Below are 57671 nucleotides of genomic sequence, written 5' to 3'. Positions count from 1 at the left end.
CCGAGAGCCGACGCGTGAGCGGGTAACCCCCCGAAGCCGTGAGCCCGGTAACCCTCGACGCGGGGTGGCTGCCGGTCAGCCGCCCGACGCTGACACAATGGCGGCATCGTGAACGATTCCATTTCCGCCGGATCCGGCCGTTACCCGGCCGACGCGCCGGCCTCCGAGGCCCTGTTCGACCGCGCCAAGGCCCTCGTGCCCGGCGGGGTGAACTCCCCTGTGCGCGCGTTCCGTGCTGTGGGCGGCACCCCGCGCTTCATGGTGCGGGGGGAGGGCCCCTGGCTGTTCGACGCCGACGGTCGCCGCTACGTCGACCTGGTCTGCTCCTGGGGGCCGCTGGTCCTCGGCCACGCCCACCCCGCGGTGGTCGACGCCCTGCGGGAGGCCGCCGCCCTCGGCACCAGCTTCGGCACCCCGACCCCGGGTGAGGTCGACCTGGCGGAGGAGATCGTCGCGCGTACCCCGGTCGAGCAGGTTCGGCTGGTCAACTCGGGCACCGAGGCGACCATGTCGGCGATCCGGCTGGCCCGCGGCTTCACCGGCCGCGCCAAGATCGTCAAGTTCGCCGGCTGCTACCACGGCCACTCGGACGCTCTGCTCGCCGCCGCCGGCTCCGGGGTGGCCACGTTCGGGCTGCCCGACTCGCCCGGGGTGACCGGCGCCGCCGCCGGCGACACCATCGTGCTGCCGTACAACGACCTCACCGCGGTCGAGGCGGCCTTCGCCGCCGAGGGTCAGCACATCGCCGCGATCATCACCGAGGCGGCCGCCGGCAACATGGGCGTGGTCGCCCCGCGTGACGGCTTCAACCAGCAGCTCGCCCGGATCGCCCACGCGTACGGCGCGCTGCTCATCGTCGACGAGGTGATGACCGGGTTCCGGGTCTCCCGCGCCGGCTGGCACGGCCTCGACCCGTCCGACGCCGACCTGTGGACGTACGGGAAGGTCATGGGCGGCGGCCTGCCCGCCGCGGCGTTCGGCGGGCGCGCGGAGATCATGGCGAGGCTGGCCCCGGCCGGCCCGGTCTACCAGGCCGGCACCCTCTCCGGTAACCCGCTCGCGTGCGCCGCCGGCCTGGCCACGCTCCGGCTCGCCGACGACGCGCTCTACCGCAAGCTCGACGAGACGGCCGCCGTGGTGGGCAAGCTCGCCACCGACGCGCTCGCCGCCGCCGGGGTGCCGCACCGCCTGTCGTACGCGGGCAACATGTTCTCGATCTTCTTCACCGACGCCGACGTGGTCGACTACGACAGCGCCCGCACCCAGCAGGTGCCCGCGTTCAAGGCGTTCTTCCACGGGATGCTCGCCGCCGGGGTCTACCTGCCGCCGAGCGCGTTCGAGTCGTGGTTCGTGTCGGCGGCGATGGACGACGCCGCCCTGGAACAGATCGCCGACGCCCTGCCCGGCGCGGCGACGGCGGCGGCAGCGGCGGGGCACGGGGGGTAACAGGCGTGAGCGAGACGGTGGTCCACGTGCTGCGGCACGGCGAGGTGTACAACCCGGACGGCATCCTCTACGGTCGGCTGCCCGGTTTCCGCCTCTCCGAGCTGGGCGTCCAGATGGCGAAGGCCGCCGCCCAGGCGCTCGCCGACAAGACCGTGGTGCACGTGGCGGCCAGCCCGCTGGAACGCGCGCAGCAGACCGCCGAGCCGATCGCCGCGCACTTCGGCCTGTCCGTCGGGGTGGACGAGCGGCTGATCGAGAGCGCCAACTGGTTCGAGGGCAAGAAGGTCTCCCCCGGCGACGGCTCGTTCCGCGACCCGCGCAACTGGTGGGTGCTGCGCGACCCGCTCACCCCGTCCTGGGGGGAGGCGTACCAGGCCATCGCCGAGCGGATGTTCGCCGCGCTGCACGCCGCCCGCATCGCCGCCGAGGGGCGCGAGGCCGTGCTCGTCTCCCATCAGCTCCCCATCTGGACGCTGCGCCGCCATGTCGAGCGCAAGCGGCTCTGGCACGACCCGCGCCGGCGGCAGTGCGGGCTGGCCAGCCTCACCTCCTTCCACTTCGACGGTGCCAAGGTCGTCGGCATCGGCTACTCCGAGCCGGCGGCCCACCTGGTCGCGATGTCATCGACAGCCCGGACGGCCAAGGGGGCCTGATGTTCAGCCGGAGGCTCGCCGCCGCCCTGCTCGCCGCCGTCACCGCCGGTGCGGCGCTGGTCAGCTGCTCCTCCGACAGCCAGGAGAGCCGCTGCAGCAGTGACGGCCTCAAGGTCACCTGCGCCCCCGACCAGCGGTCGAAGACCCCGAAGGTGAGCGGTGAGCTGCTCACCGGCGGCAGCTACGACGTCTCCCGGGATCGCGGGCAGGTGGTCGTGGTCAACTTCTGGGGTTCCTGGTGCCCGCCCTGCCGGGCCGAGGCCGACGATCTCGAGGACACCTACCAGGCCACCAAGGCATCCGGAGTGACCTTCCTCGGCATCAACGTGCAGGACAGCAGGGACAAGGCGATCGCCTTCGAGGAGGGCCGGGTCACCTACCCGAGCCTCTTCGACCCGGCCAGCCGGCAGGCGCTCAACTTCGACATCCCGCCGAACTCCACCCCGGCGACGGTCATCCTGGACCGCGACGGCCGTATCGCGGTGGTGATCCGCCGAGCCGTCACCCAGGACGAGCTGCGACCGATCGTCGAGCGGGTCGCCGCCGAGCAGCCGGCCCCCGACGGGCAGCGCTGATGGGCGAGACCTTCCGCCAGCTCGCCGAGTCCGGCCCGCTGCTGCTGGCCGTCGGCGCGGCGGCGCTCGCCGGCCTGGTCAGCTTCCTCTCTCCCTGCGTCCTCCCCCTGATGCCCGGCTACCTCTCCTACGTGACGGGCCTGGCCGGCGCCGACCTGGAGGGCCGGGCTGCAAGCAAGGGCACCCGGTCAACGCCTCCGGTAGCGGAGGGGGCCACCGAGGGGGGCGGGGTCGCCGTGGCGGCGCCGCCGGCCCGGCCGGTGGTCGCCGTCAAGGGGCGGGTGCTGGCCGGCACGATGCTCTTCATCGCCGGTTTCACCGTCGTCTTCGTCGCCACCGCGATCCTGTTCTCGGGCATCGGCAAGCTCTTCTTCCAGTACGAACGCACGCTGGAGATCGTCATCGGCGGGGTGATCGTGCTGCTCGGGCTCGGCTACCTCGGCGTGATCCCCGGGATGCAGCGCGAGTTCCGGATCCGGCGGCTGCCCGCCGCCGGGCTGCTCGGCGCGCCGGTGCTCGGCATGGTCTTCGCGCTGAGCTGGATGCCGTGCACCGGCCCCACGCTCGGCGCGGTGCTCGGCCTGGCCACCGCGGAGGGCAAGACCGACCGGGCGGTGCTGCTGGCCGTGGCGTACTGCCTGGGGCTGGGGGCACCGTTCGTCGTCTTCGGGCTGGGCTTCCACCGGCTGCTCGGGGTGTTCCGCGCCGTCCGGCGCAACAGCCGCTGGGTCACCCGGATCGGCGGCGCGCTGCTGATCCTGATCGGCCTGGCACTGGTCACCGGCGGCTGGCAGAACATCGTGATCTGGTTGCAGACGCATGTGGGCACCGGTGAGGTGAGCATCTGATGACGACGGTCGACGACCGGCCGGCGAGCCCGCCCGCCCCGGCGCCCCGGCGGCGGGTCAACCCGGTGCTCGCCCTGCTGCGCAACTCGTGGCGCCAGCTCACCAGCATGCGTACCGCGCTGATCCTGCTCTTCCTGCTCGCGGTCGCCGCCATCCCCGGCTCGGTGCTGCCGCAGCGCGGGGTCAACCCGGAGAAGGTCAACCAGTGGTTCCGTGACCACCCCGGCCTGGCCCCGCGGCTCGATCAGCTCGGCATGTTCGAGGTCTTCGGTTCGGTCTGGTTCTCCGCGATCTACCTGCTGCTGTTCACCTCGCTGATCGGCTGCATCCTGCCCCGGGCCCGCGACCACGTCCGGGCGCTGCGGATGAGGCCGCCAGCCGCGCCGAAGCGCCTGGAGCGGTTGCCGCAGCACGCGGTGCTGGAGGCGCCGGCCGCCGCCGAGCCCGAGGCGATCGCGGCGGTGCTGCGCCGCCGCCGCTGGCGGGTCGTGGTACGCGGCAACGAGGTCTCCGCCGAGAAGGGCTACCTCAAGGAGACCGGCAACCTGCTCTTCCACGTCTCGCTGGTCGCCGTCCTGCTCGGGGTCGCGCTCGGCTCCTGGTACGGCTGGCACGGCAACCGCCTGCTGGTGGCGGGCGCGGAGAACGCCTTCTGCAACACCCGCCAGCAGTACGCCGAGGCGTCCCTCGGCCCTCGGGTGGACAGCGCCGACCTGCCGCCGTTCTGCCTCACCCTCGACCGGTTCGAGGCGGAGTACCTCCCCTCCGGGCAGCCGTCGCGCTACTGGGCCACGGTGACGGTGGACCACCCGGACGGGGCGCCGGAGCGGACCGCCGGCTTCTCGGTCAACTCGCCGTTGCGGCTCGGCTCGGCCAACGTCTACCTGCTCGGCCACGGGTACGCGCCGATCCTGAAGTACACCGACCGGTACGGGCGCAGCCAGACCAGCACCACCCCCTTCCTCACCACCGGCGACGTCAACGTCACGGAGGAGGGCGTCGCCGTCTTCCCCGACGCGAACGTGGACCCGAAGACCGGCACGCGCGCCCCGGACCAGCAGGTCGCCTTCGACGCGATCTACATGCCCACCGCCCCGGACAGCGGACCGCCCAACCGCTCGGTCTGGCCGGAGGAGCGGAAGCCCGCGGTCAACCTGATCGCCTACCGGGGCAACCTCGGGCTGGACGCCGGGATCCCCGGGTCGGTCTACCAGCTCGACCAGCGGCAGATCGACAACGGCAAGCTCAAGCAGATCGGCGACCGGACGCTGTACCTCGGCGAGAAGTGGACCCTGGACGACGGCAGCACGCTGGAGTTCCTCGGCACGAAGCCGTACGTCACCATCTCCGTCCGGTACGCCCCCGGCCAGGCCCTGATGCTCGGGGCCTGCGTGACGCTGCTCGCCGGCCTGATGGGTTCCCTCTTCGCCCGGCGGCGGCGCGTCTGGTTCCGGGTTTCGCCCCCGGAGGGTGGATCTCCGACGAGCGGTAGTAGTTTGGTGGAGGCCGGTGGGCTGCCGCGCACCGAGCATCCGGGGTTCGCCGACGAGTTCGCGCAGCTCGTCGCCGCCGTGAGCGACGACGGGCGGGACGACCGGCGGGCGCGAGAAGGAGACGAGTGATGTCCGCACTCTCCGACCAGCTGGTCACGTACGCGATTCTGGCGTACCTGGTCGCGATGATCAGCCACGCCGTCGAGTACGCGCTGGGGAATGCTCGCGCGGTGGCGTCGAAGGTCGCCGCCCCGGCCCGGGAGCTGGTCGGCGTCGGCGGCAGCGGTGGCACCGACGGGACGATCCCGGCGTCGCCCGTCACTCCGACGGAGACCCGGCCCAGCCGGTCGGCCGCGCGGGGCGCGGTGGCCGGGGAGATCGCCGCCTGGGTCACCACGCTCGCCGTCGTGCTGCACCTGGGCGCGGTGCTCACCCGGGGCCTCGCCGCCGAGCGGATGCCCTGGGGCAACATGTACGAGTACGTGTTGACGGCCACCTTCATCGGGGCCGCGGCGTGGCTGGCGGTGCTCTGGAAGCAGCCGTCCCTGCGCCGGCTCGGGCTCTTCCTGACCCTGGTCATGGTGCTGCTGCTGGCGTTCGCCGAGCTGAAGCTCTATGTCCAGGTCACGCCGCTGATGCCGGCCCTGCAGTCGTACTGGTTCATCATCCACGTGTCGACGATCATCTTCGCCTCCGGCATCCTCCTGCTGGGCGTGGTGCCGGCCGCGGCGTACCTGATGCGGGCCGGCTGGGAGCAGGGGCGGCGGAGCTTCCCATACACCCTGGCCCGGCGGCTCCCGGCGGCGGCCGGCCTGGAGCGGCTGACCTTCGCGCTGCACGCCTTCGCCTTTCCGGTCTTCACCTTCGCGGTGATCGCCGGGGCGATCTGGGCCGAGGCGGCCTGGGGCCGGGCCTGGGGCTGGGACCCGAAGGAGACCTGGGCGTTCATTTCCTGGGTGGTGTACGCCGGCTACCTGCACGCCCGGGCCACCCCGAGCGTCAAGCGGAACGTGGCCACCTGGATCGCCATCGTGGGCTTCCTGACCATGCTGATGAACCTGTTCGGGGTCAACTTCTTCTTCACCGGCCTGCACTCGTACGCCGGCCTCAGCTGAGCCGTCCGCGCCGACCGCCGGGAGCCGCGTGGCTCCCGGCGGTCGCGTCGTCTCCGGGTCAGCTCACGGTCACCGGGGCGGTGTCGTTCGCCGGGTTGTCGTCGACCCGCGGGTAGCCGTACGGGATCCGAACCTCGCCGGGTGACCCGAGCGGGCCGTCGACCCGCAGGTCGAAATCGACCAGGAAGGTCTCACCGGCTGCGAACACCGGGCTCGGCTGGGTGCAGAACCAGGTCACCGGGGTGGCGTCGCCCTCCTCCTCGCTGGTCCAGGGAGAGCAGTCGCTCGGGCGGGCCGCCACCGTCGTCCCGGCGGGCGGCGTGAAGACGAAGTGGGTGGGCCGGTCACCGGAGATGGTGCCGTCGGGCACCCCGGGCCCGTCGTTGCGCAGGCCGACCCGTACGCGGACGGTGTCGCCGAGCGTCCCGGTGGCCGCCGCGCCGAGGGCGGCCACGTCGAACGCACCGTGGACGGCTCGCAGGTAGTACTGGCCGGAGGCGTACTGGTGGTCGGGGCCGATCACGGTCACCGGCCTGGCGACCTGCCGCAGTCGCAGCGACTGGCCGGAGTCGCGCCGGCTGAACGTCACGCCCTCGGGCAGCGGCCCGGCGGTCTCGGCGGGCGCCACGGTCTGCACGATCCGCTTGTCGCCGATCGCCGCCGGGCCGACGGTGGTGGCGAACCCGCCCGGCACCTCGTAGCGGGCCCCCGGCTTCAGGTTGCCGCCGACCGTGCAGACCACGATCGTGCTGAGCAGGTCACCGGCGCCGTACCGGCAGTTGCGGTAGGCGGCGGGCTCGAGCCCGACCGGGAAGCGGAAGGTGACCCGCAGGCCCTTGACCGGCCGGTCGCCGGCGCTGAGCAGCGCCACCGGCACGGCCAGCTGGTCGCCCGTGTCGAAGCCGTCGACGTACTCGTCGACCAGGTCGATGGCGTCCGGCCCGGCGTGCACCGTCACGGTCGCCTGCTGCGCCCAGCCGTCGAGGCCGTCGGCCAGGGCGGTGTAGCCAATCGTGCCGCTGGCGCCGTCGGCGGCACCGGGCAGCGCGCGCAGGACGATCGGCACGTTGCCGTTGATGTCCCATTCGTCCTGGCTGGCGTCCGGGGGTAGCGGGCAGGTGACGGTGGTGGTGGCCTCCGTGACGCACCAGTCCGGGAACGACGCGGTGGCGACGCCGGCCAAGCCGGACAGGTCGAAGGTCGCCCGCGGGTCGATCGCGTCGGTGCTGCTGTAGAGGTTGAACAGGGTGGTGCGGCCGGGTGCTCCCGCCGTGCCGATGGTGGTGTCGCCGAGCCAGCCGCTCACCCAGCCGGGCCCGGTGTCGGCCGAGGCGGGGGCGGGCAGGGCGGCGGCCGTGCCGAGCGCGGCCAGGGCGGCCACCCCGAGCCGGAACGCTCGGGGAACGCGCAGAGTCTTCATCGAACTCCTTGAAGGACGGTGGGCCGCGTGGATCGACAGTCCCGCGCGGCGCGGCGATCCTACGAGGAGGAGCCGACGGATGATGCCCCTGCCTGTCGCGGCCGGCGGCTCAGCGCACGCTTCCGAGAAGTGCGGCTCAGGTGCCGAACCAACCGGGGACGTCGAGGCGGAAGAAGTTCGGCTGCGCGACCGTACGCAGGTCGTCCTCCAGCGCCGCGACCCGGTCGGCGCCGAGGGTCGCCGCCCAGCGGTCGCGGAGCTGGTCGAAGACGACCGCGGAGCGGCGTAGCCCGTCCAGCCCCCGGTCGGTCAGCCGGACCAGCTTGCGCCGCGCGTCCGCGGGGTCGTCGGCGCGTTCCAGGTAGCCGACCGCCACCAGCCGGTCGACGGTCTTGCCGGCCGCCTGCTTGGAGACGCCGAGGCGCTGGCCCAGCTCGCTGGCGGTGGTGCCGGCGACGCCGACCGCCTGGAGGACGAAGCCGTGCACCGGGCGCAGGTCGGGGTGCCCCTGCCGGGCGAGCTCGGCGTGCAGGTCGTCGATGAGCGTACGGAAGCCGGCGAGCAGGAGCAGGGGAAGCGCGAAGCCGGGGCGGTCAGGCGTTGCCATGTTCGACAACCACGTTTACTATCTGGTCAACCATGTTGACTATCGTACCCGGGAGGGTCCGTCATGTCCCGACGCGTCTTCACCGCACACACCCCCGACACTGCGCCCGCCGCCGCCCGCGCCGCCATGGCCGGCATCCATCGCAAGCTCGGCCACCTCCCGGCCGCCGTCGCCCTGATGGCCGAATCCCCGGAGCTGCTCAAGGGCTTCCTGGATGCCAACGCCGTCTTCGAGACCACCGACCTGGACCCGGTCGCCCGTGAGGTGGTGGTGTTCACCGTCGCCACCCGCAACGAGTGCCACCTCTGCGTGGCCATGCACACCGTCACGCTCACCCGGCACGGCGGTACGCCCGAACTGGTCGCCGCGCTCCGGACGGGCACCGAACTGCCCGACCGGCGACTCGAGGCGCTGCGCCGGTTCACCCTCGCCGTGCTCCATCACCGGGGCGCCGTGCCGGACGACGAGATGGACGCCTTCCTCGCCGCCGGTTGGCAGCCCCGGCACGCGCTGGACGTGGTGCTCGGCGTCGGCACGTACACCATCTCGACCTTCGCCAACCGGCTCACCGCCGCTCCGCTCGACCCGCCCCTGGCCGCGTACGCCTGGGAGCCGACGGCTGCCTGAGGTGTTGACAAGGGGCCCTTCCTGTCCCGGCAGGGAGGTGCGGAAGGATGGTGGGTATGGCGGCTCGTGGCTTTCCGTACCCCGATCTCAAGGATTTCCTCGCGGCGCTGGAGCGCGCGGGCGAGCTGCGGCGGGTGAGCGTGCCGGTGGACCCGACGCTGGAGATCAGCGAGGTGGTGACCCGGACCGTGCGGGCCGGGGGGCCGGCGCTGCTCTTCGAGCGGCCGACCCGGGGCGAGATGCCGGTGGCGATCAACCTGTTCGGCACCGAGAAGCGGATGGCGATGGCGCTCGGCGTCGACTCGCTGGACGAGATCGGTGAGCGGATCGGCGGGCTGATCAAGCCGGAGCTGCCGGTCGGCTGGTCCGGCATCCGCGAGGGCCTGGGCAAGGTCATGCAGCTCAAGTCGGTGCCGCCGCGCAAGGTCAAGACCGCGCCCTGCCAGCAGGTGGTCTACCGGGGCGACGACGTCGACCTGAACCGGCTGCCGGGGCTCCAGGTCTGGCCGGGTGACGGCGGCATCTTCCACAACTACGGGCTGACCCACACGAAGCACCCGGAGACCGGCAAGCGCAACCTCGGGCTCTACCGGCTCCAGCAGCACTCGCACAACACCCTCGGCATGCACTGGCAGATCCACAAGGACTCCACCGCCCACCACGCGGTCGCGGAACGACTCGGCCAGCGGCTGCCGGTCGCCATCGCGATCGGCTGCGACCCGGTCGTCTCGTACGCCGCCACCGCGCCGTTGCCCAGCGACATCGACGAGTACCTGTTCGCCGGGTTCCTGCGCGGCGAGCGGGTGGAGATGGTCGACTGCCTGACCGTGCCGTTGCAGGTCCCGGCGCACGCGCAGATCGTGCTGGAGGGCTACCTGGAGCCCGGGGAGCGGCTGCCCGAGGGGCCGTTCGGCGACCACACCGGCTTCTACACCCCGGTCGAGCCGTTCCCGGTGCTGCACGTCGAGACGATGACCATGCAGCGCGACCCGGTCTACCACTCGATCGTCACGTCCAAGCCGCCGCAGGAGGACCACGGCCTCGGCAAGGCCACCGAACGGATCTTCCAGCCGCTGCTCAAGCTGCTGATCCCGGACATCGTCGACTACGACCTGCCGGCCGCCGGGGTCTTCCACAACTGCGCGATCGTGTCGATCCGCAAGCGCTACCCGAAGCACGCGCAGAAGGTGATGAACGCGATCTGGGGCGCGCACCTGATGTCGCTGACCAAGCTGATCGTGATCGTCGACGAGGACTGCGACGTGCACGACTACAACGAGGTTGCCTTCCGCGCCTTCGGCAACGTCGACTACGCCCGGGACCTGCTGATCACGGAGGGTCCGGTGGACCACCTCGACCACGCGTCGTACCAGCAGTTCTGGGGTGGCAAGGCGGGCATCGACGCGACCCGCAAGCTGCCGACCGAGGGCTACACCCGGGGCTGGCCGGAGGAGATGACCATGTCGCCCGAGGTGGTGTCGCTGGTCGACAAGCGGTGGAAGGAGTACGGGATCTGATGGCCACCGTCGCCGAGGTCCCGGTCGCCCGCCCGGGCAAGGTCAAGTCCTTCCTCAAGCTGGTCGCGATCGAGCACTCGGTCTTCGCGCTGCCGTTCGCGTACCTGTCGGCGCTGACCGCGATGCAGGTCCACGGCGGGCGGGTCCGCTGGCTCGACCTGCTGCTGATCACGGTGGCGATGGTCGGGGCGCGGACGTTCGCCATGGCCGCCAACCGGATCCTCGACCGGCGGATCGACGCGCGGAATCCGCGTACCGCCAACCGGGAGTTGGTCACCGGGGCGGTGAGCGTGCGGACGGCCTGGACCGGCGCCGCCGTCGCGCTGGTCGTCTTCCTCGCCGCCGCCGCCCTGCTCAACCCGCTCTGCCTGGTGCTCGCGCCGTTCGCCGTGGTCCCGCTGGTCGTCTACCCGTACGGCAAGCGGTTCACCAACTGGCCGCACGCCATCCTGGGAATCGCCCAGGCGGTCGGGCCGGTCGGCGCCTGGCTGGCGGTCACCGGCACCCTCGCCGGCTCCGGGCCGGCCTGGCTGCTCGGCATCGCGGTCGGCCTCTGGATCGGCGGCTTCGACCTGATCTACGCCTGTCAGGACGCCGACGTCGACCGGAAGATCGGAGTGCACAGCGTCCCCGCCCGGTACGGGCTGCGCTTCGCGCTGCACGCCTCCACCGTCGCGCACGTGGTGACCTTCGCGCTGTTCCTCTGGTTCGGCGCGCTGGTCGGCTTCGGCTGGCTCTGGTGGATCGGGCTGGCGCTCACCGCGTTCGCCTTCGGCTACCAGCACCTGGTGGTCAGTCCGACCGATCTCAGCAAGGTCAACCGGGCGTTCTTCACCGCCAACGGGTTCGTCGGCATCGCGCTGTTCGTCTTCGCCCTGCTCGACCTGGTGATCCGCCTCAACCTGCGCCCCTGAGCCCGCTGGGGCCGTGTTAAGAAGGGGCCCCTGCGCTACCGGAGGCGTTAACAAGGTGCCCTTCCTTACCCGCGTAGCGGGCGCTTTCCAGGGTCCAGTCGATGGTGCCGCGGACGGCATTCGAGACGCCGTCGACGTGGACGGCGACCGACTCGTCCAGCGCCGGGCCGAAGGACGGCACGGCGGCGCGCAGCGCCGTGAAGCGGGCCATCTCGCTCCGCCAACGGTCGGCGACCAGGTCCGTCGCCACGGCGATCGGCACACTCCGCTCGGCGGCCACCGCCAGCACCAGGTTGTGGCCCCCGGCGGTGGCCCGGTCCCGGTCCAGCGAGGCGATGTCGTTGAACCAGGAGAGCAGGTCGTTGGCGAGGTCGGCGAGCCGGCGCAGCGCCGGATGGTGGTAGACCGCGTCGGGCAGCGGCCGGCCGGCCGCGAACTCGATCAGCGGGTACGACACGTACGCCGCCGAGGTGGCCCGGCGCAGCTCGACGTACTCGTCGACCCCGGGTGGCCGACCGCTGGTCTTGGCGACCGCCTCCCGCCAGGCGCCGTCGAGGTGATGGGCGACGGCGTCGGCGAAGCGGAGCCGCCAGCGGGCGGGCATCCGGCGTCGGGGCTCCCGCCACGCCTGCACCAGCAGCCGGCGCAGCGGACCGGAGAAGCCGGGATGGCGGGCGCGGGGGCCCTCCCGGAGCAGGACGAGCGCACCGTCGCGCAGCGCGCGGATCCGCGCCGGGTCCGGGCGGCCCGGGCCGTCGCAGGCGTCGTCGACCAGGAAGAACCAGGTGAACAGCGCGGCCAGCACGCGCAGGTCCGGGTCGGTGGCCGCCGGGTAGAGCCGGCCGGCGTAGCGGGCGAAGCCGGCCCGGGCCAGCCGCTCCCGGGCGGCGGCGTCGAGCGGCAGGCCGAGCTGGTCGAGCTGGTCGACCAGCCACTCCTGCACGGGCTGGGCGTACGGGGACAGTCGGGGTGCGATGGGGCAGTCGGACCGGAGTGAGCGGAGCACCGCCTCCGTCATCGCCGATCCCTTCCATTGACACCGGTCGCCGACGGAAGCATGGCAGGTCGCGGGGACGCCCGCGGACCGGATGGACAAGGAGCCTGTCGCGGGACAAGTAGGGCGGTCCGGGCGGGGCCGGGCCGGGGGTGGCCGCCCGCCCGTCGGGCCGACCAGGCACGCTTGACGGCATGCGCGAACCATGGGTGGTGGGCGTCTCCGGGGCCTCCGGCACGCCGTACCCGGCCGCCGTCGTACGGGGCCTGCTCGACGCCGGTGAGGCGGTGGACCTGATCGTCTCCCGGGCCGCCCGGTTGACCATCCTCGACGAGACCGGCCGGCCCTTCCGGGACGCGCACTGGGCCGACGACCTGGCCGCCTGGCTGGGCCGCGACCTCGCCGACGCGGACGTGCGGTTCTGGCCCGCCGGCGATCTGGCCGCGGGGCCCAGCAGCGGCTCCTACCGGGTACGCGGGATGGCGGTCGTCCCGGCCAGCACCGCGGCCTGCGCCGGCATCGCGATCGGGCTTTCGAAGGACCTGTTGCAGCGCGCCGCCGAGGTGAACCTCAAGGAGCGGCGGCCGGTGGTGGTGGTGCCGCGGGAGACTCCGGTGACCCGCAGCCACCTCGAGCACCTCATCGCGTTGCACGACGCCGGTGCCGTCGTGCTGCCGGCCAGCCCCGGCTTCTACGGCGCCGGCGCGGCGGCCTCCGCCCAGCAGCTGGTCGACTTCGTGGCCGGCAAGGTGCTGGACGCGCTCGGCGTGCCGCACACGCTCTTCCGGCGCTGGTCGGGTGAGCTGGCGGCGGCCCGACGGGACGCGGACCGCACCTGACGGCGGGTCCGCGTGCCGATCCGCACCGGATCAGTACATGCTGGCGTTCGCCGGCCCGGGGCCGGTCGACGCGGTCGTGCCCGTATTGGACGGCCTGCCCATGTCCTCCGCCTCGTCCAGCATGCCCTCCCCTTCCAGCAGGGCTCGCACCTCGGATTCCCGAAACCGGCGATGCCCGCCTGGAGTCCGGATGCTGCCTATCCGGCCGGCCGCTGCCCATCGCGTCACGGTCTTCGGGTCAACCCGAAACAGTGCGGCGACCTCACCCGGTGTCAGCAGGCGATCTCCAGTGTCCACAGCCCCCTCCTCGCGTCGACGAAGCCCCCGGCTGAACACACTGCCCCCGGCCGGTGCGAGCCCAGAGCCGTCATGAGGGACGTATGGCAATTACAGCACCAGCGACCTGACGTGTCCGCCAAACGCGAAAAACGCACACAGTGAGAAGTTAGTAAATGCTACCGGCCAGGAACTCCCCTGACCGCGACATTTGTACGCGAACGGATAGGGTCACACTCCGTGGATGCGATCGATCTCAGCCTCGTGGAGTTGCTGCGCGGCAACGCCCGCCTGTCGTACGCCGAACTGGCCCGCCAGGTCGGCCTCTCCGCCCCAGCGGTGCACGAACGGGTCGGCAAGCTGGAGGCGAGCGGGGTGATCCGGGCGTACCGGGCCGAGGTGGAGCCGGAGGCGATCGGGCTGAGGGTCACCGCGCTGATCGGCATCGTGGAGGACTCCACCGCCGACACCGACGGCGTGCTGGAGGCGTTCCGGCAGATACCCGAGATCGAGTCCTGTTATTTCATGGCCGGGGTCGAGTCCTTCCTGCTCAAGGCCCGGGTAGGCACCATCGCCGAGCTGGAGCAGTTGATCGTCCGGCTGAACCGGACGCCGGGGGTGGCATCCACCCGTACCGGCATCGCCCTGTCGACAAAGTGGGAGAACCGCCCCCAGCCGATCGAGCCGCCCGCCTCCTGAACCGCCACTGATGACCACCTCAGTGCGGGGAGCAGCCGTGGTGACCGGCGCCGCCGGCGGGCTCGGTCGCGCGATCGCCGCCGCACTGCACGCCGACGGGTGGCCGGTCCTGCTCACCGATCTGGACGCCGACGCGGTGGCCGTCGCTGCGGCACCGCTCGGCGGCTGGTCCCGCCGGCTCGACGTCCGGGACGAGGCCGCCTGCGCCGAGATCGCCACGACGGCCGGCGCGGCGACCGGCGGGCTCGGGCTCTGGGTGAACAACGCCGGGCTGCTGGCCACCGGCCCGGCCTGGACACACGACGCGGCGACCCGGCGGCGACTGGTCGAGGTGAACGCGCTCGGCGCGATGACCGGAACGTTGGCCGCCCTGGCGGTCATGCGCCGGCAGGGACACGGGCACGTGCTCAACGTCGTCTCGCTCGCCGGGCTGGTCGCCGCCCCCGGCGAGACCGTCTACGCGGCCAGCAAGCACGCCCTGCTCGCGTTCAGCCTCGGCACCCTGGCCGACCTGCGGATGGCCGGCATCCGGGGCGTACACGTCTCGTGCCTCTGTCCGGGCGGGATCTGGACGCCGATGCTGTACGACAAGCTCGACGACCCCGGGGCGCTGGCCTCCTTCACCGGGTCGATGCTCACGCCGGAGCGGGTGGCCGCGCGGGCGGTGCGCCTGGCCCGGCGCCCCCGCCCGGTGGTCAGCCTGCCGCGCTGGCGCGGTGCCCAGGTCCGCCTCCTCGACACCTTTCCCCGGCTCGCCCTGGCCGTCGCCCCCGTGATCCGCGCCACCGGCCGGGCCGGCCAGCGACGGCAGGCTCGCCGGGCCCGGCAGGACCCGAGCTGACCTCGCTTGTAACGTTGCCGGCGTGACTCATCTCGACCGGTGTGACGAGACCAGCCGGACCTGGGTGACCGCGGCGATCGCCGCGGTCGAGGCGGACGCCAACCGTTCCGCCGACACCCACCTGCTGCCCTTCCCACTGCCCAGGGAATGGGGGATCGATCTCTACCTCAAGGACGAGTCGGTTCACCCCACCGGATCGCTCAAGCACCGGCTGGCCCGCTCGCTCTTCCTGTACGGCCTCTGCAACGGCTGGATCGGCCCGGACACCACGATCATCGAGGCGTCGTCCGGCTCGACCGCGGTCTCCGAGGCGTACTTCGCCCGGATGCTGGGGCTGCCGTTCATCGCGGTGATGCCCGCCGCCACCTCGCCCGAGAAGATCGCCCAGATCGAGTTCCAGGGCGGGCGCTGTCACCTGGTCGAGGACCCGGCCAAGGTGGTGATCGAGGCCCGCTGGCTCGCCGAGGACACCGGTGGGCACTTCATGGACCAGTTCACGTACGCCGAGCGGGCCACCGACTGGCGGGGCAACAACAACATCGCCGAGTCGATCTACGCGCAGCTCGCGCTCGAGCGGCACCCCGTCCCGGCGTGGGTCGTGGTGGGCGCCGGGACCGGCGGCACCAGCGCCACCATCGGCCGGTACGCCCGCTACCGCCGGCTGCCCACCAAGCTCTGCGTGGTCGACCCGGAGAACTCCGCGTTCTACCCCGCGTGGCAGGCCGGCAACTGGTCGGTGCGAACGGACCGGGGCTCCCGGATCGAGGGGATCGGCCGGCCCTGCGTGGAGGCGTCCTTCCTGCCGTCGGTGGTGGACCGGATGGTCCAGGTGCCGGACGCCGCGTCGCTGGCCGCCATGCGGGCCGGGTCGGCGGTGCTCGGCCGCCGGGTCGGTGGCTCCACCGGCACCAACCTGTGGGGCGCGTTCGGGCTGATCGCGGAGCTGCTCGCCGCCGGGCGGACCGGGTCGGTGGTCACCCTGATCTGCGACGCCGGCGACCGCTACGCGGACACGTACTACGCCGACGAGTGGGTGGCCACCCAGGGCCTCGACCTCGCCCCGCACCTCGCCACGATCGACCGCTTCCTCGCCACCGGCGCCTGGCCCGCCTGACCTCAGCCGGGCGTCAGCGCGGGTCGATGCGCTCGGCCAGGCCGGGGTAGCGCACCACGAAACCGTTCGGGTCCAGGTCCACGTCCGCGGTGAACGTGCCGCTGGCGAAGCGGATCCGGCCCGGCCCGAGCGAGGTGTAGACCTGGTCTACGGGGAGCACGGCCAGGCCGGGCAGCAGTACCCAGGCCACGGTGACCTGCCGGGCGTGGTCCGCCGGGAGCCGGCCGAGCCCGATCCGGCGTACCGGGAGGGTGTTGAACAGCGGCGAGCCGCTCAGGTCGACGTCGAGCGCGGCGGCCAGCCGGCCCGGTTCGTCGGTGCCCGGCAGGCCGGCCGGCGGGTGTCCGGCCGCCCGCAACGCCGCGTCCAGGTCACCCTCCTCGCCGGTACGCACCCGCCATCCGTCCTCGGCGCGTTCCAGGCGTACGCTCCGCGTCCAGCCGGCCCCCTCGACCTCGGCCTCCAGCAGGTTGGTGCACCAGTCCGCCCCGACCGTCAGCTGGTATCGGCAGGTGTACGGGAGGGGGTCCACGGCCAGCGCCACGCCCCGCGCGACGAGACCCTGGCGGTCGTCGAAGACGACGTGCTCGGATCCGGCGGTGTCGGTCCTGGACCAGAAGAGCGACTTCGGCATGGTCGGCATGAGGCGGACGTTACGCGAACCGACGGGCACCGGCACGGGATGCGCGAACGCCGCCGCCGAGTGGCTCGGCGGCGGCGTCCGTAATGTCTCCGCCGTTACGGCGACGGCGGCACCGGTCAGTGGGTGCGCGCCGGAGGCCGCCCGCCGAAGCCACGCCGGTCGCCACCACGCTCGGCGAACCCGCGCCGGTCGCTGCCACGCTCGGGGAACCCGCGCCGGTCGCCAGCGCGCTCGGGGAACCCGCGCCGGTCGCCGCCACGCTCGGGGAACCCGCGCCGTTCGCCGCCGCGCTCAGCGGAGCCGCGCTGGTCGCCCTGGCCGGAGCGGTCACCGAACCCGCTTCGGTCGCCGTGGCCGGAGCGGTCACCGAACCCGCGTCGGTCGCCCCGGTCGTCCCAGCCGCCGTAGCGCCGGCCACCCTGCGGGCGGTCCTCGTACCGGCGCTCGCCCGGGTCGCCGAAGCTCCGGCCAGCGCTCGGCCGGTCCTCGTACCGGCGTTCGCCGTACCGGTCCCCGGTCCACTCGCGGCGCTCCCCGAAGGGCCGGCCGGAGCGCCGGTCGTCGCGCCCGTCCCGATCGGCGAAGACGCGGTCACCGCGGTCGCCGAACCGGCGCTCGCCGCGCCCGCCCCGGTCGAACGACCCGTGCTCGCGACCGCCGGAGCGGCGCGGCCCGGACGAGCGGTCGCCGGTCCGGCGCGGCTCGGGCTCGTCGCGCACCGGTACGCCGCTGGGCTCGCGGGCACCGGTCAGCTCGGCCAGCGTCGGGTCGCCCACGCGGACCCGGGTCTGGGCCGGCTCGACGCCCGCCTTCTCCAGCATCGCGAGGGTCGTCCGGCGCTGCTTGGGCAGCACCAGGGTCGCCACCGCGCCCGACTCCCCGGCCCGCGCGGTGCGCCCGGCCCGGTGCAGGTAGTCCTTCGGGTCCTTCGGCGGGTCCACGTGCAGCACCAGGGACACCCCGTCGACGTGGATGCCCCGGGCCGCCACGTCGGTGGCGACCAGCACGTTCATCCGCCCCTCGCGGAACTCGGCCAGGGTCCGGGTCCGCATCCGCTGGGTCTTGCCGCCGTGCAGGCCGCCGGCGCGTACGCCCACCGCGGCGAGCTGCTCGACCAGCCGGTCGACGCCGAGCTGCGTACGCGCGAAGAGCATGGTGCGGCCGTCGCGGGCCGCGATGGACGCCGCGACGGCGAACTTGTCGTGCGGCGGGATCAGCAGCAGGTGGTGGTCCATGGTGGACACCGCGGCAGTCGCCGGCGCGGTGGAGTGGGTGACCGGGTCGGTCATGAACCGGGTGACCAGGGAGTCCACGTCGTTGTCCAGGGTGGCTGAGAAGAGCAGCCGCTGGGCGTCCGTCGGTGTCTTGGCCAGCAGGTCGGTGACCTCGGGCAGGAAGCCCATGTCGGCCATCTGGTCGGCCTCGTCCAGCACGGTGACCTCGACGTCGTCCAGCTTGCACACGCCGCGCTCGATGAGGTCGCCGAGCCGCCCCGGGGTGGCCACGACGATCTCCACACCCCGGCGCAGCGCGTCGATCTGCCGGTCGTACGGGACGCCGCCGACGGCGGTCTTCAGGAAGATGCCGACGGCCTTGCCGAGCGGCATCAGCGCGTCGTTGACCTGCATGGCCAGCTCACGGGTGGGCACCAGGACCAGGGCACGCGGGTGCAGCGGGCGGGCCCGGTTGCGGTCGGCGAGCCGGGCGATCACCGGCAGGCCGAAGGCGAGCGTCTTGCCCGAACCGGTCTGGCCCCGGCCCAGGACGTCGCGGCCGGCGAGAGCGTCCGGCATGGTGGCCCGCTGGATCTCGAACGGGGTGGTGATGCCCTGTCGGGCGAGCGCGTCGACCAGCCGCCGGGGCAGGCCCAGCGCGGCGAAGTCGGGGATCTCGGTGGCCGGAAGCTCCGGCGTCGGGGTCTGGTCGGCGGACGGGGACGTGCCGGGGGCAGCGGAGATGGTCAAGAAATGCCTTTCAAGCGGGGCGCATCTTCGCGATGGCCCGCCGCGGCGCTGAACGCCGCCGAATCGCCCGCAAGATCGCCCATGGGCGCGCGATCGGCGCGCCGGGTCAGTGATGATCTGCACAAGTGTACGGCGGTCCGGGGCGGTCGCCACCGCGCCGCGATGCGGTAGTGGGCGGGCTCACCCCGTCAATCGCTCAGCTGCTGCCGGTCAGCCCGCTCAGCACGTTGTCGGCCAGGAACACCACGAGCAGACTGATCGCGATCAGCAGGCCCAGCGCGACGGCCAGCACGATCACCACCCGGGTGTTGCTGGACCGGGTCGCCGGGGCGTCCTCGGCCCAGCCCTGGGCCAGGATGTGCCCGGTCAGGGAGCCGGAGTTCTCCACGTGGTTGCCCTGGGGGAACGAGACCGTGGTGAAGCCGGGCCCGTCGCTGCCCCCGTACGCCGTGCCGGCCAGGTCGGGACCGCCCTGGTCGGCCGGCCCCGCGGGCGGCCCGCCGGCCGGCTGCGCCGGCCCGCCGTCCCGCCCGGTCGGACCGGTCCGGTGGTCGTTCGAGCTGCTCGACGCCGGCCAGTTGGTCAGCGCGGGTGCCGGCACCACCGGTGCGGAGACCGCCGCGCTGGCTCTGGCCGACGGTGCGGAGACGGGCGCGCTGGCTCTGGCCATCGGGCCGGCCGTGAGCGGGCCGCCGGCCGTGCTGCCCGTGGCGGGCGGAGGTGGGAACGGCGGTGCCGGCATGGGGCCGGGCGGCGGCGGAGGCGGGGGCACCGGCGGGGCGGGCGGCGGCACCGGCGGCCCGGGCGCCGGTGGGACCGGCCCCGGTGGCGTCGGCCCCGGCGGCGGTGGCGTGGGCAACGGCGGCATCGGCCGGAACGGTGGTTCCGGCTCCGGTACGGGCGGTGCCGGCGACGGCGGGGTGGGACCCGGTACGGGCGTCGGCGCCGGCTCGGGTTCCGGTGCGGGTGGCGCCGGCGGCTGTGCGGGATCCGGCGGCTGGGCCGGCTCGGGTGGCTCCGGGTTCACCGGACCCGCCCGGTAGATGTTGGCGCCGCCGGCCCTCGCCACGGCCGCGGCGGCGATCTCGTCCGAAGACACCCGGCTCAGGCCCGGTACGGCAGCGCTGGCGCGGGCCTGAGCCGCTGCGGCCCGCGGGGCCGGTACGGGCTTGGCCGGAGCGCTCGCCCGGTAGGTGGTGGCCGCGGCCGGTGTGTCCGGCAGGTCGTCGGCCGGCGGCGGTACGGCGGCGCCGGCCACGCCGGCCCGGGCCCGGGCGACGACGGCCCGGCCGGCTTCGTCCGGGCGCTCGGTCGCGATCGGGTCGGCTTCGTCCAGGTGCTCGGTCACGGTCGCGGGGTGGCTGGCCTCGTCCGGCCGCTCGCCGGCACTCGGCCCGGTCGGACGCGCGGTGGACTCGGGCGCGGATCCGGGCTGGACCGTCTCCGCCGGAACCTGTTGCTCGCCCATGCTCGTCCCTCCGCGCCCGCTCGCCCCCGGACCGTGGCGTCGGCCAGGGGTGCCTGGGTCTCACCGTGCCATATTCCGGCCCGGCCGCACAGCCGGAGTGGACGGTTGGCTCAACCGTCGGTGCTCGGGCTGGACGAGGTCGTGCTCACCGCGCTGTTCGACGGGTCGGCGCCGCTGGTCGTCGCGCTCGGCTCGCCGGTCGTCTCGTCGCTCGGTTTGGCGCTCGGCGACTCGGACGGGCTGGCCGTCGGCGACCCCGTGGGTGAGGCGCTCGGCGACCCCGTGGGCGAGGTGCTCGGCGAGGTCGAGGGGCTGTGGCTCGGGCTCGACGTGGTGGGCTGGGGCGTGGCCGTACGGGTCGGCTTCGGGGTGGCCGTCGGGCTCGACGTCGGGCTCGACGTCGGGCTCGGCGTAGGCGTCGGGGTGGTCGCGGGCGGCGTCGGGGTGGGGGTGGCCGGGGCGGGAACCGCGCCGACCACCCGGGTGGCCGCGTAGAGCCGGCTCCAGCGGACCACCGAGATCTTGACCACGTCGCCCGTCCGCGGCGCCTCGACCATCTTGCCGTTGCCGATGTACATGGCGACGTGGTGGATGCTCGTCCAGCTGCTGCCCGAGGCGAAGAAGAGCAGGTCACCCGGGAGCAGTGCGTTCGGGTCGACCGTGCGGGAACGGGTGGCGTAGTACTGGTCGCGGGAGACCCGGGGCAGGCCGCGGTAGCCGGCCGACTGGTACGAGGCGAGGACCAGGCCGGAGCAGTCGAACCGGTCCGGCCCTTCCGCCGCCCAGAGGTACGGGTCACCGAGCTGGGCGAGGGCGTACCGCACGGCGGCCAGCGCCGTCGGGTGGGCGACCAGCCCGCTGACGCTCTGGCTCTCGACGTACGAGCTGCCGAACTGCTGCTCGGCGGCCTCCTGCCGCTTCTCGATCTCCAGCAGCTGCGCGGCGTTGTCCTTGCGCAGCTTGACCAGTGCGTCTTCCTGCTTGCGCAGCTCTGTCTGGATGTCGGTGTAGTCGGTGGCCTTGTTGCTGGCGCGTCGGTTGACCGCGTCGTACGCCTCGCGGGCGATCCGCTCGGCGGCGGTGGCCCGGGCGACCTCGCCGGCCACCGCGGTGGTGGCCCCCTCGGCCTTGTCGCCACGGGTCAACCGCTGGAGGGCACTGAGGTCGCGCAGATCGGCGCCGAACTGTCCGGGCGGGAGGGCGGCGGCGGCCTTGACCGCGTCGGCGGCGGCGGTCCGCGCGTTCTCCTGGGCGCGGGCGAGCGCCGCCACGGCCTCCTTGAGCGTGGCGTCGGCGGCCTCCAGCTCGGCCTGTATCGCTTCCCGCTCCTGCTTGACCTCGAGCAGCCGGTCGCCGAGCTCGGCGACCTGGGCGTCGAGCTGGTTGATCTGCGCGATGAGCGGCCCGTCGGAGGGGTTGGTGACGCCCGGCGTGACAGCGGGTGCGCCCGGGGTCCGACCGGGCACGCCGGGCAGCGGCAGGGTGCCGCTGTAGGTCGGTCGGGAGCCGGTGCTCGGGATCGTGTCGGGCAGCGGGTCGGCCCAGACCGGAGTGGCGATCGCGGCGGCCGCCACCACGCCGAGCAGGGCGGACCAGAGCTTCGGGCGCAGCACCGGGGAGACCACCGCGCGTACGCCTCGCTGCCGTCGGCCCTGCCTGCTGTCGGCCATTCCGCTCCCCGTCCGGTCTGGTGCGTGCCGCGCCGGGTGGGCGCGCTGGACCGGGACGGCACCGGTGTGTTGTTCCGCCCCCATCCTGTCTTACCTCACCAGCGCACCTATGTCGATGCGCGGAGGGTGACGGCCGAACGGGCGGCCGGTGAATTCCGTCGCTGCGGTCGACCGGGTCGCCGGTTCGTCTGTCGCGCGACGTACGCTCGACCGGGACAGCAGGTGGAAGGGACGGGGCTTTCGATGGACGCCGGACTCAAGCGTGAGCTCGAGGCGAAGGTCTACGCGGGGGAGCGGCTCACCCGCGAGGACGGCATCGCCCTCTACGAGTGCGACGACCTCACCTGGCTCGGGCGGCTGGCCCACCACAAGCGGACCGAGATGAACGGCGACCGGGTGATGTTCAACGTCAACCGGCACCTCAACCTGACCAACGTCTGCTCCGCGTCGTGCGCGTACTGCTCGTTCCAGCGCAAGCCAGGCGAGAAGGACGCCTACACGATGCGTATCGACGAGGCGGTCCGCAAGGCCAAGGAGATGGAGGACGAGCAGCTCACCGAGCTGCACATCGTCAACGGCCTGCACCCGACGCTGCCCTGGCGCTACTACCCCAAGGTGCTGCGCGAGCTGAAGGCGGCGCTGCCGAACGTCAACCTCAAGGCGTTCACCGCCACCGAGGTGCAGTGGTTCGAGAAGATCAGCGGCCTGAGCGCCGACGAGATCCTCGACGAGCTGATGGACGCCGGCCTGGAGTCGCTGACCGGCGGCGGTGCGGAGATCTTCGACTGGGAGGTCCGGCAGCACATCGTCGACCACGCCTGCCACTGGGAGGACTGGTCGCGGATCCACCGGCTGGCCCACTCGAAGGGCATGAAGACGCCGTCGACCATGCTCTACGGCCACATCGAGGAGCCCCGGCACCGGGTCGACCACGTGCTGCGGCTGCGCGAGCTGCAGGACGAGACGGGCGGCTTCCAGGTCTTCATCCCGCTGCGCTACCAGCACGACTTCGTCGACTCGGCGGACGGCAAGATCCGTAACCGGATCCAGGACCGGACCACGATGGCCTCGCCGGCCGAGTCGCTGAAGACCTTCGCCGTCTCCCGGCTGCTCTTCGACAACGTCCCGCACGTCAAGTGCTTCTGGGTGATGCACGGTCTCTCGGTGGCCCAGCTGTCGTTGAACTTCGGTGTGGACGACCTGGACGGCTCCGTCGTGGAATACAAGATCACCCACGACGCGGACGCGTACGGCACGCCGAACACCATGCACCGCGACGACCTGCTGCACCTCATCTGGGACGCCGGCTTCCGCCCGGTCGAGCGGAACACCCGCTACGAGACCGTCCGCGAGTACGACGCGGCCCCGTCGCTGGCCGAGCGCCGGGCCGAGCCGCAGCAGGTCTGGGCCTGACGATGACCACGGAGGAGCAGCAGCGCACCTTCCCCCGGCGGGACGCCGAGGGGCGGGTTCTCAGCCTGGGTGACCTGCTCGGGGTGAGCCTCGCCGGCCTGGTGATCGGGGTGCTGGCGCTGGTGCTCTTCGAGTGGGCGTTCGCCACGATGGGTGCGGGCGGGTTCGGGCGTACCAACGGCTGGCTGGCGGTGATCCTGCCGGTGTGGCTCTTCTGGGACGACTTCCGGGCCTGGGAGTTCGGTGCCGGCCGGGTGCTGGCGGCACTGGCCGGGGTCGCGGCCGGGGTCCTCGCGGGGCTGTTGGCGGCCGGCCTGGCCGCCGGGCTGCCGCCGCTGCTCTCCGGCGCGCTGGCCGCGACGGTGTTCACCGTGGTCTACGCGGTGGTCTGGTTTCCTGGCGTGCACTGGCTGGCCCGACGTACGGGCTGAGGCCGCGCCAGCGGTGAGGAAGAACGGAGTGCGAACGTGAGCGCGGCGGTCAAGTACACGCTGGGCCGGATCGGGCTGTTCGTCGGTGTGCTGGCGGCCCTCTGGTTCGTCGAGATGAGCATGTTCCTGCGGCTGATGCTGGCGCTGATCTCCTCCGCCGCGCTCTCGTTCGTCCTGCTGCGCGGCTGGCGGGACGAGATGGCCGGGGAGATGGCCGAGGCGTCGGCCCGGCGCCGCGCCGAGAAGGAGCGGCTGCGCTCGGCGCTCGCCGGGGACGACGAGGCGGAGCGCGCCGCCTCACGCCCCGAGGAGTAGGCCGGGGGCCTCCCCGGACGCTGCCGACCGGGCCCCGGGCCACCGGGCCGGGGAAAAACGGGCACCGGGCCGAGGAAGACGGGGCAGCGGGATCGCCGCGGTACGGCTAGGGTCTGCCGCCGTGAGTTTCCTGAACACGATCAACGGCTGGCGGACGAAGGTGTTCGTCTGGATCGGTCTGCCGGTCATCGCCGCCATCGGACTGATGCTGGGCGTCACCGACCTCGCCCCCGCCTGGCAGGCGAAGAACGGCGGCGGGACACCGGGCACCTTCACCGCGGTGCACGAGGACTGCGGCCGGCGCAACTGCGAGTGGCGCGGCACCTTCGAGGCCACCGAGGGTGGCACCCCGCGTACCGACGTGATCCTCTACGACGCGCCCGACGGGCTGGCCCCGGGTGCCACCGCCCCGGCCCGGGACACGGGCGCCCGCGCGGGCGTCTTCTCCACCACCGGCGGGTCGACGTACCTGCTGGTCACCGGGCTCACCCTGGCCGGCGTGGCGGCCCTGGTGGCCTGGGTGGTGATCATCGTGCGGGCGATCCGTCGCCGCCGCGAGGCGGCTCAGCCGACGCCTCCGCCCGCCTCGTTCGCCCCGTCGGCGTAACGCCACGGCAGCCGACCACCAGTGTCGACGGGCCCGGCACCGCCCCGACGGGACAGTGCCGGGCCCGTCCCGTCACCAGTTGGTCGAGCCCGGTACGACCGGCCAGGGCCGGTCCGCCGGCTTGATCAGGTACGCGATGCCGCCCGAGCCGCCGGCCACGGTGCCGTTCGCCCGGTACCGCTTGGTCCGCAGCCAGATCTGCTCGAACTGCTCCCGCTTGTAGACGTTGCGCACCGCGGCGTTCGAGGAGGAGGCGGGGTCGTTGACGATCACGTCACCGTCGGCGGTGAACCCGACGATCACGAAGAGGTGCCCGGAGGTGCCGTAGTTCGACCCGTCCAGCTCGGTGTCGAGGAAGGACTGCGAGGTGACGACCGGGATGCCGGCCTTGATGAACCGTTCCACCTCGTCCAGCGAGTGCAGCCGGGTGACCTTGGCGTCGATGTTCGGGAAGCTGGCCGCGTACGCGGTGTTGAACGGCCAGTTGCCCGCGCCCTCGTACTCGTTGTCCCAGGTCATCCGGGCGGCGTGGGCGACCTGCGGGTCGGTGTAGCCGGGCCGGATCCAGGACATGGCCTCGGTCGAGGGCAGCTTGCCGTAGTACTCCAGCACCATGGTGGTCGAGGTCGGGCTGCACCAGACCTGTCCACCACCGCCCCACTCGGGGTAGTTGCCCCGGTGGATCATCTGAGAGCGGGCCGGTACGGGCAGCTCGGTGCCCCAGGCGATCCCGCCCTTGCTCGGCGTGACGGTGAACCGGTCCGGCACGTTCGAGCTCATCGCGCCGAGCATCCAGACCCGCGGCGAGGCGGCCTGCCCCGGCGCCCGGTAGAGGGTCAGCCGGAGCTGGTACGACCGCAGCAGCACCCCCTTCTTGGCGTCGTCGATGGAGAAGGTGTCGGTCCAGATGGTCGACCACGGGTCGCCCTGGCCGTCCAGGGTGGCCCGCTTGATGTCCCGGTCCCCGGAGGCCCAGCGGCCCATCACGTACCAGGGGGTCTGCTGGCCGGTGTTGTACGTGCCGTGCAGCTCGACCTGGATCCAGGTGCCGGCCGGGGTCTCCGCGTTCCACGAGGCGACCAGCTCGGTGGCGTCGAAGCCGACCGTCCGCTCCGGCGAGGTCCAGGTGGCGTACTCCCAGGTGCGGGTGGTGCCGGCGTGCTTGTCGGTGAACTCGGTGGTGCCGGCCGGCTGGTCGATGGTGATTCCGGTGCGGTGCCCCGGGATGGCGTACGTCCCCTGGTGGGTGCCGGTACGCCAGTCGGGGTACTTCGACCACTCCTGGAAGGTGATCTGCTCGTCGTGCGGGCCGGTCGGAAGGTTGTTGTCCGCGAGTGCGGGCGCGGTGGTGCCGAGGAGGGCGAGCGCGGTCACGCCGGCGAGGGCGACCGCGCGCAGGGGTTTCGTGATCATGGCAGCTCCCACAGGAGAACGGCATCGTTGCCGTTCACTGTCGCCCGTGGCGGGAACTTTCGCCAGAGGTATGTCGGGGGAAAATCTTTGCCGGCGGGAGGATCCGGTCGGGATGGCAGCAGTCAGTGATGGATGTTGATATGACCAGGTGACTCTGGTGAAGTGTGCGGACAGCGGATCTTCCGTACCCCGAGGAGGTTGTCCATGGCCTTCCGCACGTCCCCGCTCCGCCGCCGGTTGGCGCTCGTCGCCGCCGTCGGCCTGACCCTCGTCACCGCCATCACCGGGCCGGCCGCCGCGCGGCCGGCCCCGGACCGGTCCGCCGAGCCGGCCGCCGTCGCCTACCGTGTCCTCGGTCCGCGTACGCTCGCCGACCGGAACGCGGTCGCCCGCACCGGCGCGGCGATCGACTACTCCGAACACGGCGTCCTGTACGTCACCGCCACCAGGGCGGAGGCCGCCGCGATCAGCCGGCTCGGCTTCCGGCTGGAGGAGGACGTGGCCCCGGCCGGCGACATCGGCACGTACGGCTTCCCGTCCGCCGACTCCAACTACCACGACTACGCGGAGTTGACCGCGGTGGTGAACAAGGTGGTCGCCGACCATCCCGCCATCGCCCGCAAGCTCAGCATCGGCCGGTCGTACGAGGGCCGGGACCTGATGGCGGTGAAGATCTCCGACAACGTCGGCACGGACGAGAACGAGCCGGAGATCCTCTTCAACGCCCAGCAGCACGCCCGCGAGCACCTGACCGTCGAGATGGCGATCTACCTGCTCAACCTCTTCACCGACAACTACGGCACCGACTCCCGGATCACCAACATCGTCAACTCGCGGGAGATCTGGATCGTCCCCACGATCAACCCGGACGGCAGCGAGTACGACATCGCCACCGGCTCGTACCGGTCCTGGCGGAAGAACCGGCAGCCCAACAGCGGCTCGTCGTACGTCGGCACCGACCTGAACCGGAACTGGTCGTACCAGTGGGGCTGCTGCGGCGGCTCGTCCGGCTCCACCTCCTCGGAGACCTACCGCGGGCCGTCCGCGTTCTCGGCGCCCGAGACGCAGGCGCTGCGCAACTTCGTCAACAGCCGGGTGGTCGGCGGGGTGCAGCAGATCAAGGCGAACATCGACTTCCACACCTATTCCCAGCTGGTGCTCTGGCCGTTCGGGTACACCACCGCGAACACCCCCAGCGGGATGACCGCCGACCAGTACAACACCTTCGCCGCCATCGGTCGGCAGATGGCGGCCAGCAACGGCTACACCCCCGAGCAGTCCAGCGACCTCTACATCGCCGACGGCACCAGCATCGACTGGATGTGGGGCAACCACCGCATCTGGGCGTACACCTTCGAGATGTACCCGGGGTCGGCCTCCGGCGGCGGCTTCTACCCGCCGGACGAGGTGATCCCGACGCAGACCGCCCGCAACAAGGAGGCGGTCCTGCTGCTCTCCGAGTACGCCGACTGCCCGTACCGGGCGATCGGCAAGCAGAGCACCTACTGCTGACCGCACCGTCGTGAATCCGTGGGTGGGGCCCCGGTCCACCCCCGCGGGGCCCCACCCACCCCCGCCCGTCCGGATGATCTCCGCTGGTCGTGCGCTACGGTGGCACCGACCAATCCGCAGCGAATCCGGTGCGAAACCGGCGCTGTCCCGCAACTGTGATGCCCCGTATCCCACGGGGACGAGCCAGGTCGCCTGCGGCACGGTCGCGACTCGCGCTCTCGAGGAAGGGCGCCTCGCGGACGGGTACGCCCAGGCGCTCCCTGTCGGCGAAGCACCACGCTCCTCGACCGACAGGAGGACCGATGTCCAGACGTACCCCCCGGCTCTTCGTCGCCGCCCTCGCGGCCGGCGCTCTCCTGCTCGGCGGCTGCGCCGAGAAGACCTCGACCGACACCCCCGCCGCCGGCAGCAGCTCGGCCGCCGCCTTCCCGGTCACCGTCGGCAAGCTGACCCTGGAGAAGCGCCCGGAGAAGATCGTCTCGCTGTCGCCGACCGCGACCGAGGTGCTCTTCGCGATCGGCGCCGGCAAGCAGGTCACCGCCGTCGACGACCAGTCGAACTACCCGCCGGAGGCGCCGAAGAGCGACCTCTCCGGCTTCCAGCCGAACGCCGAGGCGATCGCCGGCAAGAGCCCCGACCTGGTGGTGCTCTCCAACGACACCAACAAGATCGTCGACCAGCTCACCACGCTGAAGATCCCGGTGCTGCTCGCCCCGGCCGCGGCCACGCTCGACGACACGTACCAGCAGATCACCGACCTGGGCGCGCTGACCGGCCACCCGGGCGAGGCGGCCGACCTCACCAAGAAGATGAAGGACGAGATCGCCGCGCTCACCGGCAAGCTGCCGCAGCGCGCGCAGAAGCTCACCTACTTCCACGAGCTGGGCCCGGAGCTGTACACCGCGACCAGCAAGACCTTCATCGGCTCGATCTACGCCCTCGCCGGGCTGGCGAACATCGCCGACCCGTCCGACGCCGACGGCAAGAAGTTCGGCTACCCGCAGCTCTCCCAGGAGGTCATCGTCAAGGCGAACCCGGACTTCGTCTTCCTGTCCGACACCAAGTGCTGCCAGCAGACGCCGGAGACGGTCAAGGCCCGCAGCGGCTGGGCCGGCATCACCGCGGTGAAGAACAACCAGATCGTCGCCCTCGACGACGACATCGCCTCGCGCTGGGGCCCGCGCGTGGTCGACCTGCTGCGGGTCATCGTCGACGCCACCGCCAAGGTCCCGGCGTGACCTGCCGGTGAGCGTGCGACCAGCGGAATCCGTCGGCACGGCCGGGACGCTCGACACGTCCCGGCCCGCCGACGCGCGTACGGCCCGGCCGGGCGCCGCGGTCCGGCCGGCCGGGCTGCGCAAGCGCTGGCTGCTGGCCGGCCTCGGCGCGGTGCTGGTCGCGCTGGTCGCCGGGGTGTCCCTCGGTCCGGTCAGCCTGCCGCCCGGCAGCGTCGCCGCCGAGCTGCTCAACCTGCTGCCGGGAGTGCACCTGGAGAGCGGGCTCACCGAGCGCGAGATCGCCATCGTCACCGAGCTGCGGCTGCCCCGGGTCGTGCTCGGCCTGCTCGTCGGCGGACTGCTCGCCCTGGCCGGCGGCTGCTACCAGGGCGTCTTCCGGAACCCGCTGGCCGACCCGTACCTGCTGGGAGTGGCGGCCGGGGCCGGGCTCGCGGTGACCGCGGTGATCGCGCTCGGGGTCGGGGCGGGCGGGGCGATCAGCGGGATGCCGGTGACGATCCCGCTGGCCGCGTTCGCCGGATCGCTCGGCGCGGTCGCCCTGACGTACCTGCTCGGGGCGGCCGGCGGGCGCGGCCGGTCACCCGCCACGCTGATCCTTGCCGGGGTGGCGGTCTCGGCCTTCCTCGCCGCCGGGCAGACGTACCTGCTGCAACGGCACGCCGAGAGCATCCAGCAGGTCTACTCCTGGCTGCTCGGCCGGCTGGCCACCGCCGGCTGGCACGACGTCCGGCTAGTCCTGCCGTACTTCCTGCTCACCGCGGTCGTGGTGCTGCTGCACCGGCGCGAGCTGGACGTGCTCTCGGTCGGCGACGACGAGGCCACCAGCCTCGGGCTGCACCCGCAGCGCTCCCGCTACCTGCTGATCGCCGCCGCCTCGCTGGGCACCGCCGCCGCGGTCTCCGCCTCGGGGCTGATCGGCTTCGTCGGCATCATCGTGCCGCACACCGTACGGCTGCTCGCCGGGTCCAGCTACCGGGTGATCCTGCCGCTGTCCATGCTCTTCGGCGGGGCGTTCCTGGCGCTCACCGACGTGGTCGCCCGGACCGCCGCCGCTCCGGCCGAGATCCCGATCGGCGTGGTGACCGCGCTGCTCGGCGGCCCGTTCTTCGTCCTGGTCCTGCGCACCGCCCGCCGGGTGTTCACATGAGCGCGGTAGAAGTCCGGGACCTGCGGGTCAGCCTCGGCGGCGCGCCGATCCTGGCCGGCGTGGACCTGACCGTCGCCGTGGGCGAGTGGGTCACCGTGATCGGCCCGAACGGCGCCGGCAAGTCGACCCTGCTGCGCGCCGTCGGCGGCCTGCTGTCCGCACCGGGCGCGGTCACCCTCTTCGGTACGCCGAGCCAGGCGCTCCGCCGCCGCGACCGGGCCCGGATCGTCGCCACCGTCGCCCAGTCCCCGGTGATCCCGGCCGGCATGTCGGTCTTCGACTACGTGCTGCTCGGCCGCACCCCGTACATCCCGGCGCTGGGCCGGGAGTCGGCCGGCGACCTGGCCGCCGTGCAGGAGGTGCTGGACCGGCTCGACCTGGGCGCGTTCGCACGCCGGGAACTGGCCACCCTCTCCGGCGGGGAGCGGCAGCGGGTCTTCCTGGCCCGCGCCCTGGCCCAGGGGGCCACCCTGCTGCTGCTCGACGAGCCGACCAGCGCGCTGGACATCGGCCACCAGCAGGAGGTGCTGGAACTGGTCGACCAGCTCCGGCGCGAGCACGGCCTTACCGTGCTCGCCACCATGCACGACCTGTCGATCGCCGGCGAGTACGCCGACCGGCTGGTGCTGCTCGCCGACGGCCGGGTGGCCGCTGCCGGCCCCGCGCACGAGGTGCTCACCGAGGACCTGCTCGCCACCCACTACCGCGCCCACGTCCGGGTCATCGAGGGCGACCACGGCCCGCTCGTCGTCCCCGTCCGCCCCCGGTGAAGAAAGGGGCCCCGCTAGGCGGTGGTGCGGCGTACGGGGTGGAGGGCGACGGCGGAGAAGAGGGCGCCCTGCGGGTCGCGAAGGGCGGTGAGCCGGCCCTTCGGGGTGTCCCGGGGCGGGACCAGGACGGTGGCGCCCAGCTCGGTGGCCCGCGCCGCGGTCGCGTCGGCGTCCGCCACGGCGAACCACACCGACCAGTACGCCGGCAGGTCGGCCGGCAGCTCGGCCAGCGGCCGCGTCATCCCGGCGACGATCCGGGCGCCGCACCGCCACCCGGTGTACGGGAAGGGCTCGCCCGGCTGCTCCTCCGCGTGCCAGCCGAACACCAGCGCGTAGAAGTCCCGGGCTCCCTCCGGGTCGGGGGTGACCAGCTCGTTCCAGCACATCGCCCCCGGGGCGTTGAACAGCTCCGCGCCCCGCATCGCCATCGGCTGCCAGACGCTGAACACCGCCCCGGCCGGGTCGGCGAGGACCGCCATCCGGCCCTGGTCGAAGACGTCGAACGGGGCGACCACCACCTGCCCGCCGGCCGCCTCGACCCGGGTGGCCACCAGCTCGGCGTCGTCCGTCGCCACGTACGTCGACCAGATCGGCACCTGGTCGGGTGAGGCGGGCGGGCCCACCCCGGCCACGGCCCGGCCGTCCTTGAGGAAGACGGTGTAGCCGCCCGCCGCGGGCTCCGGGGAGACCCGGCCGGTCCAGTCGAACAGTTCCGAGTAGAACCGCTTCGCGTCAGCCAACCCCGGGGTCGCCAGGTCGGTCCAGCAGGGCGTGCCGGGCTCCACGCCGCTCACGGTGACCCCTCTCGCCGAGGGCGGCCCCGCTGGCACGCCCCTGCCGGCATCGTGGCACCGTCCCGTCCTGCGCCGGGCCGGAATCGGGCAAGACGTCAGGTGAAGCGGCGCCCCTCGTCCCGCCGGTACGCCCACGCGGCGATCCCCGCCAGCACCACGACCCAGACGCCGAGCATGACCAGGGAGACGGCGCTCGGTCGCCAGTCGGTCACCGCGGCCCACACCACCTCCACCGCGCCCCGGGTGGGCAGGTAGGGGGCGATCGCCTTGATGAAGCCGGGCGCGCTGTCCGGGCCGGAGAGCAGGCCCCCGTTGAAGGCGAGCGGAAAGAAGATGAGCTGGGCGGCCACGATCGCCGCCTTGCTCGGCAGCGAGTAGCCGATGGCCAGCCCGAGCAGGGTGAACGGCACCGAGATCACCGCCACCGCGCCGGCGCCGAGCAGGAACTGCACCGGGGTCACCCGGGCGGCGGTGCCCACCGCGGCGATCACCACCACCGGGATCATGGACAGGTAGGTCAGGGCCAGACCGGCCAGGATCCGCCCGGCGAACCGGGGTGCCGGCCCCGCGGGCAGGGTCCGGGTGTACGTGTCCCAGGGCTTGTCGCGGTCCTCGGCGACACCGACCCCGTACTGGAAGATGTTGGCGCTCATCACCGCGAAGGTGACCATGGCGGCGGTGGCGTAGGTGGCACCGGTCGGGTCGTCGCCGGCGAAGGGCACCACGAAGAAGAGCATCGCGGCGGCGGGGAAGAACGCGCTGCCGAAGATCGCCACCGGGATCCGGACGGTTTCGAGCAGCTGGTAGCGGGCGTGGAGCAGGGCGAGCGGCACGGGATCTTCTCCTCAGACGGTGGCGGGCGCGGGCCGGTCGCCGGCGGTGATGGCGAGGAACGCCTCCTCCAGCGAGGTGGGCCGAACCTCCAGGTCCCGGAACGTCACCCCGGCCGTGACCAGGTCGCGGACGAGTTGGTCGGCGTCCGTGGTGAGCAGGTGGGTACGCCCGTCGGCGCGTTCGGTGGCCACCACCCCGGGCAGCGGCGGCAGGTCGTCGGCGACGAGGCTGACCCGGCGTACGCCGACGATGCCCCGGATCGCCTCGACCGTGTCGTCGGCGAGCACCCGGCCCTGGCCGATCACCACCACCCGCTGCGCGAGGGCCTCCACCTCCTCCAGGTAGTGGCTGCTGAGCAGCACCGTCCCGCCCTCGGTGTGGAAGCCGCGGATCGCCTCCCAGAGGGCGTGTCGCGCCTCGACGTCGAGCCCGGTGGTCGGTTCGTCGAGGATGACCAGCCGGGGCCGGCCGACGAAGGCGAGGGCCACCGCGAGCCGGCGGCGCTGCCCGCCGGAGAGCCCGCCGGTCTGCCGCTTCACCTGGTCGCCGAGGCCGAACCGGTCGAGCAGTTCGTCCCGCGGAACCGGATCGGGGAAGTGCCGGGAGACGAAGTCGATCACCTCGCCGACCCGCAGCGTGGCGGGTAGGCCGGTCTCCTGCGGGGTGACCCCGAGCTGGCGCCGGCTCGCCGCGTCGCGCGGATCGGCGCCGAACAGCTCCACCCGCCCGGCGGTGGGTCGGCGCACCCCGACCAGCAGGTTGATCAGCGTGCTCTTGCCGGCGCCGTTCGGGCCGAGCAGGCCGACCAGCTCACCGGCGCGGACGGTCAGGTCGACCCGGTCCAGGGCCAGCACCTCGCCGTAGCGGCGGCTGACCTGGTCGGCGCGGGCCAGGATCATCGGGTCTCCTCTGTGGGTCTTGGTCCCGGGCGACTGTCGTAACCTGTGTAGCTTGCCGGCGCCAGTCCTCGCCATCTGGGAACGCGCCGGCCGCAGCGCGCCCGGGCCGACGACGGCTCCGGTCACGACCGATACTGGCCCGATGGACGAGACCAGCTACCGCGACCGGATCGACCAACTCGTCGAGCCCGGCGAGCGGGTGCTGGCGTACGTGAAGGCCGACGCCGCCAAGGGGGCAGCGCCGGCCGCGCCGTCCGACGCGGCGGAACCGGCGGCGCCCGCCGGCCGGCTGAGCGGCGGAGCCATCCTGTTCAACCTGATCTCCCCGCTGGTCAGCTGGGGGTGGGGCGACCGGCTGGTGGACCGGATGCTGTGGGGGGTCGCCGGGCGCGGCGCCCCCGGGTCGGCCGCCTCCCGTCTGCACCATGCGCTGCACCCGCCCCGGCCGGACCTGGCGGTGCGCGACACCCTGCTCGCCGTCACCGACGGCCGGCTGCTGGCCTGTGTGAGCGGGCCGATGAAGCTGCTGTCCAGCCGGGAGGACGACGACCGGTCGGTGGCCGGGACCGGGATCGCCTGGTCGGCGGCGCGGGCGGAGGTGGCGTCGGCCCGGGTGGGCTGGCACCGGCTCAACCCGAAGCGGCTGCGCATCGACTTCACGGACGGCTCCTGGCTCGCCTTCACCGTGCCGATCGCCGAGTCGGGCCGGCCGCTGCGCGCGGTCGCCGCCGCCCTCTCCGGCTGAGGTAACGACCCGCGCGGGCGGCGGCCGTGACGCGCCGTGCTGTCACACGCCACTGTGGAGCGGAAGCGGTCATCCGTCCAGTCGTGAATGGAGGTTCAACGGAGGGTGTCCATCAGCTGAACTCAATAGCATCGTCAGGTACCGATGCCGTAGCCAGCGGCGATGCCCAGGTGCGGGAGGGACGCGGTGCAGGGGTCCGGCGAGTACACCTTCCCGGCATCGTCGGCCCAGGAATGGATCTGGCTGGCCAGCCAGATCGGCACCGGGTCGGCCGCCTACAACCTGCGCGGCTACGCCCTGCTTCCGGCACGGGTCGATGCCGATGTGGTGCGCGCCGCGCTGGCCGAGCTCGTCCGGCGGCACGAGCCGTTGCGTACCGCACTGCGGCTGCGCGACGGCGCGCCCACCCAGGTCGTGCACACCGAGGTGCCCGTCGACCTGGCCCACCTGGACGTCGCCGCCCTGCCCCGGCCGGAGGCGGTCCGGCGGGCGAGGGAGGTCGAGGCGGCGGACCTCGCTGAGCCGTTCGCGCTCGATCGGGCACCGCTGTGGCGAGCCCGGCTGGTCCACCTGCCCGAGCAGAGCAGGCTGCTGTTCGTCGCCCACCACGCGATCTTCGACGGCAACTCGGTGCCGATCCTGGCCGCCGAGATGCGCGAGCTGTGTGAGGCGGCCGTCGAGGGCCGGCGGGCCCGACTGCCCGAGCTGGAGATCCAGTACGCCGACTACGCCGCCTGGCAGGCCGAGCGGCTACGCACCGGCGCCGGCGACGTCGACCTGGCCTACTGGCGGGACCGGCTGGCCGGGGCGCCGGTCGTGCACGGCGTGCCCATCGACCACTCACGCACCGCCGGGCCGGGCCGTCCCGGCGCGGAGCTCCTCTTCGACCTGCCCGAGGAGCTGCGTACCGAGCTGGGTGCACTCGGCCGCCGGCACTCGGCCAGCCCGGCCATGATCCTGCTCGCCGGCTACGTGGCGCTGCTGTACCGGCTCTCCGGCGACGCCACGGTGCTGGTCGGCCTGCCCGTGGCCGGCCGCGACCGGCCCGAGCTCGCACCGCTGATCGGCATGTTCGTCAACACTCTGGTGCTGCGCGTCGACACCTCCGGCGACCCCGGCTTCGGCGAGCTCGTCGAGCGGGTCCGGGACACCATGCTGGCCGCCTTCGAGCACCAGGAGCTGCCCCTGCCCCGGTTGGTCGAGGCACTCTCGCCGCCCCGTACGCCGGGGGTGCAGCCGCTCTACCAGCTCGGCTTCAACTACCTGGGCAAGGTGGAGCTGAGCACCAGCAACGGCAGCGCGCACGAGGAGCTGCTGCTGGAGGTCAACGAGACGGCGGGGCGGCTGGAGTACCGCCGCGACCTGTTCGACGCCGGCACCGCGGAGCGCCTGGTGCGCCGCTACCTGTGCCTGCTGCGTGCCGCGCTGGCCGCGCCCGACGCCCGGCTGTCGGCGCTGCCACTACTGGACGAGGCGGAGCAGCTGCTGCTGGCCGGGTGGAGCACCGGCGGTCCCGCCGACCCGCCCGGCGGCACGGTCGTCGACCTGATCCGAGCCCGGGCCGCCGAGCGTCCGGCGGCGGTCGCCCTGCACGACGGTGCCACCTCGATCACGTACGCCGAGCTGGAGCGACGGGCCGGCCGGCTGGCCGCGCGGCTGCGGGCGGCCGGCGTCGGCCCCGAGCAGCTCGTGGGTCTCGCCCTGCCCCGCTCCGCCGACGTCGTCGTGGCGATGCTGGCGGTGCTCCGGTCCGGCGCGGCGTACGTGCCCCTGGACCCGGCCTCCCCGGCGCAGCGGCTGGCGTACCTCGTCGAGGACGCCGCCGCGTCGGTGGTGGTCACCGCGACCGGCTTGCGGTCGGCCCTCCCGCCCGGGCCGTACACCGTGCTCTGCCTGGACGACCCCGACCCGGCCGGCGCGGACGGTCCCGGACTTGCCGGTGCGGACGACGCCGACCCGGCCGCCCCCGCGCCCGGTGACCTGGCATACGTCATCCACACCTCCGGCTCGACCGGCCGCCCGAAGGGCGCGATGATCGAGCACCGGTCCCTCGCCGCGCACGCCGTCTGGTTCGCCCGGCGGCTCGACGTCACCCCGGCGGACCGCCTCCTCGTCCTCGCCTCGCCCAGCTTCGACGTCTTCGGCCAGGAGGTCTACCCGGCGCTGGTGGCCGGCGCGACCCTGGTGATCGCCCCGCCGGCCGGCGCCTTGGACGCGCCCGCCCTGCTGGAGACGGTGCGCCGGGCTGAGGTCACGCTGCTGTCCTGCGTGCCCACCGTGCTCAAGCACCTGGTCGCCGAGCCGGGCCTGGCCGACTGCCGCAGCCTGCGCCGGGTCACCTGCATCGGCGAGCAGCTCACCGGCGACCTGGCCGCCGACCTCGCCGCGGTCCTGCCGGTGCCGCTGCACAACCTGTACGGGCCGACCGAGACCACCATCGCCGTCTCCGCCCACACCGCGCCGCCCGGCGAGCGCGTCGCCGGGCCGGTACCGATCGGCGGGCCGATGCCGGGCTGCACGCTGCACGTGCTCGACGAGCGCGGCGAGCCCGTGCCGGTCGGGGTGCCCGGGCACCTGCACATCGGAGGAGTCCCGGTCGGCCGGGGCTACCTGGGCCGACCGGCCGAGACGGCGGCGGCCTTCGTCCCGGACCCGTTCGGCCCGCCCGGCTTGCGGCTCTACCGCACCGGCGACCGCTGCCGCTGGCGGCACGACGGCACCCTGGAGTTCCTCGAACGCCTCGACCGCCAGGTGAAGGTCAACGGCCTGCGGGTGGAGCTCGGCGAGATCGAGACCGCGCTGCGCGCCCAGCCGGGCGTACGGGAGGCCGCCGTCGTGGTGCACGCCGACCCGCACGGGCAACGGCTGGTCGGGTACGTCGTCGGCGACGCCGACCCGGACGCCCTGCGGCCGGCCCTGCGCGCGATCCTGCCCGCGGCCCTCGTCCCGGCCGCCGTCGTCGGCCTGCCCGCGCTGCCCACGCTGCCCAGCGGCAAGCTGGACACCGGCGCGCTGCCCACCCCCGCCGCACCGGCACCGGCGCCGACGTCGCCGAGCACCGCCGCGGAGGAGATGGTCGCCTCCGTCTGGGCGGAGGTGCTCGACACCCCGGCGGTGGACGTGCACGCCGACTTCTTCGACCTGGGCGGGCACTCGCTGCTGGCCGGCCGGGTGACCGCCCGGCTGGCCGACGCGCTCGACCTCGACCTGCCGATCCACGTGCTGTTCGCCCATCCCACCGTGGCCGGGCTCGCGGCCGAGGTCGAACGGCTGCTCATCGCCCGGCTCGACCAGCTCTCCGACGACGAGGCAGCCGAGCTGCTCACCGCCCCCGAGAGGTGACCCGAATGCCCCCAGCACCGGACTCGGCAACCCGGGACGTCCAGCTCTCCGCGACCAAACAGGCACTCCTGGAGCGGATGCTGCGCCCCCGCACGGCCACCGGCCTCCGGGTCACGACCCGGCCGGCGACAGAGCCCCGCGAGCTGTCGTACGCGCAGGAGCGGCTCTGGTTCGTCGAGCAGTTCGGCACCGGCGCCGCCGCGTACCACGTCTCGGTGGGCGTGTGGCTGGACGGCGACCTCGACCCCGACACGCTGCGGGCGGCGCTCGACGACGTGGTCGCCCGGCAGGAGAGCCTGCGGATGAGCTTCCCGCCGGACGCGGACGGGCAGCCGTCGGTCGCCGTCGCCTCGGCGCTGCCCGTGCCGTTCCAGCTCGCCGAGGTGACCGCCGACGACCCGGCCGAGGCGCGCCGGCAGGCCCTGGACCTCGCCCGCGCCGAGGCGGCCGGCCCGTTCGACCTGGCCGCCGGCCCGCTGGTCCGGGCCCGGTTGATCCGGTACGCCGAGCAGGCCCACCTGCTGTCCTTGGAGACCCATCACATCGTCAGCGACGGGTGGTCCATCGACGTGCTGGTCGGCGACCTGCTGACGGCGTACCGGGCCCGGCGGGACGGGACGGACCCGGCCTGGTCGCCGCTGCCGGTGCAGTACGGCGACTACGCCCACTGGCAGCGCCACCACGCCGGGGCCGAGCGGGGGCTGGCGTACTGGGTCGAGCACCTCACCGGCGTACCCGCCCTGGAGCTGCCGACCGATCGCACCCGGCCACCGACGCAGCGCTTCGACGGCGCCACCCACCGGTTCGAGATCGACACGGAGCTGACCACCGCCGTCACCGAGCTGGCCCGCCGGCACGACGCCACGCTGTACATGACCCTGCTCGCCGCCTATCAGGTCCTCCTCGGCCGGTACGCCGGGCAGGACGACTTCGCGGTCGGCTCCCCGGTGGCCGGGCGCGGCCACCCGGAGCTGGAGGGCCTGGTCGGCATGTTCGTCAACATGCTGCCGATGCGGGCGCGGCTGGACGACGCGGAGTCCTTCGCCGGCCTGCTCGCCCGGACCCGGCAGGCCGTCCTCGACGGGCTCACCCACCAGCACGTGCAGTTCGAGCAGATCGTCGCCGAGCTGGGCGTGCCCCGCGACGTCAGCCGCGCGCCGTTGTTCCAGGTCACCTTCGCGCTGCAGAACTACCAGATGCGCGACCACGCCGCCGGGGCCGACCAGGGCGGCCCGGCCGCCCGGTGGGAGGTCCTCGACCTGTCGGCCACCCGCTTCGACCTCGAACTGCTCGCCGTGCAGACCCGCGACGGGCGGCTGTGGTGCGAGTTCACCTACAACGTCGCGTTGTTCGACGCGGCGACGGTCGAGGCGCTGAGCCGCCACCTGACGCAGCTGCTGCGGGCGGTGACCGCCCGCCCGGACGCCCCGCTGCGCTCCGTCGACCTGCTCGTCGAGGACGAACGGGCCCGGATCCTCGGCGAGTGGGCGGGCGGAACGGCGTCGCACCCGGTCGAGCGGACCCTGCACGGGCTGTTCGAGGCGCAGGCCGCCCGCCGGCCCGACGCCGTCGCGGTGGTCTGCGGCGCGACCGAGGTCAGCTACGCCGAGCTGGACCGCCGAGCGGAGCGGCTCGCCCACCGGCTGCGCCGGCTCGGGGTCGGCCCGGACACGTTGGTCGCTCTGCACCTGCAGCCCAGCGTGGCGACCGTCGAGGCGATCCTCGGCGTGCTCAAGGCCGGCGGCGCGTACGTGCCGCTGAACCTGGCGTACCCCCGGGAGCGGCTGGAGTTCATCCTCGCCGACACCGGCGCGTCGATCCTGATCACCGAGCGGGAGCTGCGCGACCGGCTGCCGGGCCACGCGGGCCGGGTGGTCTGCCTGGACGACGACGAGCCGGACCCGACCGAGGCCGGCACGCCGGAGCCGGTGACGGTCACCCCCGCCCACCTGGCGTACGTCATCTACACCTCCGGGTCGACCGGCACCCCGAAGGGCGTGCTGATCGAGCACCGGCAGGTGGTGCGGCTGCTTACCGCCACCGAGGCGCACTTCGACTTCGACGACACCGACGTCTGGGCGATGGTGCACTCGTACGCGTTCGACTTCTCGGTCTGGGAGATCTGGGGCGCGCTGGCCTACGGCGGCCGGCTGGTCATCGTCCCCGCCGACGTCGTCCGCGACCAGGAGCGGCTGCTGGACGTGTTGGCCGAGCAGCGGGTGACCGTGCTCAACCAGACCCCGGCGGCGTTCCGGGGCCTGCGGGCCACCCTCACCGAGACCGACCGGTCCTTCGCCGACCTCGACGTGCGCACCATCGTCTTCGGCGGCGACGCGCTGCACGTGCGGGAGCTGCGGCACTGGCTGAACCAGTACGGCGACGAGCGGCCGGCGCTGGTCAACATGTACGGCATCACCGAGACCACCGTGCACGTCACGGCCCAGCCCATCCGCCGGGCCGACGTTCGCCGCAAGGTCTCCTCGCCGATCGGCCGCACCCTGGACGACCTGCGCGGCTACGTCCTGGACCGCAACCTCAACCCGGTGCCGCCCGGCGTCCCCGGCGAGCTGTACGTCGCCGGGGCGGGCCTGGCCCGCGGCTACCTCAACCGGGCGGCCCTGACCGCGGAGCGGTTCCTGCCCGAGCCGTTCAGCGGCACCCCCGGCGCCCGGATGTACCGCACCGGGGACCGGGTGCGCTGGCTGGCCGACGGGACGCTGGAGTACCTGGGCCGGGTGGACCGGCAGGTCAAGATCCGGGGGTACCGGATCGAGCTCGGCGAGATCGAGGCCGCCCTGCAGAGCCACCCGGGCGTGCGTACGGCCGTGGTGCTGGTCGACGAGGACGCCGGTGGCGACCGGCGGCTGGTCGCCTACGTCGTACCGGCGGCCGACGGCGACCGGCCGAGCGCCGGCCAGCTGCGCGACCACCTTGGCCGCAGCCTCGCCGACTACCTGGTGCCGGCGGCGTTCGTGCTGCTCGACGCGCTGCCGCTGACCCCGAACGGCAAGTTGGACCACCGCGCGTTGCCCGACCCGGACGTGGCCAGGGAGGCCGAGCAGGAGTTCACCGAGCCGCGCACGCCGCACGAGCGGCTCATCGCCGATATCTGGGCCGAGCTGCTGAAGCTGGAGCGGGTCGGCATCGACGACGACTTCTTCCTCATCGGCGGGCACTCGCTGCTGGCGACCCAGGCCGTCACCCGGCTCCGGCGTGCCGTCGAGGCGGCCGGCGGCAGCGGCTCGGTCTCCCTGATGGACCTGTTCCGTTGCCGGACGGTCCGCGAGCTCGCCCGGCTGCTCGACGAGCCGGCGGGCGAGGCCGCGCCGGCCCGGCTGCTGCACGAGCTGACCCGGCCGGTGCCGGCCGGCGAGCTGGTGTCGTCGCTGGTCTGCGTGCCGTACGGCGGCGGCAGTGCCGCGGTCTACCAGGCGCTGGCCGAGGCGATGCCGGCCGGGCATCGGCTGTACTCGGTGGCCATCCACGGCCAGGAGGCCGGCGGGTCGCAGGACACCACGGAGTTCGCCGAGCTGGTCGACGGCTGTGTCGCCGAGATCCTCCGGGACGTGGCGGGCCCGCTGGTCCTGTACGGGCACTGCGGCATCGGCAGCGCCCTCGTGGTGGAGGTGGCCCGCCGGCTGGAGGCCGCCGGCCGGCCGCTCGACGCCGTGTACGTCGGCGGGATCTTCCCCTTCGCCCGGCCCCGGGGGATCCTCAGCCGGCTGTCCCGGATCGCCGAGATGGAGCCGCTGCGCAGCAACCGCACCTTCATCAACCGCCTCGTCGGCCGGGGCGTCGACATCGAGGAGCTCGGCCTCGACGAGGTGGACCGGATCATCCGCAACATGCGCCACGACACCCGCAGCGCGGAGGACTACTACAGCGGGCTGCTGGACCGGCGCATCACCAAGATCAATGCCCCGGTCATCTCCGTCATCGGCGAGCAGGATCCGGCCACCGACTACTACGAGGAACGTTTCCGCGAGTGGGACTTCCTCTCCGACACCTGCGTGCTCGTGGTGCTCGACGAGGGCGGGCACTACTTCAACCGGTACCGGGCCACCGAGCTGGCCGAGATCGTCACCACCACCCACCACGCCGTCGCCGAGGACGACGGGGCCGCGCTGACCCTGGCCAGCCGCGGCGCCGGCAGCGACTGGTGGCTGCACGGCGTGCACCGGGCCGACCGGCCCGACTCCGCCGACTCCGCCGGGTCCGCCGCGGCCCGGCGACGCCGGCCCGCCGAGCCGAGCATGCGCCGGTTCCTCGGCGTCGCCTCCGGCCAACTGGTCTCCCTGATCGGCTCGGCCTTCACCGCCTGGGCCATCCCGATCTGGATCTACCTGAACACCGGCTCGGTCGCCCGGCTCGCGGTCTTCGTCACGCTGGGCCTCGTACCGGGCCTGGTGGTCGCGCCGCTGGCCGGCGCGGTGGTCGACCGCGCCAACCGCAAGCTCGTACTGCTCGGCGGCGACGTGGCGGCCTGGGCCCTCCAGCTCACGCTCGGCGTCCTGCTCTGGACCGACACCCTCCAGGTGTGGCACCTGTACAGCCTGATGGCCGGGCTCTCGGTGGCCACCGCCTTCCAGCGCCTGGCGTACGTCGCGTCCGTGCCACAGCTGGTGCCGAAGCGGTACCTGCGGCACGCCATCGGCGTGGTGGAGCTGGTCAACGCCTTCGGCACCCTGTTCGTGCCGCTGATCGCGGCCGGTGTGCTGGCCACCATCGGGCTGGGTGGCATCCTGGCGCTCGACATCGTCAGCTACACCCTCGCCATCGCGGTCACCGCGGCGATCCGCTGGCCGGCGATGATGGGCTGGCACCGGCGGGAGACCCTCGTCGCCGAGATCGCCAACGGCTTCCGCTACTCGTGGGGGCACCGCCACCTGCGCGCGATGCTGGTCTTCTTCCTGGTGCTGAACGTCTTCCTGGCGCCGCCATTGATCCTGACCAGCCCGCTGGTGCTGTCCTTCGGCACGATCGGCGACGTGGCCCGGGTGTCGTTCCTCTCCGGGCTGGGCGCCACCCTCGCCGGGCTCGTGGTCGCCGTCTGGGGCGGGCCGGCGCGCCGGCCGATGCGCGGCGTGCTGCTGGCCATCCTCGCCCTGGCGCTGTCCTGCGTCCTGGTCGGCCTGCGCCCGGACCTGGTCACGGTGGCGGCCGGTGCCTGCGGGATCGCGGCGGGCCTCACCCTGACCACCGGCATCTACCGGGGGATCGTGCAGGTGAAGATCCCGCAGCGCTACCACGGCCGGGCCGCCGCCCTCAACCAGATGATCTCCTGGTCCACGCTGCCGCTCGGCTTCGCCGTGCTGGCCCCGGCCGCGACGGCGTTCTTCGAGCCGATGCTGATGCCCGGCGGGGCACTCGCCTCGACCGCGGGCCGGCTGGTCGGCGTGGGCGAGGGCCGCGGCATCGCGCTGGTGTACGTGTTGGCCGGGCTCGCCATCGCCGTCCTCGTCCTGGTGGCGTCCCGGATCAACGCGGTGGCCCGGTTCGACACGGAGGCCCCCGACGCCATTCCCGACGACCTCGTCGGCGTGCAGTCGCTGCACGATCGGCGGGATCCGGCGGCGGCCGGGCCGGTGGTCGCGTCCCGGCCGCGGGTGACCGTGGGCGCCGGGGAGCGGTCGTGACGGCGGTGGACTTTCAACCGGCCGGGACCGGCCCCGGCAGCGGCTCCTCGCCGGCCGGGCCGGTCGAGGTGGAGGTCGTCGTCGCCACGGCCGACCGGCAGCGGATCCTCGGCCGACGCGACGGGGACGCCCCCGCCCCGCCCCGGCTGCGGCTGGGCAGCTCCTGGCCGCCGCCGAGCAGCCAGCTGCCGGGCGCGGTGGCCGCCGCGACCGGGGTGGCGGTGGCGCTGGTCGAGCCGCTGGACGCCACCCTCTTCGTGGCGGAACCGCTCGGCGGCGAGCCCACCGGCGGGTACGCCTGGTTCGACGCCGGCGCGTTCGGCCCCGGTGCCGTCCGCGACTGGCTCGACCGGCCCACGACCGGCCCGCGGCCGCCGTGGTACCGGCCCGGCTGGTACGCCCGCGCGGTCGACTGGTTCGACGCCGCGCTGGCCGGGCAGGGAATCCGACGGACGGGGCCGGCCGCCCAGATCCGGCACTGGACCACGTCCTGCGTGCTGTGCGCCCCGACCACCGCCGGCCGGGTGTTCCTCAAGGCGGGGCTGGCGCACCTGGCGCACGAGCCGCGGCTGATCGACCACCTCGCACGCACCTGGCCGGACGCGGTGCCCCGGGTGCTGGCCTCCTCGCCCGAGGACGGCTGGTGGCTGAGCGCGGACTTCGGCGCCCAGCCGCCGGTGCGGGACGCGCCCGGCGCGCTGCGGACGCTGGCCCGTATCCAGGCCGGCACGGTCGGCCGGACGGCCCCGCTGGCCGAGCTGGGCTGCCCCACGTTGACGCTGGCCGACCTGGCCGGCCGGGTGCCGGCGCTGCTGCGGCAGCCGCGGCTGTGGCAGCCCGCCGGCGAGCCGGACCGGGCCCGGCTGACCCGGGTCGGGATGTGGTTGCAGGACCGCTGCGCCGAACTGGACGACTTCGACCTGCCCGAGAGTCTGGTGCACGGAGACCTCCACCAGCACAACGCCGCCGACGGGGCGGCCGGCCCGCTGCTGTTCGACTGGAGCTTCGCCGCGGTTTCCCACCCGCTGCTCGACCTCGGTGGCTGGCTGCACGCCGTCGCCGAGCCGGACGCCCGCCGGCACGTCGCGGCGTACCTGGAGGGCTGGCGGCACCTCGCGCCACCCGACGTGCTGCGGGAGGCATGGCTGGCGGCCCGGCCGGTCGCCGCCCTGTTCGAGCTGGTCAAGTTCGCCGACCTGGCCGACCGGATGGGGCCGGCGTACGAGTTCGACTACCTGCCGATGGCCTACCTGTGGGCCCGGCGGGTGCAGGACGCCTTCGCCGGTCGAGGCGCCGACCTGACCGGCTGGCCGGACCACCAGTGACCGGCGCGGCCGGCCCGCCGCGCCGTACGCCGGCCGTGGGTCGCCGCCGGGCGGGAGGCCGCCGGCCGTCAGCCGGCCAGGGGGGCGGGCAGCGGGTCGCGGTGCAGCACCGCGAGCCGGGAGACCGCCCGGGTCAGCACCACGTAGAGGCGGTGCAGGCCGCGCGGCTCGGCGGCCACGATCGCGGCCGGTTCGACGACCACGACGTGGTCGTACTCCAGGCCCTTGACCAGGGTCGCCGGGACCACGGTGACCCGCGCCGCGGCCTCGACGTCGTCGGCGGTCGCGGTCTCGACGCCCGCCTCGGCGAGCGCCGTGCGCAGCCGGTCCACCGCGGCCTCGGCGGCGATCACGCCGACCGAGCCGTCGTGCGTGAGCGCCGCGCGCACCTCGGCCACCGTCGCCGCCACCAGGTCGTCCACGGTACGCACGTCCAGTGTCCCGTCGCGGCGCAGCGACTCGGCCGGGGGTACGTCGACCGCGAGCGCCGGCAGCAGCCGGTTCGCGAACGCGACCACCGCCGCGGGCACCCGGAAGCCGACGCTCAACGGCACCACGGCCGCGCCCGGCTTGCCCAGGTGGGCCAGGGACTCCCGCCAGTCGCTGGCCGCCCACGGCGCGGTGCCCTGGGCCAGGTCGCCGAGCAGGGTGATCGAGCCGTGCTCGCTGCGGCGGGCGATGGCCCGGCACTGCATGGGGGAGAGGTCCTGCGCCTCGTCGACCACCACGTGCCCGAAGCCGCCGGGCCGCTCGATCAGCCCGGCCGCCTCGTCGATCAGCACCGCGTCCGCGGCGGTCCACTTCGTCGCCTTCGGGGTGCGGCCGAACTTCCCCGACCGCAGCAGCTCCCGCTCCTCCGGGCTGAGCAGCCCGTCGGCGGCGGCGGCGAGCGCATCGGGGTCGGTGAGCAGCGTGTGCAGCAGCCCCTCGGGAGTGAGCGCCGGCCAGACCTCGTCGAGGAAGGCGGTGACCGGCTTGGCCTTGCCCATCCGGCGCAGCCAGGCGTCGCTGGGCGACTCGGCCCGGCGGGCCTCGGACTGCCGTTGCAGCAGCCCCACCACCCGGGCCCGGACGCGCTCCCGACCGGTGGCGTACGGCAACCCCTCCCGGCGGGTCTCCTCGACCAGGCGGTGCAGCGGGTCGAGGCCGATCCGCCAGCGGAACGAGCCGTCTGACACCATGATCGGCTCGGTGGGCGTGCCGATGTGGGCGTCGACCGCGCGGCGCAGCACCTCGGCCATCCGGACGTCGTGCTTCAGGGTGGCGACGGCCGGGTCGTCGACCGCGCGTACCGGCACCCGGGCGATCAGATCCTCCACCGTCGCCTGCTCGACCTCGACCTCGCCGAGCGCCGGCAGCACCGCGGCGATGTACGACAGGAACGCCCGGTTCGGCCCGACGATCAGCACCCCGGACCGGCGGAGCCGCTCCCGGTGCAGGTAGAGCAGGTACGCCGCGCGGTGCAGCCCGACCGCCGTCTTGCCGGTGCCCGGTGCGCCCTGCACGCAGATCGAGTCGGCCAGGTCGGCCCGGACCAGCTCGTCCTGCTCGGGCTGGATGGTGGCGACGATGTCCCGCATCGGGCCGACGCGGGGGCGCTCGATCTCCGCGGTGAGGATGCGGCTGGCCGTGCCCAGTTCCTCGCCCCGGTCCAGGTGCTCGTCCTCGAAGCTGGTCAGCACCCCGGCGCTGAACCCGAACCGGCGCCGGACGGCGACGCCCTGCGGGTCGCGGGCGCTGGCCCGGTAGAACGACCGGGAGACCGGTGCCCGCCAGTCCAGCACCAGCGGCTCGCCGAGGTCGTCGGTGACGTGCCGCCGCCCGACGTGGTACTCGCGCCCGGCGTGATCGGGATCAATATCCCCGAAGTCGAGCCGGCCGAAGAAGAGCGGGGTGGTCGGGTCGTCGGCCAGCTCCTTGACCCGGCGGGCCATGTGCCGGCCCAGCTGTTCGGCGGTGTACGCGTCCCCGGCCACCTTGTCGCCGGTGGCGAAGAGGGCCTCGGCGCGTTCGCGCATCCGGCGCAGCGCCGCGCGGGAAATGGCCAGGTGCTCGCGTTCAGCAGTCAGGTCGGTGTCGAGGTCGGCTGCAGGCACGCTGAGTTCCTTGTCGGGTCGTCTGCTGCTCGCTCGCGTATCCGGGCACAGTCGGATCCGTGTCCGGCGCGGGGACGCCCGCTGCGGTGCCTGCTCACCACGGCCGTCAAGCGGCTGACCAGACTACGCCCGACAGGGCCCCGCCTCCACTCATTTTCTCGCCGTCAGTCTGGCTCGGCCCCTGTCCGGGCTGTCGTCGTCGCGTTTGCCACGCCATGGCGGGATCAGGCGGCATCAAGGATGTCGGCGGGGGTGAACGTACGGACGCCGGGATGGCTGGCCAGTGCCTCCTCCGCGCCACCGCGAGACCAGAATGCGAACGTGAGCCCAGCGTGACCTGGTGAGGGGAGATGGGCAGCCCGCCGTTGCAGGTCACTGAGGTCGCGTGGGGTGAGCGGTTTGGCCTGCCAGCGGCATTCACCGACGAGGATCGGCTCATCACCGGCGAGCCCGAGCACGTCGATCTCGACCGTTTCGTCCTTCCACCAGCGACCGACAACCGTGTCGCTGGGCAGCGCGCCCGCTGCCACAAGCCGCTGAGCGTGATCGCGGGCCGCCGCCTCGAAGATCCGGGCGAGATGCGTCTGCCACCGCCCCGAGGTGCGATGTCGTACGGCCGGGCCTTGGCCACCGTCGATCAGGTCGGCGTCGTCCCGCAGCACCCGGAACCAGTATGCGAGGTAATCGTCGGCGATCTCGTAGAGCGGGTCGGTGGAACCGCCGCTGCCGAGGGCGCGGACCACCCGCACGTAGCCGGCCCGGCGTAGTCGGTCGAGGGTGTAGTCGATGCGCTGCTGCGCGCAGCCGGCAATCCTGGACCGCCGCCTGGCGCCACCGGCCATGGCGGTCAGGACCCGCTCGTATCCACCGCGCCAGTCCAGGTCCTCGGAGAGTATGTCCGGTGCGTCGCGAAGAAGCAGTCCGCCAGGGGTGAAGGCCAGTTCCTCCAGGTTCTCTTCCACGGATCGTTCCGGCGACCAGCGGCTCAGGTGCAGTGGATAGCCACCACAGGCCGCATATGCCTGGATGAACTCAGGCGGTGACAGCTCCGGCTGGAAAGCCCGCGCATCGATGAGGGGGAACGGATCCATTCGGCGTTCGACGCTGGCGCGGCGGTGTAGGCCGCCCTGCGGGCCCAGCATCTGTTCCATCACCGCGACCGCCGAGCCCGTGAGCACCAGCATCAGCCGTTGGCTCCGAACGTGGTTCTCCCATACCGCGGAGACGGTGTCGGCAAAGTCGGCGTGCCCACCGGTAAGGCGGGGGGCCTCGTCGAGCACCACCAGCAGGGGCTCGACGCGGGCCAGTCCGGCCACGAACCGCAGTGCTGCCTCCCAGGTCGGGAAGGTCGCTGGTGCCAGGTCCGCGACCTCGTCACCGAGCTGCTCGCGTAGAGCTTCGGCGAACCGGCGAAGCTGCCGGTCGTCGGTATCTTGGCGGGTGGCCGTGAAATAGACCGCTCGCTTGCCCTCAGCGAAGTGGGTCAGCAGGTAGGTCTTGCCGACCCGGCGGCGCCCCCAGACGACGGCCAGCTCCGGCTGGCCGGTTGTGGCACGTGCCCAAGCCGCCGTGAGCTCTGCCAGTTCAACTTTCCGTCCCACGACCCTCACAAACCGACCGTACTACAAACTGTTTGTAGTACAACTGGTTTGTACCTTCTGCCGGCCATTTCGAAGGGGCACCGGACCTGGCGGGCGGCGGTCGCTGGCCCGGGTCGTCGCTGGGACGGGATCATGGGTGCCATGACCGAGGCACGCCCCGAGCAGCGCCGGGTGACAATCAGCGATCCACAGGTCATGCGGGCCCTCGCCCACCCGGCCCGCATGGCGATCATGGAACACCTCTGCACCGTGGAGGGCGGGGCGACGGCCACCGAGTGCGCCGAGATCGCCGGCCTCTCCCCGAGCGCGACCAGCTACCACCTCCGGGAGCTGGCGAAGTTCGGGTTGATCGAGGAGGCCCCGAGCCGGGGCGACGCTCGGGAGCGGGTCTGGAAGCCGTTCAGCCCGTCGTACTACATCGAGTCGGGGCAGGACGCCGATTCCGAGGCCCGAGCCGCCGAGCTGGCCCTGGTCGACGCGCACCTGGCCCGGGACAGCCAGCGCGCCCGGGACTGGATCCGCCGCGCCCCCGACGAGCCCCGCGAGTGGTATGACGCTGCCTGGTTCGCCGACATCCTGCTGCTGGTGACCCCAGAGGAGTTGACGACGCTCAACCAGGCGATCCATGAGCTGATGGACCCGTACCGGCGGCGGCTACGGAAAGACCCACCGGAGGGGGCACGCTCGGTCGCCGTCCAGTACCGGGCGCTGCCGCTCAACTGAAAGGGGTTGAGCGAACCAGGTGTGAAGGATTATCTTCGAAATATGTCCTTCACATCTGGTCCGTCGCGCTGGTCGGACGTCTGGCTCGCCACCGCCGCCCGGGGCATCTCCAGCTGTGGAGACTTCCTCGCCGCGAGCGCCCTGGCGCTGGCCCTGCAGTCCGCCGGGGCGGGCGGGCTCGCCGTCTCCGGGCTGCTCCTCGCCGCCACCCTGCCGCTGGTGGCGCTCGCCCCGCTGACCGGCCGGCTCGCCGACCGGGTGGACAGCCGGCTCCTGCTGACCGTCACCGGGCTCGCCCAGGCCGCGGCCTGCCTCGCGCTCGCGTACGCCGGGCATCCGGTGCTGGTCATCGCCCTGGTGGCGCTGCTCGCGACCGGCCTCGCGGTGACCCAGCCGGTGCTCTCCGCGCTGGTGCCCGCCATGGTCCGGGCCGAGGACTTCCCCCGGGCCGGCGCGCTCAACCAGACCGCCGGCACGCTGGGCGCGCTCGCCGGCCCGGCGCTGGCCGGAGTGCTGGTCGGCGGGTTCGGCACCCGGGTGCCGCTGCTCGTCGACGCCGTCAGCTACCTCGCGCTGGTGGCGGCCGGGCTGCTCATCCGTACCCGCCGGGGCGGACGACGGCCGGCGCCGGCGGCGACCGGTGGCGTCAGTACGGCGCCGGCCTGGCGGCTGGGCCGCGACCCGTTGCTGGTCGTCATGGTCGGCAGCCTCGCCGCGGTGATCGCCGCGGTCGGCGCGATCAACGTGGTCGAGGTGTTCTTCATCCGGGAGACCCTGCACAGCTCCACCACCGTGTACGGCCTGGTGACCGGCTCCTGGACGCTCGGCATCGTGATCGGCGGCTGGCTCTTCGCCCGGGTGGCCCGGCGGCTCACCGACGACGGCGCGCTGCTCGGGGCCGGGCTGGTCCTGCTCGGCGGCTGCTGCCTGGCGGTCCTGGCCTCGGCGGCGGTGCCGTCCGCGTGGCTGCTCGTGCCGATCTGGCTGGCCGGCGGCGTGGGCAACGGCGGCGACAACGTCTTCAACAACCTGCTGCTCGCCCGGCGGGTTCCCGAGGCGGCCCGGGGCCGGGCGTACGCGGTCTTCGGGGCGGCGGTCCAGGGCGCCGGGATGGCCGGCTACCTGGCCGGTGGCCTGCTGCTGGCGGTGGCCGACCCCCGGCCGCTCTTCGTCGGCTGCGGGCTGGTCGGCCTGCTCGTGGTCGCCGTTGCGGCAGCACCCGTGCGGCGGGCGGTACGCGCCGAGCGCGGCGCGGCCCCAGGGCTGCCAGAGACCGTTCCGGGCGTGGGGACCGGCTCCGCCGCCGGGACCGGGGTTGGTGCCGAACGGGGTGGGCGAGCGGCGGTGCCCGGTGCGGAGTTGGCCACTCAGTCGCCCCTCCGGTGAGCCGGCGGTGTGGCGCGGGGCTAACGTCGGGGGCATGGCTGACCGCATCGCCCGCCCCCGGGTGGGACACATCCAGTTCCTCAACTGCCTGCCGATCTACTGGGGGCTGATGCGGTCCGGCGCGCTGATCGACGTCGACCTGCACAAGGACTCGCCGGACCGGTTGAGCGCCGCGCTGGTCGCCGGTGACCTGGACATCGGGCCCATCTCGCACGTGGAGTACCTGCGGCACGCCGACGAGCTGCTGCTCCTGCCGGACCTGGCGGTCGGCAGCGACGGCCCGGTGCTCTCGGTCAACGTGGTCTCCACCCGGCCCCTCGCCGAGCTGGACGGCGGGCGGGTCGCGCTCGGCTCGACCTCGCGTACCGGGGTGCTCCTGGCCCAGCTGCTGCTCGGCGAGCGGTACGGCGTGCGGCCGGAGTACTTCCGCTGCCCGCCGGAGCTGACCCAGATGCTGCTGGAGGCCGACGCCGGGGTGCTGATCGGCGACGTGGCGCTGCGGGCGCTCTACGAGGCGCCCCGCAAGGGCCTCCAGGTGACCGACCTCGGGCAGGCCTGGCGGGAGTGGACCGGGCTGCCGATGGTCTTCGCCGTCTGGGCGGTCCGTCGGGACTTCGCCGCCGCCCACCCCGGCCTGGTTAAGGAGGTGCACGAGGCGTTCCTGCGCTCGCGCGACCTCTGCCTCGCCGAGCTGGACCAGGTGGCCGAGGCGGGGGCCCGCTGGGAGCCGTTCGACGCGGCGACCCTGGCGACCTACTTCCGGACCCTCGACTTCTCGCTGGGCGAGCGGCAGGTGGCCGGGCTGCGGGAGTTCGCCGGCCGCGCGGCGGCGATCGGCGAGGCGCCCGCCCTCCCGGTCGGCGGGCCCGAGTTCTTCCTCGGCTGACGCCGGAACGGCGATGTGGCGGTGCCCCGGGAGCCGGGACACCGCCACATCGGCGAACTGGGGACGGCCGGTCAGGCGGCGGGGCGGAGCAGCGCCTCGGTGATCTTCTGGCAGTTCTTCATGCCGTAGTCGTAGCCCATGTTGATCGGGTAGCGGACCATCACGCCCATCGTCCAGGTGTCGCCGATGGCCAGGCAGTTGATGTGCATCTCCTGCTCGCGCTGCCGGTCGATCCAGCCGTTCTTGATCGCGATGGTCTTCTGCACCTTTGCCGGGAACGCCTTGCGGATGCCGAAGTCGCCGTCGCCGCGGACCAGCCGCATCTCGTCGAGCAGCCACTTCGTCCACTTCGGCCCGGCGGCGCGGCCGTCGTCGATGCAGAGGCCGAGCCGGGCGGTGTCCCGCGGGGACAGCTCGGTCCGGCTCCAGCCGCCGTCGCTGGAGACCTTGCTGTCGGTGAGTCCGCACGTCTTGATCAGCCGCTTGATCGACTCCGAGCGGCCCACGTTGTTGTAGAACTGCTCGGCCCGGGTGTTGTCGCTGTCCCGGATGATCTTCGTGGCGTCCGCCAGCTTCGCGGCGCTCGGGGTCTGCCCGGCCTCGGCCGTACGCCGCAGGTAGTCGGCGACGATCCAGGACTTGATCATCGAGGCGGTGGTGCTGGTCTCGCCCATGTTCTTCGAGCCGATGATCTTCCCGGTGCGCTTGTCCAGCACGCTCCAGGAGTACCAGCCCCGGATGCCGAGACCGTCCAGGTCCTGTGGGCTGAACGGCAGCGGCTCCAGCGAGGGGGACGGGGAGGGCGTCGGCTGGGGGCGCGAACTGCGGTCGGTCGGCGTACCCGTGGACCGGCCGCTCGCCACGGCCTGGTGGGAGGTGGTGGGGCGCAGCGGGGACCCGGGCACCAGCCGGAGCGAGACGAGCACCAGGCCGACCAGGGTGATCGCGACGGCGCTGAACATCAGCGGCCGGTGCTGGCTGCCGGCCCGCCGTCGCTTGCCGGCCATCAGAGCTTCCCGACCGGCTGCTGCGGCACCTTCAGCGCGGCGCCGGGCTGCGGGGTCACCAGCTGGGTGGCCACGCTGGCGCAGACATCCGCGCCATATTCCAGGCCGCTCTTGTTGGGGTAGCGCATCATCACGGCCAGGGTCCAGTCGTCGGTGATCGCGAGGCAGTTGACGTGCCACTGGACGTCGGCCCAGAGCATGGTGAAGCCGTTCTTGATGCTGACCGGGCCCTGCTGCTTGATCGAGTCCGGCAGGCCGTCGATGATGCCCCAGCGGCCGCCCTGAACGGTCGTGGACTTCTGGTCCTCGACGCCACCGCGGACCTTGGTCATCTCGTCCAGCACGAACTTGGTCCACTTCTCGCCGGCGGCGGTGCCGTCGCCGATGCAGTCACCCATCCGCACCGCGTCACGCGGGGACATCTGGGTGTACGCCCACTTCGCGTTGGTGGATTCGATCTCCGTGTCGGTCAGCTTGCACATCTTGATGAGTCGTTCCAGCACCGGGCGTCGCCCGCCGGCGTTGTAGAGCGCCTCGGCGGATTTGTCGTTGCTGTCCCGGATGGCCGTGACGATCTGCTGCTTGCGGTCGGTGCTCAGCGGCTTGTCGCCGAGCCGGCGCAGGTAGTCGGAGGCGATCCACGCCTTGATCATCGACTCGGTCGAGTTGGTGGACGTCATGTTCTTCGCGCCGCTGATCTCGCCGGTCTTCCGGTCCATCAGGGCCCAGGAGAAGAACTCTCCCTTGAAGTTCACCGAGACCGGGGCGTTGGCCAGGGTGGGTGGGGGCGGCGCGGTGGGCGTGGGCGCGGGCACCTGCGCCACGCCGCCGCCGATGCCGCCGAGGCCGGTCAGGCTCTCTCCACCGGTGAGGCGGGCGTACGCGGCGGGCACCAGCATGACGCCGCCGAGGAGGACCGCCACGATGGCGAGCACCATGGCCACGCGATGTCGCATGAGCGGATGAACTCCAGTGTCTGGCCGGGGGGACCGGCTTTTCCGAAGGTGTCGGCCTGATCGCCGAGGCCGGGGGAGTGGCCTGGAGCCGGTGGCGATCGTCAGCAGCCGATCGGTGTGCCGGGGGAAGTCTACTTCCGGACCGGCCGGATACCAGAGTTCGACACCTGGCAACTCGCCGTGAAGGCGGGGTATTGGGATGTTGTGCCGCCCTTGCGAGGGTTCACGGTTGATACGTGGCGGACGTCACATAGCTCCACCCCGTCGCGGCTCGTCACCTGAAGCGGTCATCCGGTGACGGAAGGTGGCAGGCGAAACGTGTTACACCCTCTGGTGTTGTCGGTGGAAAGCTGTAACACTGGCCTCATGTATGGCAACGACTTCGCTCCGCCCGAGGACGGTCCGGGTGGTGGCCTGCTCGGCGAGGTGGAGGCGGCGGAGGCGGCCCTTCGGGAAGCGGCGGCCCGGGCCCGAAGCGGCGGTCCCGCCCCCGACGACGACCTCGAGGCGTACTTCGCGGACGTGATCGCCGCCGATCAGAAGATCGAGCCGCGCGACTGGATGCCGGAGGCGTACCGGAAGACGCTGATCCGGCAGATCGCCCAGCACGCGCACTCCGAGATCATCGGCATGCAGCCGGAGGGGAACTGGATCAGCCGGGCCCCGTCGCTGAAGCGCAAGGCGATCCTGCTGGCCAAGGTGCAGGACGAGGCCGGCCACGGCCTCTACCTCTACGCGGCGGCCGAGACGCTGGGCATCAGCCGCGACGAGCTGGTGGAGCTGCTGCTCAACGGGCGGCAGAAGTACAGCTCGATCTTCAACTACCCGACGCTGACCTGGGCGGACGTGGGCGCGATCGGCTGGCTGGTCGACGGCGCGGCGATCGTCAACCAGGTGCCGCTGTGCCGCTGCTCCTACGGCCCGTACGCCCGGGCGATGATCCGGGTCTGCAAGGAGGAGTCGTTCCACCAGCGCCAGGGGTACGAGATCCTGCACACCCTGGCCCACGGCACGCCGGGGCAGAAGGCGATGGCGCAGGACGCGGTGGACCGCTGGTGGTACCCGTCGCTGGCGATGTTCGGCCCGCCCGACACCGACTCGACCCACTCCGCGCAGTCCATGGCCTGGAAGATCAAGCGCTTCTCCAACGACGAGCTGCGCCAGCGCTTCGTCGACATGTGCGTGCAGCAGGCCGAGATCCTCGGGCTCACCCTGCCCGACCCGGACCTGCGCTGGAACGAGGAGCGGCAGTCGTACGACTACACCCAGCCCGACTACGACGAGCTGATGCGGGTGATCAAGGGCGACGGGCCGTGCAACCGGGAGCGGATGGCGCACCGGCGCCGCGCCCACGACGAGGGCGCCTGGGTACGTGAGGCCGCCGCGGCGTACGCCGCCAAGCGGGCGGAGAAGAACAAGGAGAAGGTGGCAGCGTGAGCGAGCGTAGCGAGCAAGCCGGTCGGCTCGGCGTGAGCAATCCTTCGCCTCTCTGGGAGGTGTTCGTACGGGCCCGGCGCGGCCTGTCGCACACCCACGTCGGCAGCCTGCACGCGCCCGACGCGGAGCTGGCCCTGCGCAACGCCCGGGACCTCTACACCCGCCGCCAGGAGGGCGTCTCCATCTGGGTGGTGCCGGCCGGCGCGATCACCGCGTCCAGCCCGGACGAGAAGGACGCCTTCTTCGACCCGGCGGCCGACAAGGTCTACCGGCACCCCACCTTCTACGAGGTCCCGGACGGGGTGGCACACCTGTGAGCAGCCTGTTCGACTTCGCCCTCGCCCTCGGCGACGACGCGCTGATCGCGGCGCAGCGGCTCGGCGAGTGGACCTCCCACGCGCCGGAGATGGAGGAGGACATCGCGCTGGCGAACATCGCCCTCGACCAGCTCGGCGCGGCCCGACTCCTGCTCACCTGCGCGGGCGAGCTGGAGGGGGCCGGCCGGGACGAGGACGCGCTGGCGTACCTCCGCGACGACCGGGAGTTCCGCAACTGCCTCCTGGTCGAGCTGCCCAACGGTGACTTCGCGGTCACCATGGCGAAGCTGTTCTTCCTCGCCGCGTACCAGCTGCCGCTCTACACGGCGCTGGCCGGGTGCGTCGACGAGCGGCTCGCCGCGATCGGCGCGAAGGCGCGCAAGGAGTCCGCGTACCACCTGGACCACGCCGGGCTCTGGGTGCAGCGGCTCGGCGACGGCACCGAGGAGTCGCACCGCCGGATGCAGGCCGCGGTGGACCAGGTGTGGCCGTACATCCACGAGCTGTTCGCGCCGTGGCCCGGCGCGCCGGTCGACCCGACCACCCTGCGGGCCGACTTCGACGCCACCGTTGACGCCGTGCTGGCCGAGGCGACGCTGACCCGGCCGGCGGACGGCTGGACGCCCGGCGGCGGCCGGGACGGCGTCCACACCGAACACCTCTCGTACCTGCTCGCCGAGATGCAGGTGCTGCACCGCGCCCACCCGGGGGCGCGCTGGTGAGCAGCCCGAGGGAGGTCGTGGCGGCGGTGGTGGACCCGGAGATCCGGGTCGTCACCATCGACGACCTCGGCATTCTCCGCTCGGTGGACGAGGACCCGGCCACCGGCCGGGTGGTCGTCACCATCACCCCCACCTACACCGGCTGCCCGGCGATGGACGTGATCCGCGCCGACATCCGCCGGGCGCTGGCCGCCGCCGGCCACCCCGACGCCGAGGTCCGCACGGTGCACTCCCCGGCGTGGAGCACGGACTGGATCTCGGAACGCGGCCGGGCCAAGCTGGCCGCCGCCGGGATCGCCCCGCCCCCGCCGGCCCGGGCGGGGAACGTCGTGCCGCTGACCCTCGCCGTCCGCTGCCCGCGCTGCGGCTCCCCGGACACCGAGCAGGTCAGCCGCTTCGGCTCCACCGCCTGCAAGGCGCTGTGGCGCTGCCGCTCCTGCTCCGAACCCTTCGACCATGTGAAGGCGCTGTGACTGTCACCATCACCCGCCCGGTCCGTCGCCGGCCGGCCTTCCACCCGCTGCCGGTCGTCGCCGTCGACCGGCTCACCGACGACGCCGTGGCGATCACCTTCGCCGTGCCCGAGGAGCTGCGGGAGACCTTCGCGTTCTCCGCCGGCCAGCACCTCACGGTCCGTCGTCCCGCCGGAGGCGGGCCCACCGGCTCGGCCGGGGCGAGCGGGGAGGACGTGCGGCGGTCGTACTCGATCTGTTCGACGCCGCAGGAGCTGGCGCGGCACGGGCGGCTGCGGATCGGGGTGCGGGAGATCCCGGGCGGTGCCTTCTCCGCGTACGCCTGCGGTGCGCTGCGCGACGGGGACACCGTCGAGGTGCTGCCTCCGCTCGGCCACTTCACCACGGCGTTCGCGCCGGACCGGGTCCGGCGCTACGGCGCGGTGGTCGCCGGCTCCGGGATCACGCCGGTGCTCTCGCTGGTCGCGACCGCGCTGGCCGTCGAGCCGGCCAGCACCTTCACCCTGGTGTACGGCAACCGCACCGCGAACTCGGTGATGTTTGCCGAGGAGCTGGCCGACCTGAAGGACCGGTATCCGACCCGGTTGCACCTGGTGCACGTGCTCTCCCGGGAGCTGGGCGAGTCGCCGCTGCTGTCCGGGCGGATCGACGCCGACCGGCTGACCCGGCTGCTGGACACCATCGTCCCCGGCGACGCCATCGAGGAATGGTTCCTCTGCGGCCCGTACGGGATGGTGGTGGACGCCAAGGCGGTGCTGGCCGCCCGGGGCCTGCCGGATTCGGCGGTGCACAGCGAGCTGTTCCACGTCGACGCTCCGCCGGAGCCGGTCCGCCGCCCCGCCGACCAGCCGGGCACCGGCGCCGAGGTGACGATCGTGCTGGACGGGCGCTCGTCCAGCTTCACGATGGGGCGGGACGAGCGGGTGCTGGATGCCGCGCTGAAGGTCCGCGGCGAGCTGCCGTACGCCTGCAAGGGCGGGGTCTGCTCGACCTGCAAGGCCAAGGTGGTCTCCGGCGAGGTGACCATGGCGCGCAACTACGCCCTGGAGCCGGACGAGGTGGCGGCCGGGTACGTCCTCACCTGCCAGTCCAGCCCGGTGACCGACACCCTGACGGTCGACTACGACGCCTGACGCGTACGACATCTCGTTCTACATTCGGGTGCATGCCTTCGTCACGTACGACCGTCGGCTGTTGGACGCGGCCAAGGCCGTCGGCCTGCCGGTGGCGAGGCCGGGCATGAACTGATCGTGGCTGCCGCCGGAGGCCCTTGCGCGGCTCGACGAGCCGGGCACACCGCTCGTCGTCACCTCCGGAGCTGATGACGTCAACGACTCACCAGCCATCGCCCGCTCAGCGGGTCACACCGCCACGCACCGCCGGCGGGCGCGCTGCTTAACCGGCGTACTCTCGGGGGCGTGACGACGGTGAGCGTGGAGATCGACGACATCCTGCAGCGCGGCGCGGACGGCGGGCGGATCACTCCCGAGGAGGCCCTGCTGCTCTACACCGAGGCGCCCTTCCACGCGCTCGGCGAGGCGGCGGACGCGGTGCGCCGGCGACGCTACCCCGACAACATCGTCACGTACCTGATCGACCGCAACATCAACTACACGAACGTCTGCGTGACGGCGTGTAAGTTCTGTGCCTTCTACCGGGCGCCGAAGCACAAGGAGGGGTGGACCCACCCCACCGAGGAGATCCTGCGCCGCTGCGGCGAGGCGGTCGAGCTGGGCGCGACCCAGGTGATGCTCCAGGGCGGCCACCACCCGGACTACGGCGTGGAGTACTACGAGGAGCTGTTCTCCGCGGTCAAGAAGGCGTATCCGCAGCTCGCCATCCACTCGATCGGGCCGAGCGAGATCCTGCACATGGCCAAGGTCTCCGGTGTGAGCCTGGACGAGGCCATCGCCCGGATCAAGG

At 73.1% G+C, this 57671-nt stretch carries 49 protein-coding genes, 1 pseudogene and 1 riboswitch; of the genes and pseudogenes, 34 read left to right on the top strand and 16 right to left on the bottom strand.

Features of this window, described 5'->3' with window-relative positions; genetic code table 11:
- Positions 1-108: 108 nt before the first annotated feature.
- From hemL to ccsB, 6 genes are read left to right on the top strand one after another with little or no spacing between them, the layout of a single operon-like run.
- Complete coding sequence (gene hemL / locus ABZ570_RS16100; protein ID WP_358063181.1) at positions 109-1446, top strand: glutamate-1-semialdehyde 2,1-aminomutase; 1338 nt, start codon at positions 109-111, stop codon at positions 1444-1446.
- A gap of 5 nt (positions 1447-1451) precedes the next feature.
- Positions 1452-2099 carry a histidine phosphatase family protein gene (locus ABZ570_RS16095; RefSeq protein WP_358063178.1) on the top strand — a complete coding sequence of 216 codons (648 nt, stop codon included), beginning with the start codon at positions 1452-1454 and terminating at the stop codon, positions 2097-2099.
- Positions 2099-2674, top strand: a complete 576-nt coding sequence (locus ABZ570_RS16090; protein WP_358063175.1) for a TlpA disulfide reductase family protein — start codon at positions 2099-2101, stop codon at positions 2672-2674. The genes ABZ570_RS16095 and ABZ570_RS16090 overlap by 1 nt, the downstream gene beginning before the upstream one ends.
- On the top strand, positions 2674-3522 hold the full coding sequence (locus ABZ570_RS16085; protein WP_358063172.1) for a cytochrome c biogenesis protein CcdA: 849 nt from the start codon (positions 2674-2676) through the stop codon (positions 3520-3522). Before ABZ570_RS16090 ends, ABZ570_RS16085 begins: the two co-directional genes overlap by 1 nt.
- Positions 3522-5144 carry a cytochrome c biogenesis protein ResB gene (locus ABZ570_RS16080; protein ID WP_358063169.1) on the top strand — a complete coding sequence of 541 codons (1623 nt, stop codon included), beginning with the start codon at positions 3522-3524 and terminating at the stop codon, positions 5142-5144. Before ABZ570_RS16085 ends, ABZ570_RS16080 begins: the two co-directional genes overlap by 1 nt.
- Positions 5144-6130, top strand: coding sequence for a c-type cytochrome biogenesis protein CcsB (ccsB, locus tag ABZ570_RS16075; protein WP_358063166.1), 987 nt, complete (start codon positions 5144-5146; stop codon positions 6128-6130). The genes ABZ570_RS16080 and ccsB overlap by 1 nt, the downstream gene beginning before the upstream one ends.
- A 58-nt stretch (positions 6131-6188) precedes the next feature.
- Here the strand turns inward: ccsB and ABZ570_RS16070 are convergent, their stop codons facing one another.
- On the bottom strand, positions 6189-7550 hold the full coding sequence (locus ABZ570_RS16070; protein ID WP_358063162.1) for a hypothetical protein: 1362 nt from the start codon (positions 7548-7550) through the stop codon (positions 6189-6191).
- 136 nt (positions 7551-7686) lie between these two features.
- Positions 7687-8157, bottom strand: a complete 471-nt coding sequence (locus ABZ570_RS16065) for a MarR family transcriptional regulator (RefSeq protein ID WP_358063159.1) — start codon at positions 8155-8157, stop codon at positions 7687-7689.
- A 63-nt stretch (positions 8158-8220) separates the two neighbouring features.
- Between ABZ570_RS16065 and ABZ570_RS16060 the strand changes: the two genes are divergently transcribed.
- The 3 genes from ABZ570_RS16060 to mqnP are packed head-to-tail and all read left to right on the top strand — an operon-like array spanning position 8221 to position 11215.
- On the top strand, positions 8221-8784 hold the full coding sequence (locus ABZ570_RS16060) for a carboxymuconolactone decarboxylase family protein (RefSeq protein WP_358063156.1): 564 nt from the start codon (positions 8221-8223) through the stop codon (positions 8782-8784).
- A 56-nt stretch (positions 8785-8840) separates the two neighbouring features.
- Positions 8841-10301: a menaquinone biosynthesis decarboxylase gene (locus ABZ570_RS16055; protein ID WP_358063153.1), complete on the top strand. Its 1461-nt coding sequence runs from the start codon at positions 8841-8843 to the stop codon at positions 10299-10301.
- Positions 10301-11215 (top strand): menaquinone biosynthesis prenyltransferase MqnP, encoded by a 915-nt coding sequence (mqnP, locus tag ABZ570_RS16050; RefSeq protein WP_358063150.1) that lies wholly within the window; start codon positions 10301-10303, stop codon positions 11213-11215. The genes ABZ570_RS16055 and mqnP overlap by 1 nt, the downstream gene beginning before the upstream one ends.
- A 16-nt stretch (positions 11216-11231) precedes the next feature.
- Here mqnP and ABZ570_RS16045 read toward each other — a convergent pair whose 3' ends face one another.
- Entirely contained in the window at positions 11232-12233 is a 1002-nt protein-coding gene (locus ABZ570_RS16045) for a terpene synthase family protein (protein WP_358063147.1), read from the bottom strand.
- 170 nt (positions 12234-12403) lie between these two features.
- Between ABZ570_RS16045 and ABZ570_RS16040 the strand changes: the two genes are divergently transcribed.
- Positions 12404-13048: a UbiX family flavin prenyltransferase gene (locus ABZ570_RS16040; RefSeq protein ID WP_358063144.1), complete on the top strand. Its 645-nt coding sequence runs from the start codon at positions 12404-12406 to the stop codon at positions 13046-13048.
- Between the two features lie 30 nt (positions 13049-13078).
- Here the strand turns inward: ABZ570_RS16040 and ABZ570_RS16035 are convergent, their stop codons facing one another.
- Positions 13079-13345, bottom strand: a complete 267-nt coding sequence (locus ABZ570_RS16035) for a BldC family transcriptional regulator (RefSeq protein WP_358063140.1) — start codon at positions 13343-13345, stop codon at positions 13079-13081.
- 219 nt (positions 13346-13564) lie between these two features.
- Between ABZ570_RS16035 and ABZ570_RS16030 the strand changes: the two genes are divergently transcribed.
- From ABZ570_RS16030 to ABZ570_RS16020, 3 genes are read left to right on the top strand one after another with little or no spacing between them, the layout of a single operon-like run.
- Positions 13565-14023: an Lrp/AsnC family transcriptional regulator gene (locus ABZ570_RS16030; RefSeq protein WP_358063137.1), complete on the top strand. Its 459-nt coding sequence runs from the start codon at positions 13565-13567 to the stop codon at positions 14021-14023.
- Between the two features lie 10 nt (positions 14024-14033).
- Positions 14034-14864: an SDR family oxidoreductase gene (locus tag ABZ570_RS16025; protein ID WP_358063134.1), complete on the top strand. Its 831-nt coding sequence runs from the start codon at positions 14034-14036 to the stop codon at positions 14862-14864.
- Between the two features lie 22 nt (positions 14865-14886).
- Positions 14887-15978, top strand: coding sequence for a PLP-dependent cysteine synthase family protein (locus tag ABZ570_RS16020; RefSeq protein WP_358063131.1), 1092 nt, complete (start codon positions 14887-14889; stop codon positions 15976-15978).
- Positions 15979-15991: 13 nt separating this feature from the next.
- Here the strand turns inward: ABZ570_RS16020 and ABZ570_RS16015 are convergent, their stop codons facing one another.
- From ABZ570_RS16015 to ABZ570_RS16000, 4 genes are all read right to left on the bottom strand, one after another.
- Positions 15992-16612, bottom strand: a complete 621-nt coding sequence (locus tag ABZ570_RS16015) for a putative glycolipid-binding domain-containing protein (RefSeq protein WP_358063208.1) — start codon at positions 16610-16612, stop codon at positions 15992-15994.
- 125 nt (positions 16613-16737) lie between these two features.
- The gene (locus ABZ570_RS16010) at positions 16738-18510 is read right to left on the bottom strand and encodes a DEAD/DEAH box helicase (protein ID WP_358063205.1); all 1773 of its coding nucleotides are present in this window, start codon (positions 18508-18510) and stop codon (positions 16738-16740) included.
- A gap of 271 nt (positions 18511-18781) precedes the next feature.
- Positions 18782-20053, bottom strand: a complete 1272-nt coding sequence (locus ABZ570_RS16005) for a hypothetical protein (protein ID WP_358063128.1) — start codon at positions 20051-20053, stop codon at positions 18782-18784.
- 110 nt (positions 20054-20163) lie between these two features.
- Positions 20164-21723, bottom strand: a complete 1560-nt coding sequence (locus ABZ570_RS16000; RefSeq protein WP_358063125.1) for an NlpC/P60 family protein — start codon at positions 21721-21723, stop codon at positions 20164-20166.
- A 243-nt stretch (positions 21724-21966) separates the two neighbouring features.
- Here ABZ570_RS16000 and mqnE point away from each other — a divergent pair, with 243 nt between their 5' ends.
- The 4 genes from mqnE to ABZ570_RS15980 all read left to right on the top strand — a co-directional run bounded on the left by mqnE (position 21967) and on the right by ABZ570_RS15980 (position 24489).
- A complete protein-coding gene (gene mqnE / locus ABZ570_RS15995; protein WP_358063122.1) occupies positions 21967-23136 on the top strand; it encodes an aminofutalosine synthase MqnE in 1170 nt (389 codons plus the stop codon).
- Between the two features lie 2 nt (positions 23137-23138).
- Positions 23139-23567, top strand: a complete 429-nt coding sequence (locus ABZ570_RS15990) for a hypothetical protein (protein ID WP_358063119.1) — start codon at positions 23139-23141, stop codon at positions 23565-23567.
- Between the two features lie 36 nt (positions 23568-23603).
- On the top strand, positions 23604-23882 hold the full coding sequence (locus ABZ570_RS15985; RefSeq protein WP_358063116.1) for a DUF4229 domain-containing protein: 279 nt from the start codon (positions 23604-23606) through the stop codon (positions 23880-23882).
- 121 nt (positions 23883-24003) lie between these two features.
- Entirely contained in the window at positions 24004-24489 is a 486-nt protein-coding gene (locus tag ABZ570_RS15980; RefSeq protein ID WP_358063113.1) for a hypothetical protein, read from the top strand.
- A 72-nt stretch (positions 24490-24561) separates the two neighbouring features.
- On the opposite strand, the gene ABZ570_RS15975 is transcribed toward ABZ570_RS15980, so the two are convergent.
- Positions 24562-25902: a peptidase C39 family protein gene (locus tag ABZ570_RS15975; RefSeq protein ID WP_358063110.1), complete on the bottom strand. Its 1341-nt coding sequence runs from the start codon at positions 25900-25902 to the stop codon at positions 24562-24564.
- Between the two features lie 204 nt (positions 25903-26106).
- On the opposite strand from ABZ570_RS15975, the pseudogene ABZ570_RS15970 reads away from it, so the two are divergent.
- From ABZ570_RS15970 to ABZ570_RS15955, 4 genes and pseudogenes are all read left to right on the top strand, one after another.
- Positions 26107-27399 (top strand): annotated as a pseudogene (locus tag ABZ570_RS15970) (M14 family metallopeptidase); the annotation flags it as partial.
- An 85-nt stretch (positions 27400-27484) separates the two neighbouring features.
- Positions 27485-27629, top strand: a riboswitch (cobalamin riboswitch).
- A gap of 87 nt (positions 27630-27716) precedes the next feature.
- Positions 27717-28652 (top strand): ABC transporter substrate-binding protein, encoded by a 936-nt coding sequence (locus ABZ570_RS15965; RefSeq protein WP_358063107.1) that lies wholly within the window; start codon positions 27717-27719, stop codon positions 28650-28652.
- A gap of 115 nt (positions 28653-28767) precedes the next feature.
- Positions 28768-29799: an iron ABC transporter permease gene (locus ABZ570_RS15960; RefSeq protein ID WP_358063202.1), complete on the top strand. Its 1032-nt coding sequence runs from the start codon at positions 28768-28770 to the stop codon at positions 29797-29799.
- On the top strand, positions 29796-30569 hold the full coding sequence (locus ABZ570_RS15955; protein WP_358063104.1) for an ABC transporter ATP-binding protein: 774 nt from the start codon (positions 29796-29798) through the stop codon (positions 30567-30569). Before ABZ570_RS15960 ends, ABZ570_RS15955 begins: the two co-directional genes overlap by 4 nt.
- Before the next feature lie 14 nt (positions 30570-30583).
- On the opposite strand, the gene ABZ570_RS15950 is transcribed toward ABZ570_RS15955, so the two are convergent.
- The 3 genes from ABZ570_RS15950 to ABZ570_RS15940 all read right to left on the bottom strand — a co-directional run bounded on the left by ABZ570_RS15950 (position 30584) and on the right by ABZ570_RS15940 (position 33096).
- Positions 30584-31363, bottom strand: a complete 780-nt coding sequence (locus ABZ570_RS15950; RefSeq protein ID WP_358063101.1) for a VOC family protein — start codon at positions 31361-31363, stop codon at positions 30584-30586.
- A gap of 95 nt (positions 31364-31458) precedes the next feature.
- Entirely contained in the window at positions 31459-32196 is a 738-nt protein-coding gene (locus tag ABZ570_RS15945) for an ABC transporter permease (protein WP_358063098.1), read from the bottom strand.
- A gap of 12 nt (positions 32197-32208) precedes the next feature.
- The gene (locus ABZ570_RS15940; RefSeq protein ID WP_358063095.1) at positions 32209-33096 is read right to left on the bottom strand and encodes an ABC transporter ATP-binding protein; all 888 of its coding nucleotides are present in this window, start codon (positions 33094-33096) and stop codon (positions 32209-32211) included.
- Between the two features lie 142 nt (positions 33097-33238).
- On the opposite strand from ABZ570_RS15940, the gene ABZ570_RS15935 reads away from it, so the two are divergent.
- The 4 genes from ABZ570_RS15935 to ABZ570_RS15920 all read left to right on the top strand — a co-directional run bounded on the left by ABZ570_RS15935 (position 33239) and on the right by ABZ570_RS15920 (position 44144).
- On the top strand, positions 33239-33841 hold the full coding sequence (locus ABZ570_RS15935; protein WP_358063092.1) for a hypothetical protein: 603 nt from the start codon (positions 33239-33241) through the stop codon (positions 33839-33841).
- Positions 33842-34027: 186 nt separating this feature from the next.
- Entirely contained in the window at positions 34028-37183 is a 3156-nt protein-coding gene (locus ABZ570_RS15930) for an amino acid adenylation domain-containing protein (RefSeq protein ID WP_358063089.1), read from the top strand.
- 5 nt (positions 37184-37188) lie between these two features.
- Positions 37189-42819, top strand: coding sequence for an amino acid adenylation domain-containing protein (locus tag ABZ570_RS15925; RefSeq protein ID WP_358063086.1), 5631 nt, complete (start codon positions 37189-37191; stop codon positions 42817-42819).
- Positions 42816-44144 (top strand): phosphotransferase, encoded by a 1329-nt coding sequence (locus ABZ570_RS15920; RefSeq protein WP_358063083.1) that lies wholly within the window; start codon positions 42816-42818, stop codon positions 44142-44144. Before ABZ570_RS15925 ends, ABZ570_RS15920 begins: the two co-directional genes overlap by 4 nt.
- 68 nt (positions 44145-44212) lie before the next feature.
- Here the strand turns inward: ABZ570_RS15920 and ABZ570_RS15915 are convergent, their stop codons facing one another.
- Positions 44213-46240, bottom strand: coding sequence for an AAA family ATPase (locus ABZ570_RS15915; protein ID WP_358063081.1), 2028 nt, complete (start codon positions 46238-46240; stop codon positions 44213-44215).
- Between the two features lie 224 nt (positions 46241-46464).
- Complete coding sequence (locus ABZ570_RS15910; RefSeq protein ID WP_358063079.1) at positions 46465-47850, bottom strand: ATP-binding protein; 1386 nt, start codon at positions 47848-47850, stop codon at positions 46465-46467.
- 132 nt (positions 47851-47982) lie between these two features.
- On the opposite strand from ABZ570_RS15910, the gene ABZ570_RS15905 reads away from it, so the two are divergent.
- The 3 genes from ABZ570_RS15905 to ABZ570_RS15895 are packed head-to-tail and all read left to right on the top strand — an operon-like array spanning position 47983 to position 50836.
- The gene (locus tag ABZ570_RS15905) at positions 47983-48564 is read left to right on the top strand and encodes a winged helix-turn-helix domain-containing protein (RefSeq protein WP_358063076.1); all 582 of its coding nucleotides are present in this window, start codon (positions 47983-47985) and stop codon (positions 48562-48564) included.
- 42 nt (positions 48565-48606) lie between these two features.
- Positions 48607-49950, top strand: coding sequence for an MFS transporter (locus ABZ570_RS15900; protein ID WP_358063073.1), 1344 nt, complete (start codon positions 48607-48609; stop codon positions 49948-49950).
- Positions 49951-49984: 34 nt separating this feature from the next.
- Positions 49985-50836, top strand: a complete 852-nt coding sequence (locus ABZ570_RS15895) for a menaquinone biosynthesis protein (RefSeq protein ID WP_358063070.1) — start codon at positions 49985-49987, stop codon at positions 50834-50836.
- A 71-nt stretch (positions 50837-50907) separates the two neighbouring features.
- On the opposite strand, the gene ABZ570_RS15890 is transcribed toward ABZ570_RS15895, so the two are convergent.
- Both ABZ570_RS15890 and ABZ570_RS15885 read right to left on the bottom strand, forming a co-directional pair.
- Positions 50908-51843 carry a hypothetical protein gene (locus ABZ570_RS15890; protein WP_358063067.1) on the bottom strand — a complete coding sequence of 312 codons (936 nt, stop codon included), beginning with the start codon at positions 51841-51843 and terminating at the stop codon, positions 50908-50910.
- Positions 51843-52799, bottom strand: a complete 957-nt coding sequence (locus tag ABZ570_RS15885) for a hypothetical protein (RefSeq protein WP_358063064.1) — start codon at positions 52797-52799, stop codon at positions 51843-51845. The genes ABZ570_RS15890 and ABZ570_RS15885 overlap by 1 nt, the downstream gene beginning before the upstream one ends.
- Positions 52800-53165: 366 nt before the next feature.
- On the opposite strand from ABZ570_RS15885, the gene paaA reads away from it, so the two are divergent.
- From paaA to ABZ570_RS15855, 6 genes are all read left to right on the top strand, one after another.
- Positions 53166-54236 carry a 1,2-phenylacetyl-CoA epoxidase subunit PaaA gene (gene paaA / locus ABZ570_RS15880; protein WP_358063061.1) on the top strand — a complete coding sequence of 357 codons (1071 nt, stop codon included), beginning with the start codon at positions 53166-53168 and terminating at the stop codon, positions 54234-54236.
- Positions 54233-54553 carry a 1,2-phenylacetyl-CoA epoxidase subunit PaaB gene (gene paaB, locus ABZ570_RS15875; protein WP_358063058.1) on the top strand — a complete coding sequence of 107 codons (321 nt, stop codon included), beginning with the start codon at positions 54233-54235 and terminating at the stop codon, positions 54551-54553. Before paaA ends, paaB begins: the two co-directional genes overlap by 4 nt.
- Positions 54550-55275 carry a 1,2-phenylacetyl-CoA epoxidase subunit PaaC gene (paaC, locus tag ABZ570_RS15870; protein ID WP_358063055.1) on the top strand — a complete coding sequence of 242 codons (726 nt, stop codon included), beginning with the start codon at positions 54550-54552 and terminating at the stop codon, positions 55273-55275. Before paaB ends, paaC begins: the two co-directional genes overlap by 4 nt.
- Positions 55272-55748, top strand: a complete 477-nt coding sequence (gene paaD, locus ABZ570_RS15865; RefSeq protein ID WP_358063052.1) for a 1,2-phenylacetyl-CoA epoxidase subunit PaaD — start codon at positions 55272-55274, stop codon at positions 55746-55748. The genes paaC and paaD overlap by 4 nt, the downstream gene beginning before the upstream one ends.
- Positions 55745-56881 carry a 1,2-phenylacetyl-CoA epoxidase subunit PaaE gene (gene paaE, locus ABZ570_RS15860; RefSeq protein ID WP_358063049.1) on the top strand — a complete coding sequence of 379 codons (1137 nt, stop codon included), beginning with the start codon at positions 55745-55747 and terminating at the stop codon, positions 56879-56881. The genes paaD and paaE overlap by 4 nt, the downstream gene beginning before the upstream one ends.
- 285 nt (positions 56882-57166) lie before the next feature.
- The coding region (locus ABZ570_RS15855; protein WP_358063046.1) for a radical SAM protein at positions 57167-57671 on the top strand (505 nt) is incomplete at its 3' end.

This window comes from Micromonospora sp. NPDC007271 (assembly GCF_040634005.1).
Lineage (GTDB): Bacteria > Actinomycetota > Actinomycetes > Mycobacteriales > Micromonosporaceae > Micromonospora.
The sequence above is the reverse complement of the archived record's forward strand: the minus strand, read 5'-3'. Positions and strand labels throughout refer to the sequence as shown.

Coding starts and splice junctions, on each gene's coding strand:
- ABZ570_RS16090 (WP_358063175.1), top strand. CDS start 2,099: ATGTTCAGCCGGAGGCTCGCCGCCGCCCTGCTCGCCGCCGTCACCGCC.
- ABZ570_RS16085 (WP_358063172.1), top strand. CDS start 2,674: ATGGGCGAGACCTTCCGCCAGCTCGCCGAGTCCGGCCCGCTGCTGCTG.
- ABZ570_RS16080 (WP_358063169.1), top strand. CDS start 3,522: ATGACGACGGTCGACGACCGGCCGGCGAGCCCGCCCGCCCCGGCGCCC.
- ccsB (WP_358063166.1), top strand. CDS start 5,144: ATGTCCGCACTCTCCGACCAGCTGGTCACGTACGCGATTCTGGCGTAC.
- ABZ570_RS16070 (WP_358063162.1), bottom strand. CDS start 7,550: ATGAAGACTCTGCGCGTTCCCCGAGCGTTCCGGCTCGGGGTGGCCGCC.
- ABZ570_RS16065 (WP_358063159.1), bottom strand. CDS start 8,157: ATGGCAACGCCTGACCGCCCCGGCTTCGCGCTTCCCCTGCTCCTGCTC.
- ABZ570_RS16060 (WP_358063156.1), top strand. CDS start 8,221: ATGTCCCGACGCGTCTTCACCGCACACACCCCCGACACTGCGCCCGCC.
- ABZ570_RS16055 (WP_358063153.1), top strand. CDS start 8,841: ATGGCGGCTCGTGGCTTTCCGTACCCCGATCTCAAGGATTTCCTCGCG.
- mqnP (WP_358063150.1), top strand. CDS start 10,301: ATGGCCACCGTCGCCGAGGTCCCGGTCGCCCGCCCGGGCAAGGTCAAG.
- ABZ570_RS16045 (WP_358063147.1), bottom strand. CDS start 12,233: ATGACGGAGGCGGTGCTCCGCTCACTCCGGTCCGACTGCCCCATCGCA.
- ABZ570_RS16040 (WP_358063144.1), top strand. CDS start 12,404: ATGCGCGAACCATGGGTGGTGGGCGTCTCCGGGGCCTCCGGCACGCCG.
- ABZ570_RS16025 (WP_358063134.1), top strand. CDS start 14,034: ATGACCACCTCAGTGCGGGGAGCAGCCGTGGTGACCGGCGCCGCCGGC.
- ABZ570_RS16015 (WP_358063208.1), bottom strand. CDS start 16,612: ATGCCGAAGTCGCTCTTCTGGTCCAGGACCGACACCGCCGGATCCGAG.
- ABZ570_RS16005 (WP_358063128.1), bottom strand. CDS start 20,053: ATGGGCGAGCAACAGGTTCCGGCGGAGACGGTCCAGCCCGGATCCGCG.
- ABZ570_RS16000 (WP_358063125.1), bottom strand. CDS start 21,723: ATGGCCGACAGCAGGCAGGGCCGACGGCAGCGAGGCGTACGCGCGGTG.
- mqnE (WP_358063122.1), top strand. CDS start 21,967: ATGGACGCCGGACTCAAGCGTGAGCTCGAGGCGAAGGTCTACGCGGGG.
- ABZ570_RS15990 (WP_358063119.1), top strand. CDS start 23,139: ATGACCACGGAGGAGCAGCAGCGCACCTTCCCCCGGCGGGACGCCGAG.
- ABZ570_RS15975 (WP_358063110.1), bottom strand. CDS start 25,902: ATGATCACGAAACCCCTGCGCGCGGTCGCCCTCGCCGGCGTGACCGCG.
- ABZ570_RS15965 (WP_358063107.1), top strand. CDS start 27,717: ATGTCCAGACGTACCCCCCGGCTCTTCGTCGCCGCCCTCGCGGCCGGC.
- ABZ570_RS15955 (WP_358063104.1), top strand. CDS start 29,796: ATGAGCGCGGTAGAAGTCCGGGACCTGCGGGTCAGCCTCGGCGGCGCG.
- ABZ570_RS15940 (WP_358063095.1), bottom strand. CDS start 33,096: ATGATCCTGGCCCGCGCCGACCAGGTCAGCCGCCGCTACGGCGAGGTG.
- ABZ570_RS15935 (WP_358063092.1), top strand. CDS start 33,239: ATGGACGAGACCAGCTACCGCGACCGGATCGACCAACTCGTCGAGCCC.
- ABZ570_RS15925 (WP_358063086.1), top strand. CDS start 37,189: ATGCCCCCAGCACCGGACTCGGCAACCCGGGACGTCCAGCTCTCCGCG.
- ABZ570_RS15905 (WP_358063076.1), top strand. CDS start 47,983: ATGACCGAGGCACGCCCCGAGCAGCGCCGGGTGACAATCAGCGATCCA.
- ABZ570_RS15900 (WP_358063073.1), top strand. CDS start 48,607: ATGTCCTTCACATCTGGTCCGTCGCGCTGGTCGGACGTCTGGCTCGCC.
- ABZ570_RS15895 (WP_358063070.1), top strand. CDS start 49,985: ATGGCTGACCGCATCGCCCGCCCCCGGGTGGGACACATCCAGTTCCTC.
- ABZ570_RS15890 (WP_358063067.1), bottom strand. CDS start 51,843: ATGGCCGGCAAGCGACGGCGGGCCGGCAGCCAGCACCGGCCGCTGATG.
- ABZ570_RS15885 (WP_358063064.1), bottom strand. CDS start 52,799: ATGCGACATCGCGTGGCCATGGTGCTCGCCATCGTGGCGGTCCTCCTC.
- paaA (WP_358063061.1), top strand. CDS start 53,166: ATGTATGGCAACGACTTCGCTCCGCCCGAGGACGGTCCGGGTGGTGGC.